The organism is Paraburkholderia sp. IMGN_8 (genome assembly GCF_038050405.1).
GTDB lineage: Bacteria > Pseudomonadota > Gammaproteobacteria > Burkholderiales > Burkholderiaceae > Paraburkholderia.
The window spans coordinates 3098144-3155814 of record NZ_CP150901.1; the positions used below are offsets into that span (position 1 = coordinate 3098144).

General features: G+C 61.9%; 50 protein-coding genes and 2 pseudogenes (2 of these 52 running past the window's edge). 18 read left to right on the forward strand and 34 right to left on the reverse strand.

The window, feature by feature from the left end:
• Positions 1-204, forward strand: partial view of an ATP-binding cassette domain-containing protein gene (locus tag WN982_RS35215; RefSeq protein ID WP_341319523.1) — the 3' end only. 423 nt of this gene lie to the left of the window's left edge; 204 of the gene's 627 nt are visible here — the last part of the coding sequence; its start codon lies beyond the left edge, outside the window; it ends in the stop codon at positions 202-204.
• Between the two features lie 23 nt (positions 205-227).
• Here the strand turns inward: WN982_RS35215 and WN982_RS35220 are convergent, their stop codons facing one another.
• Complete coding sequence (locus WN982_RS35220; RefSeq protein WP_341316612.1) at positions 228-809, reverse strand: TetR/AcrR family transcriptional regulator; 582 nt, start codon at positions 807-809, stop codon at positions 228-230.
• A gap of 203 nt (positions 810-1012) precedes the next feature.
• On the opposite strand from WN982_RS35220, the gene WN982_RS35225 reads away from it, so the two are divergent.
• Entirely contained in the window at positions 1013-1789 is a 777-nt protein-coding gene (locus tag WN982_RS35225) for an SDR family oxidoreductase (RefSeq protein WP_341316613.1), read from the forward strand.
• Between the two features lie 132 nt (positions 1790-1921).
• Here WN982_RS35225 and hpaI read toward each other — a convergent pair whose 3' ends face one another.
• From hpaI to WN982_RS35240, 3 genes are all read right to left on the reverse strand, one after another.
• Positions 1922-2698, reverse strand: coding sequence for a 4-hydroxy-2-oxoheptanedioate aldolase (gene hpaI, locus WN982_RS35230; protein ID WP_341319524.1), 777 nt, complete (start codon positions 2696-2698; stop codon positions 1922-1924).
• Positions 2685-4028, reverse strand: coding sequence for an MFS transporter (locus WN982_RS35235; protein ID WP_341316614.1), 1344 nt, complete (start codon positions 4026-4028; stop codon positions 2685-2687). Before WN982_RS35235 ends, hpaI begins: the two co-directional genes overlap by 14 nt.
• 215 nt (positions 4029-4243) lie before the next feature.
• Positions 4244-5791, reverse strand: coding sequence for an altronate dehydratase family protein (locus WN982_RS35240; protein ID WP_341316615.1), 1548 nt, complete (start codon positions 5789-5791; stop codon positions 4244-4246).
• A 304-nt stretch (positions 5792-6095) separates the two neighbouring features.
• Between WN982_RS35240 and WN982_RS35245 the strand changes: the two genes are divergently transcribed.
• The gene (locus WN982_RS35245) at positions 6096-7064 is read left to right on the forward strand and encodes a LacI family DNA-binding transcriptional regulator (RefSeq protein ID WP_341319525.1); all 969 of its coding nucleotides are present in this window, start codon (positions 6096-6098) and stop codon (positions 7062-7064) included.
• Between the two features lie 109 nt (positions 7065-7173).
• On the opposite strand, the gene WN982_RS35250 is transcribed toward WN982_RS35245, so the two are convergent.
• Both WN982_RS35250 and WN982_RS35255 read right to left on the reverse strand, forming a co-directional pair.
• Positions 7174-7566, reverse strand: coding sequence for a hypothetical protein (locus WN982_RS35250; protein ID WP_341316616.1), 393 nt, complete (start codon positions 7564-7566; stop codon positions 7174-7176).
• An 80-nt stretch (positions 7567-7646) separates the two neighbouring features.
• The gene (locus WN982_RS35255; RefSeq protein ID WP_341316617.1) at positions 7647-7871 is read right to left on the reverse strand and encodes a CDGSH iron-sulfur domain-containing protein; all 225 of its coding nucleotides are present in this window, start codon (positions 7869-7871) and stop codon (positions 7647-7649) included.
• A 182-nt stretch (positions 7872-8053) separates the two neighbouring features.
• On the opposite strand from WN982_RS35255, the gene WN982_RS35260 reads away from it, so the two are divergent.
• Positions 8054-8428 carry a DUF2784 domain-containing protein gene (locus WN982_RS35260; protein ID WP_341316618.1) on the forward strand — a complete coding sequence of 125 codons (375 nt, stop codon included), beginning with the start codon at positions 8054-8056 and terminating at the stop codon, positions 8426-8428.
• Between the two features lie 32 nt (positions 8429-8460).
• On the opposite strand, the gene WN982_RS35265 is transcribed toward WN982_RS35260, so the two are convergent.
• Both WN982_RS35265 and WN982_RS35270 read right to left on the reverse strand, forming a co-directional pair.
• Complete coding sequence (locus WN982_RS35265; protein ID WP_341316619.1) at positions 8461-9198, reverse strand: BON domain-containing protein; 738 nt, start codon at positions 9196-9198, stop codon at positions 8461-8463.
• 82 nt (positions 9199-9280) lie between these two features.
• Entirely contained in the window at positions 9281-9766 is a 486-nt protein-coding gene (locus tag WN982_RS35270; protein WP_341316620.1) for a YbaK/EbsC family protein, read from the reverse strand.
• A 208-nt stretch (positions 9767-9974) separates the two neighbouring features.
• Between WN982_RS35270 and fusA the strand changes: the two genes are divergently transcribed.
• On the forward strand, positions 9975-12026 hold the full coding sequence (gene fusA, locus WN982_RS35275) for an elongation factor G (RefSeq protein WP_341316621.1): 2052 nt from the start codon (positions 9975-9977) through the stop codon (positions 12024-12026).
• 57 nt (positions 12027-12083) lie between these two features.
• On the opposite strand, the gene WN982_RS35280 is transcribed toward fusA, so the two are convergent.
• From WN982_RS35280 to ugpC, 5 genes are all read right to left on the reverse strand, one after another.
• A complete protein-coding gene (locus WN982_RS35280) occupies positions 12084-12935 on the reverse strand; it encodes a carbohydrate ABC transporter permease (protein WP_341316622.1) in 852 nt (283 codons plus the stop codon).
• Positions 12936-12945: 10 nt separating this feature from the next.
• The gene (locus WN982_RS35285) at positions 12946-13914 is read right to left on the reverse strand and encodes a sugar ABC transporter permease (RefSeq protein WP_341316623.1); all 969 of its coding nucleotides are present in this window, start codon (positions 13912-13914) and stop codon (positions 12946-12948) included.
• A gap of 65 nt (positions 13915-13979) precedes the next feature.
• A complete protein-coding gene (locus tag WN982_RS35290) occupies positions 13980-15233 on the reverse strand; it encodes an extracellular solute-binding protein (protein ID WP_341316624.1) in 1254 nt (417 codons plus the stop codon).
• A gap of 70 nt (positions 15234-15303) precedes the next feature.
• On the reverse strand, positions 15304-17289 hold the full coding sequence (locus WN982_RS35295; protein ID WP_341316625.1) for a beta-galactosidase: 1986 nt from the start codon (positions 17287-17289) through the stop codon (positions 15304-15306).
• Between the two features lie 11 nt (positions 17290-17300).
• Complete coding sequence (gene ugpC / locus WN982_RS35300) at positions 17301-18473, reverse strand: sn-glycerol-3-phosphate ABC transporter ATP-binding protein UgpC (RefSeq protein WP_341316626.1); 1173 nt, start codon at positions 18471-18473, stop codon at positions 17301-17303.
• Positions 18474-18666: 193 nt separating this feature from the next.
• On the opposite strand from ugpC, the gene WN982_RS35305 reads away from it, so the two are divergent.
• On the forward strand, positions 18667-19707 hold the full coding sequence (locus tag WN982_RS35305) for a LacI family DNA-binding transcriptional regulator (protein WP_341316627.1): 1041 nt from the start codon (positions 18667-18669) through the stop codon (positions 19705-19707).
• Here WN982_RS35305 and WN982_RS35310 read toward each other — a convergent pair.
• The 4 genes from WN982_RS35310 to WN982_RS35325 all read right to left on the reverse strand — a co-directional run bounded on the left by WN982_RS35310 (position 19658) and on the right by WN982_RS35325 (position 24030).
• On the reverse strand, positions 19658-20377 hold the full coding sequence (locus WN982_RS35310; protein ID WP_341316628.1) for a hypothetical protein: 720 nt from the start codon (positions 20375-20377) through the stop codon (positions 19658-19660). The genes WN982_RS35305 and WN982_RS35310 overlap by 50 nt on opposite strands.
• 131 nt (positions 20378-20508) lie before the next feature.
• Positions 20509-22635: a TonB-dependent siderophore receptor gene (locus tag WN982_RS35315; RefSeq protein WP_341316629.1), complete on the reverse strand. Its 2127-nt coding sequence runs from the start codon at positions 22633-22635 to the stop codon at positions 20509-20511.
• Between the two features lie 208 nt (positions 22636-22843).
• Complete coding sequence (locus WN982_RS35320; protein ID WP_341316630.1) at positions 22844-23500, reverse strand: DUF1109 domain-containing protein; 657 nt, start codon at positions 23498-23500, stop codon at positions 22844-22846.
• On the reverse strand, positions 23497-24030 hold the full coding sequence (locus tag WN982_RS35325; protein ID WP_341316631.1) for a sigma-70 family RNA polymerase sigma factor: 534 nt from the start codon (positions 24028-24030) through the stop codon (positions 23497-23499). The genes WN982_RS35320 and WN982_RS35325 overlap by 4 nt, the downstream gene beginning before the upstream one ends.
• Positions 24031-24566: 536 nt before the next feature.
• On the opposite strand from WN982_RS35325, the gene WN982_RS35330 reads away from it, so the two are divergent.
• Complete coding sequence (locus tag WN982_RS35330; RefSeq protein ID WP_341316632.1) at positions 24567-26483, forward strand: SMP-30/gluconolactonase/LRE family protein; 1917 nt, start codon at positions 24567-24569, stop codon at positions 26481-26483.
• A 103-nt stretch (positions 26484-26586) separates the two neighbouring features.
• Here the strand turns inward: WN982_RS35330 and WN982_RS35335 are convergent, their stop codons facing one another.
• From WN982_RS35335 to WN982_RS35375, 9 genes are all read right to left on the reverse strand, one after another.
• Entirely contained in the window at positions 26587-27024 is a 438-nt protein-coding gene (locus tag WN982_RS35335) for a PRC-barrel domain-containing protein (protein ID WP_341316633.1), read from the reverse strand.
• Complete coding sequence (locus WN982_RS35340) at positions 26978-27313, reverse strand: hypothetical protein (RefSeq protein WP_341316634.1); 336 nt, start codon at positions 27311-27313, stop codon at positions 26978-26980. Before WN982_RS35340 ends, WN982_RS35335 begins: the two co-directional genes overlap by 47 nt.
• Positions 27314-27323: 10 nt before the next feature.
• The gene (locus WN982_RS35345) at positions 27324-27794 is read right to left on the reverse strand and encodes a DUF3331 domain-containing protein (RefSeq protein WP_341316635.1); all 471 of its coding nucleotides are present in this window, start codon (positions 27792-27794) and stop codon (positions 27324-27326) included.
• Positions 27795-27909: 115 nt separating this feature from the next.
• On the reverse strand, positions 27910-28161 hold the full coding sequence (locus tag WN982_RS35350; protein ID WP_341316636.1) for a DUF1427 family protein: 252 nt from the start codon (positions 28159-28161) through the stop codon (positions 27910-27912).
• Positions 28162-28188: 27 nt separating this feature from the next.
• Positions 28189-28830 (reverse strand): HD domain-containing protein, encoded by a 642-nt coding sequence (locus tag WN982_RS35355; RefSeq protein WP_341316637.1) that lies wholly within the window; start codon positions 28828-28830, stop codon positions 28189-28191.
• 112 nt (positions 28831-28942) lie between these two features.
• On the reverse strand, positions 28943-30412 hold the full coding sequence (locus WN982_RS35360) for a mechanosensitive ion channel family protein (protein ID WP_341316638.1): 1470 nt from the start codon (positions 30410-30412) through the stop codon (positions 28943-28945).
• 39 nt (positions 30413-30451) lie between these two features.
• Entirely contained in the window at positions 30452-32320 is a 1869-nt protein-coding gene (locus WN982_RS35365) for an amidohydrolase (protein WP_341316639.1), read from the reverse strand.
• Positions 32321-32576: 256 nt separating this feature from the next.
• Positions 32577-33266 carry a hydrolase gene (locus tag WN982_RS35370; RefSeq protein ID WP_341316640.1) on the reverse strand — a complete coding sequence of 230 codons (690 nt, stop codon included), beginning with the start codon at positions 33264-33266 and terminating at the stop codon, positions 32577-32579.
• Positions 33267-33555: 289 nt separating this feature from the next.
• The gene (locus WN982_RS35375) at positions 33556-34476 is read right to left on the reverse strand and encodes a LysR family transcriptional regulator (protein WP_341316641.1); all 921 of its coding nucleotides are present in this window, start codon (positions 34474-34476) and stop codon (positions 33556-33558) included.
• A 118-nt stretch (positions 34477-34594) separates the two neighbouring features.
• Here WN982_RS35375 and WN982_RS35380 point away from each other — a divergent pair.
• The 10 genes and pseudogenes from WN982_RS35380 to WN982_RS35425 form a co-directional block, all read left to right on the forward strand.
• Positions 34595-35158 (forward strand): annotated as a pseudogene (locus WN982_RS35380) (DsbA family oxidoreductase); the annotation flags it as partial.
• Between the two features lie 87 nt (positions 35159-35245).
• Positions 35246-36394, forward strand: a complete 1149-nt coding sequence (locus tag WN982_RS35385; protein ID WP_341319526.1) for an FAD binding domain-containing protein — start codon at positions 35246-35248, stop codon at positions 36392-36394.
• A gap of 50 nt (positions 36395-36444) precedes the next feature.
• Entirely contained in the window at positions 36445-37659 is a 1215-nt protein-coding gene (locus WN982_RS35390; protein ID WP_341316642.1) for an MFS transporter, read from the forward strand.
• 127 nt (positions 37660-37786) lie between these two features.
• Positions 37787-39088 (forward strand): c-type cytochrome, encoded by a 1302-nt coding sequence (locus WN982_RS35395; RefSeq protein WP_341316643.1) that lies wholly within the window; start codon positions 37787-37789, stop codon positions 39086-39088.
• A complete protein-coding gene (locus WN982_RS35400; protein WP_341316644.1) occupies positions 39085-39597 on the forward strand; it encodes a (2Fe-2S)-binding protein in 513 nt (170 codons plus the stop codon). Before WN982_RS35395 ends, WN982_RS35400 begins: the two co-directional genes overlap by 4 nt.
• Positions 39594-41858, forward strand: a complete 2265-nt coding sequence (locus WN982_RS35405) for a molybdopterin cofactor-binding domain-containing protein (RefSeq protein ID WP_341316645.1) — start codon at positions 39594-39596, stop codon at positions 41856-41858. The genes WN982_RS35400 and WN982_RS35405 overlap by 4 nt, the downstream gene beginning before the upstream one ends.
• A gap of 26 nt (positions 41859-41884) precedes the next feature.
• Complete coding sequence (locus tag WN982_RS35410; RefSeq protein WP_341316646.1) at positions 41885-43018, forward strand: FAD-dependent monooxygenase; 1134 nt, start codon at positions 41885-41887, stop codon at positions 43016-43018.
• A 403-nt stretch (positions 43019-43421) separates the two neighbouring features.
• A complete protein-coding gene (locus tag WN982_RS35415) occupies positions 43422-44243 on the forward strand; it encodes an alpha/beta hydrolase (protein WP_341316647.1) in 822 nt (273 codons plus the stop codon).
• A gap of 311 nt (positions 44244-44554) precedes the next feature.
• The gene (locus tag WN982_RS35420; protein WP_341316648.1) at positions 44555-45469 is read left to right on the forward strand and encodes an AraC family transcriptional regulator; all 915 of its coding nucleotides are present in this window, start codon (positions 44555-44557) and stop codon (positions 45467-45469) included.
• Between the two features lie 258 nt (positions 45470-45727).
• A pseudogene (locus tag WN982_RS35425) lies at positions 45728-47125 on the forward strand (winged helix-turn-helix domain-containing protein); the annotation flags it as partial.
• Between the two features lie 307 nt (positions 47126-47432).
• Here WN982_RS35425 and WN982_RS35430 read toward each other — a convergent pair.
• Positions 47433-48413 carry a LysR family transcriptional regulator gene (locus WN982_RS35430; RefSeq protein ID WP_341316649.1) on the reverse strand — a complete coding sequence of 327 codons (981 nt, stop codon included), beginning with the start codon at positions 48411-48413 and terminating at the stop codon, positions 47433-47435.
• A 300-nt stretch (positions 48414-48713) separates the two neighbouring features.
• Between WN982_RS35430 and WN982_RS35435 the strand changes: the two genes are divergently transcribed.
• The gene (locus WN982_RS35435; RefSeq protein ID WP_341316650.1) at positions 48714-50141 is read left to right on the forward strand and encodes a PLP-dependent aminotransferase family protein; all 1428 of its coding nucleotides are present in this window, start codon (positions 48714-48716) and stop codon (positions 50139-50141) included.
• 45 nt (positions 50142-50186) lie between these two features.
• Here the strand turns inward: WN982_RS35435 and moaD are convergent, their stop codons facing one another.
• The 7 genes from moaD to WN982_RS35470 all read right to left on the reverse strand — a co-directional run.
• Positions 50187-50444 (reverse strand): molybdopterin converting factor subunit 1, encoded by a 258-nt coding sequence (gene moaD / locus WN982_RS35440; protein WP_341316651.1) that lies wholly within the window; start codon positions 50442-50444, stop codon positions 50187-50189.
• A 42-nt stretch (positions 50445-50486) separates the two neighbouring features.
• Positions 50487-51056 (reverse strand): molybdenum cofactor biosynthesis protein MoaE, encoded by a 570-nt coding sequence (locus WN982_RS35445; RefSeq protein WP_341316652.1) that lies wholly within the window; start codon positions 51054-51056, stop codon positions 50487-50489.
• A 45-nt stretch (positions 51057-51101) separates the two neighbouring features.
• Positions 51102-52172: a GTP 3',8-cyclase MoaA gene (gene moaA, locus WN982_RS35450; RefSeq protein ID WP_341319527.1), complete on the reverse strand. Its 1071-nt coding sequence runs from the start codon at positions 52170-52172 to the stop codon at positions 51102-51104.
• A 292-nt stretch (positions 52173-52464) separates the two neighbouring features.
• Positions 52465-53376, reverse strand: coding sequence for a bestrophin family protein (locus tag WN982_RS35455; protein ID WP_341316653.1), 912 nt, complete (start codon positions 53374-53376; stop codon positions 52465-52467).
• A gap of 38 nt (positions 53377-53414) precedes the next feature.
• Positions 53415-54422 carry a cytochrome d ubiquinol oxidase subunit II gene (cydB, locus tag WN982_RS35460; RefSeq protein ID WP_341316654.1) on the reverse strand — a complete coding sequence of 336 codons (1008 nt, stop codon included), beginning with the start codon at positions 54420-54422 and terminating at the stop codon, positions 53415-53417.
• Between the two features lie 4 nt (positions 54423-54426).
• Complete coding sequence (locus WN982_RS35465; RefSeq protein WP_341316655.1) at positions 54427-55815, reverse strand: cytochrome ubiquinol oxidase subunit I; 1389 nt, start codon at positions 55813-55815, stop codon at positions 54427-54429.
• Between the two features lie 178 nt (positions 55816-55993).
• On the reverse strand, positions 55994-57671 hold the 3' portion of the coding sequence (locus tag WN982_RS35470) for an FdhF/YdeP family oxidoreductase (RefSeq protein WP_341316656.1). It continues 605 nt past the right edge of the window; 1678 of the gene's 2283 nt are visible here — the last part of the coding sequence; its start codon lies beyond the right edge, outside the window — the gene reads right to left on this strand; the stop codon is at positions 55994-55996.

Here is a 57671-nt window from a genome sequence, read left to right on the forward strand (position 1 = left end):
ATCGCGCTGGGCAAACCCACCGTCATCATCGCGGATGAGCCGGCTGGCGGGCTCGACGCCGCTGCACGCGCTGTACTGATCGATTGGTTCAACACGTTGGCCGAAGACCGCACGGTCTTTTTCTCGAGCTACGACATGGCGCTGACGCAAGCCTGCAACGCGAAAATGATCGGTTTCGCCGATCTTGGCATGCGCGTCCAATAAGCTACCGCGAGGCGCCCGCGAGCCTACCGCGCGCCGCCGTCCTGGGTCATGACCAGCGCGAGCGATGCGGAAAGAATCGATTTCGCCAGCTTGTCATCGTCCACTGCGCGCGCAAGCGTAATGGCCCCCACAATGGTCGCGACAATGCCCAACGCTGGCTTTTCGCTGTCAGTGGATGCGGCTTGTGCTATTTGCGACGCCAGTTTGCGCACGTACTCCGTGAGTTGTTCCCTGACGTCCGGATTCGCATGGCGCGCCTCTCCGGCGAGTGCGCACAACGCACATCCTTTGCCGGGATTCTTCATGTGACGCTCATTGAGAAACGCCTCGGCGATGGACTGCAGAGGCGTTTCCCCACGCTTTCCCGAACCGGCTGAGAGAGACGCAATGCGCTTCTCGCTCTGACTGATCGCGTGCTCGAGCGCTTCCAGAATCAACGCATCACGCGACGAAAAATGACCATAGAACGCGCCGTGCGTGAGCCCCGCGCTGCGCATGCAGTCGGCGACGCCGAGCGCCTCGATACCGTGTTCGCGAATCTGCCGTGACGCGTTCTCCAGAACCCGCTGCCTGCTCTCGGCCTTTTGTGCCTGCGAATAACCCATTTTTCGCCTCACCACCCTTGACAATCTGCATGATGGCCATAATACTGAATTTCTGCATGACGATCAACATACAGAATGAGATGTTGACGATGCTCATGCTGGTTTGGATGCGGCGGCTGCCCTGCGCTGCGTAACAGGACTTAGCGCCGTCAGCAGGCGCGGCTTTCGACGCGATCTCGCGCCGTAACACACAGGAGAAGGATATGCGTTTTACTGGAAAGACAGCTCTCGTGACTGGCGGCAACAGCGGCATTGGTTTTACTGCAGCGAAGCTTTTGATCGCCGAAGGCGCCCGTGTTGCGATCACCGGCCGCGATCGGGCAAAACTGGATGGGGCGGTATCCGAGCTCGGCGAAAACGCGCTTGGCATAGCGGCTGATCTCGACGATGAAACCGCGATCGAATCGATGTTCAAGCAGATCCGGGAAACATTCGGGTCGCTCGACATCGTTTTCGCCAACGCCGGAATCTCCGGTCCGACGCCGCTCGGCAGCACAACCGCTGCTGCGTTCGAGGCGATTCTTCGCACCAATCTCACCGCTGTCTTTCTCACGGTTCAATCGGCCCTTCCGTTGATGAGCGCCGGCGGCGCGATCGTATTGAACGGCTCCGTGATGCGCGAGTTAGGCTCGCCGGGGTCGGCCGCTTATTCCGCTACGAAGGCGGGCGTCACCGGCATGGCGAAGGTGTTTGCATCCGAACTCGTGCAGCGTGGCATTCGCGTCAACACCGTGATCCCAGGCGGCACGCGCACGCCGATCTGGACGCGCGGTGCACGGGCCGGCGCAACGCTCGACGGGACCGAAGAAGCGTTCGCGCCGCGCATTCCGCTGGCTCGCCTCGCCACACCTGAAGAGGTTGCCAAGGCCGTACTTTTCCTCGCGTCCGATGACGCTTCGGGAATCACGGCGGCGGAAATCGTCGTCGACGGCGGCACAATCGGTGCGCCGTGGGGGGCGCCTATCTTCCGCAAGGGATGAAGCCGAGGCGAACGTGTGCATGCGGCGATCCAGCCTTGGAGATGAGCCGCATGCCGGTGAAAGTCCGGATAACGTTGGCTCAACAATGCTCGGCTAACGACGGCTCCACTTCCAGGTGCCGATGCGAATCGTCTATTCGATTTGCGGACTGGCAAATTCCAGGGCCAGCTTGCGCGCCGCGTTGGCGAACATCAGGATGTCAACGCCCGTGGCGACGAAGGTGCAGCCCAGTTCGAGGTAGTGTCGTGCAAGCGCGGGATCCGAGGTCAACGTGCCGGCGGCTTTGCCTGACGCGACGATGGTGCGCATGGCGGCCTCGATCGCACGTTGGACTTCAGGATGGCCCGGCTTGCCGCGATAGTCCATCGAGGCGGCCAGATCGGCCGGGCCGATAAACACGCCATCGACACCCTCGACCGCGCAGATCGACTCGAGATTCGCCAAGGCGGTCACGGTCTCCGCCTGCACCAGCACGCAGATTTCGCTGTCGGCGACGTCCAGATAATCGGCCCGCGCACTCCAGCGCGAGGCCCGGCCAACCGCGCTGCCCACACCGCGAATGCCATGTGGCGGATAGCGCACGGCGGACACGACCGCCCTCGCCTGCTCCGCGGTGTCGACCATCGGCACCAGCAGCGTGCGTGCGCCGATGTCCAGCAGACGCTTGATCAGTGCCGGGTCGCTGTTGACAGGCCGCACCACGGCCTCGGCTCCATAAGGCGCGACCGCCTGCAACTGCGCGAGGATGCTGCGCAGGTCGTTCGGCGCGTGCTCGCTGTCGATCAGAAGCCAGTCGAAGCCGGCGGTCGCGCTCACTTCGGCCAGATACGCGTCGGCCATGGAAAGCCAGAAGCCGATCTGGCGGCGCCGCGCGGCAAGAGCGGATTTGAACGAATTAGGCGCCGGCATCTGCATTGCGTTGCTCATGGTTCTCGAACTCCACGGGTTTGTCTTCGAACTGGATGGGTTCCACTTTGCCAAGCAGGAACACGTAATTGAGGATGGCGATCGCGATCAGCACCGATGAAAAAACCAGTGCGGGGATGAACGATCCCGTCGCACCGACAATGGCGCCCGTCACCACCGGACCGACCACACCACCCATGTTCGACACCGTGTTCTGGACCCCTGCGACCATCGATACCATGTTCCGCGGCGCGACATCGGCGGGCAGCGCCCACACCTGGGATGCGGCAACCGTCGTGCCCGACTTGGCGATACAGAGCAGAACCACGGCCATGACCGCGGATTGCGCAAAGGCCGCGAGACCGATGCTCGATGCCATGACGAGGCCGATGACGAGAAAGAGCTTGCGGGTTGCGGTGAGAGAAAGCTTGCCGGAGCTGTATACGCGGTCGGACGCCCATCCCGCCAGCACTTCGACAAACATCGATATCACGAGCGGCAGTGATGCCATGAAACCCATCTCCATCAGGCTCATGCCGCGCTCCTTCACCAGGTAAGTGGGCAGCCATGTGATGAAGAAGTACGAGTTGTAGTTGATCATGAAGAAGCCGATGCACATCGCCCAGATGTTCCGGTGTGCGAATAAACGCTTCCAGGACGCGCCCGGCTTGCGGGCATCGGCGGGCTGCAGGCGCTGCTCGTCACAGATGTGAGCGAGTTCCGCCGCGTTGACCCGCTTGTGATCGGCAGGCGAGTCCTTGAACGTGAACTGCCACACGACGCACCAGATCAGACCCAGCGAACCGGTAATCGCAAAGGTGATTTTCCAGTTGAAGGTCGCCAGAAGGTAAGCGATCAACGGCAGTGCGATCGCGCCGCCGAGCTTCGAGCCGCTGTCGAAGATGCCCGCGACCGTCGCACGCTCCTGCTTCGGAAACCATCTGGATGCGATACCCGCGTTGCTCGGATAAGCGCCCGCTTCTCCGATGCCAAGCGCGACGCGCAGCGCGACAAGCGACCTGAATCCGCTGGCGAGCCCGGTGGCGGCAGTCGCCAGCGACCACCAGAACACGGCGAGACCAAGGACCTTCTTCTGGCCGAACCGGTCGGCCAGCATGCCGGCCGGCAATTGCAGCAGCGCATAGGACCAGAAAAACGCCGACATCACGATGCCCATTTCTATCGCGCTCAGATGAAACTCCGTCTGAATATGCGGCGCCGCGGCGGACAGCACGGTGCGGTCGATATAGTTGATCGCGATCGCCGCCCACATGAGGCCGGCCACCAGCCAGCGCACCTTCGATCGTGACTTCCGTTGCCAGTCGCTCTGCATGTCTTGTCTCCTGTGTCGACCGGAGTTAGCGCTTTAGCTGTCGACCAGAGTTAGCGCGTCAGCTGTCGACCGGAGTTAGCGCTTCAGCGCTTACTTCGGTCCCATGCAAAGCACTTACTCTGGTCCCATGCACAGCACTTACTCCGGTCCCATGAAAGATGGTTGTTGTTTTGTATTGGCACTTCCGGTTGCGCATCGCGCGACGCTTCGAGGCGTCAGCTCACGATGCCCATATGCCACGGTACGAATTCGTGATCTCCCAGGCCCAGCAATTCGCTTTTCGTCCGCTCACCCGACGCGGTACGCAGGATATGCTCGAAGATATCCTGTCCCATCTCCTGCACGGAGCGCTCGCCGTCCATCACGCGTCCACAGTTGATATCCATATCCTCGCCAAGGCGCTTGAACATCGGCGTATTGCTGGCGAGCTTGATGGTCGGCGCAGGCTTCGAGCCGAACATGGAGCCGCGGCCGGTCGTGAAGCAGATCAGGTTTGCACCGCTCGCGATCTGACCGGTCACCGCAACCGGATCGTAGCCGGGCGAATCCATGAAGACGAAACCCGCGCGGTCGATCGGTTCGGCGTATTCGTAGACTGCCTGGAGCGGCGTGGTACCGCCCTTCATCGCGGACCCCAGCGACTTTTCGAAAATATTCGCGAGGCCGCCCTGCTGGTTTCCCGGGCCGACCACGCCATTGAACTGGCCGTTGTGGCCACGCGTATAGCGCTCCCACCAGGCGAGCCGGTCGAGCAGCTTCTGCCCGACTTCGGGCGTCACCGCGCGGCGGGTGAGCATGTACTCGACACCGTGAATCTCCGGCGTCTCCGAGAGGATCGCGGTGCCGCCGTGGCGCACCAGCAGATCCATCGCCGCGCCAAGTGCGGGATTGGCCGTGATGCCGGAAAAGCCGTCCGATCCGCCGCATTCCAGACCGATCTTCAGATGGCTCGCCGATACGCGACGCCGCTCGATGTCGTTCGCCGCCGGCAGCATCTGCTCAATGGCCGCGACGCCCGCCTCGATCGTCGCGCGGGTGCCGCCTTCGTTCTGCATCACGAGCGCGTGCATCGTTTTTCCGGTCGCAAGCCCCTGCGACTCCAGCAGATCCGCCACCTGGTTGCGTTCACAACCGAGGCCGACCACCAGTACGCCGGCAAGATTCGGATGCCGCGCGTAACCGGCCAGCGTGCGCCGCAGGACGTCGAAATGCTCGCTCGGCGAGGACATACCGCAGCCGCTTGTCTGCGCAAATGCCACCACGCCGTCGACATTCGGGTAGCGGGCGAGACGCTCGGGCGTGAACCACGCGGCAATGTGCTTGATGACCGTCGCAGAGCAATTGACGGAGGCGAGGATGCCGATGAAGTTGCGGGTGGCGATGCGCCCATCAGGACGCACGATGCCGAGGAAGGTCGCTCGCTGTGCCTCCGGAACGTAGTCAACCGGGCGAACGTCCTGACAAAAACCCGGATCGCGCTCGAAGTCGATCAACTCGATGTTGTGCGAATGAACGTGCTCGCCCACCTCGATATCGCGCGACGCCCGGCCAATCACCGTGTCGTATTTGCGTATGGGCTGGCCACGCAGGATGCGGGTAGCGGCGACCTTGTGGCCCGGCGACACCTGCGCACGCATCCGCAGCTCCATATCGCCGAACCGCAGCAACTGGCCGATCGCCAGCGTCTCGCGCGCGATCAGCACGTTGTCCGCCTCGTTGAGCCTGATGAGCGGGCCCGTGAAGGCCGTGTTTGCCTGCAACATCTTTTTCGTCCTCCGTGGCTGGCTTTCGAGGGTGCATGCCCGAACGTCCCAGCCGTCACTTGCCGCTTGCCGCGATTGATGCAAGCGATGTCTCAATGTTGATGTCGGTGTGTCGATACTGCCGATGTTACCGGTTTATGTAACCGGTAACATCGGCAGTATCGTAGTATGCTTTTGCGATAATTGCCAGCCACCTTTTCAATTCGACGAAAAATTTCCTGTGATCAAGACCCGGACCGACTTCAGCACGCCAGCAGAGCACGCCGCCTCCCGCCGCGCCCGCAAGAACACTGGCCGCGTCACGCTGAGCGATCTGGCGGCGCTGGTGGGTGTCACGAAGGTTACGGTCTCGCGGGCGTTGAACACCCCCGAACTCGTCTCGATCGATACGCTCGAACGCGTGCGCGAGGCAGTGCGGCAGACGGGTTACACGCCGGACCTGATTGCAGGGTCCCTGGCTTCGAATCGCAGCCGCCTGATCGTCGCGCTGATTCCGGCGATGGCGGGAAGCGTCTTCCAGGAAACCTTTGCGGCGCTGACTGCCGAACTGGCCGCCGCGGGTTATCAGTTGCTGATCGGCCAGAGCGGCTACGACGAATCGCGCGAAGACGCGCTGCTCGACGCCATCGTGGGCAGGCGCCCCGCGGGCATCGTGCTGACCGGCGTGATTCACTCGGAACATGCGAGGCAAAAGCTCCAGGCTTCGGGTATTCCCGTCGTCGAAACATGGGACATCACGCGGGCGCCGCTCGACATGCTGGTTGGCTTTTCTCATCAGAAGGTCGGCAAGGCCGCGGCGCGTTATCTGCAATCACGTGGTGCGCAACGGCCGGCCGTGGTGACGCCGAGCGATCGCCGCGCGCAAACGCGCACCCAGGCGTTCGTGAAAACGTTCGGTCCGGCGACCAGGATTCCCGTCATATCGGTCGAGTCGCCGGCCAATCTGGGTGATGGCAGGCGCGCGTTGAGCGCCCTGCTCGATCAGCACCCCGATATCGATGCTGTGTTCTGCGGAGCCGATATCCTTGCCCTGGGCTTGCTGATGGAGGCCCGAAGCCGGGGCCTGTCGGTCCCGCGGCAACTGCGGGTGATCGGTTACGGCGATCAGAACTTCGCACCGGACACGGACCCGCCCCTCACCACCATCCGGATCGACGGCACCCGAATCGGCAAACTGGCGGCGTCCATGCTGGTTGAAAAAATAGAAAGCGGCGTCGAAGCGCAACGTATCGTCGACGTCGGCTTCACGCTGATCGAGCGCGACAGCGCCTGATAGCGGTCTGGGCGCCCAGTGGCGCCGTGCCCATGAAGCCGGCCGCATGCACGAGTGCATCGCATGATGCCGATGGCATCGAGAGCAGGCTTGAGCACCGTGAAGTCCGTCACGTCGACGGGCACCAATGCGGCTGGCCGAGGCAAGCGTCAGCGACATCGACAATCGGCTCGCTGTCCCTGTGCGCTTCGTAAAAACGGTCGACGCACCTTATCTGCTCGAAAGTCCACCACGTTCCCGGCGGATCGTGCCCCAGCCACATCACAGTGGCCGCCGCCTTTGTCCGAAGCCCCCATCGTTGCCAGTCAGAGCCTGTCGGCGAAAAATGGCCCTGCTTGTCCATGTACGCGTTCAGGTCCAGGCCGTATCGCTTCAGGTAGGGCGGGTTGAGGCGATCCTCGATAGCAGGCTTTTCGCCACGGGAAATTCGTGCGTTTTCCGTGGCCTCGTCCAGACGGAAATCACTCACGGCACGGCTTATCACCGACAACTCGTACAGCAACGTTGCGCCAATTGCCAGACACGTGACGCCTATGCAAAGCACGAGCACAACAAGCACGCGCCTTCCGGTTACCGGATGCATCAGGGCGTTTCTCCTTCCTGCGGCTTTTCGTCAAGATTGCTCCTGAACTCGTCCTTCTTGTGTGAACCGTCGCAGAATGGTTTGTTGTGCGAGTGGCCACACCGGCATAGCCAGACCTCATCCCTATCCACTTCGATATTTTTCCCGCCCTGAGTGGTAATCTTGAAGTCGCCCTTGATGTAGTACGGGCCGTCGTTCCGGGGGGTGATAATTGCAGTTGCCATTTGCGCCTCCGATCATCGTGAATCGCGCGATCCCGCACCTGTTCGGGACACCTGATGCGGCAACCTGAATACAGGTACAGGTCGAATTTCAGTCTATATCCGATACTGCGCCGAGGTGCGGCACGCGTCGCGGCATCGCACAAAAGCCTGTCGAAATTCGCCGCGGATGGTGTGAGGACATCATGATCTGGCTCGCCGATGCGGTGCTCGTGATGCACGCGCTGCTCGCGCTTTTTATCGTCGGCGGACTCGCGGCGATCTGGGTTGGCTCGGGCCTCGATTGGGAATGGGTACGCAATCGGCTGTTCCGGCTCGCTCATCTGTTCGCGATCGGCCTGGTGTCGATCTTGTCGCTGCTGGGCGTAGCCTGCCCCTTGACGGTGCTGGAAGACTGGTTGCGCACTGGCTCGGTTGGCGCGCAAGGCTTCATCCAGCGCTGGGTGAGCCGCCTGCTCTATTACGATGTGCCGGTCTGGGTGTTCACGCTCTCATATGTGGTGTTCGCTCTGGTGGTGCTGCTGACCTGGCGCGGGGTTCCGCCCCGGCAACGCACGTAAGACACGCACAGCACGCACGTAACGCAAAGGGATCAGGCCCGCACCTGGATGCGATTGACAACGCCATCGATCGCATCCAGACACCAGGCGTCCTGTTCCGCCTGCCGTTTTTCGGCTTCGGTTGCCACCCAACCTGCTAGCGTAATCCTGTGGTTTTCCACGCTGATGGTGATCTGTTCGGCGCGCACACACTGATCGGTTTCGAGCACCAGGTGCAAGGCATCGGAAATCTCATCGTCGCCGTCCACTTCGGCGGGCACTAACTCCAGCAGGTTCACCACGTCGCGGCAGCCGCCGACCCACCAGGCAGTCACACTCGCGAGGCGCTTGTGAGACAGGCTGACCACTTGCCCCGTCAAGGTCACCACACCGTCCTCGACCGTCACTTCGACGACGCCGCTGCCTTCGTTGCCCGCCTCGTCCATGGTGCCGCGCAGCACTTCGAGCTGACCCTTGACGCGCGCACAGATCACGCAGTTGCGGAACTCCACCGCCTGCGCCAGCCGTTCGCCGATACGTGTGCGCAACTCGCCGTCACCGACCGGCGGGTTGGCGGTGACACGCAGTTGGTCGACCAGACGCGTCCCCTCGCTGTGTACCTGGGTCAACTGCAGAAGGCGTTTCTTGGATGCGATATCCGGCACCTCGCCTGTCACGGTCAAGGCATCGCCGTCGAAAGTCATATGAATGGGATGATGCTGGAGCTTCAGGTGTGATTCGCGTTCGAAAGCTGCCATTACCTGCTTCAAGACCGTATCGCTGCGTTGCATGATCTGCCTCGCGCAAAGGTTGGGTGGCACAGCGCGCTTTATGCCGCGCTGCGCAAGCCTTGCCGCACCGGGCGGGAGCCGGTCAGCTCGGCATACCCTGCATGCGACGGGCGAAGCGTGCCCGCTCGGCCCGGTCCATCAGATCCAGGAATTGTTTCGAGCCCATGTGAATCAGCACTTCATGATCGCCGGCCTCGAAATAGACGTCCGGCTGATGGGCGAGGCTCTCGTCAAGATAGGTGTACATGCCGTAGGCAGTACACACCGGCGGAACGGCGCCCACGTCGCAATCCTTGAACAGTTCCCGCAGATCGACCTCTTTAGCCAGCAGGAGGTGACGTCCGGTCTGTGCCCAAAGCTCGGACAGCCGCACGGCGTAGGTCGATGGCAGCACAGCCGCCACATAACCGTGCTCGTCTTCAAGAAGCACGGTCTTGGCGAGACGATCGCCGGGAATATGCGCTGCCGCCGCGGTTTCGATACTGGAATGGCTGTGCGGATGACGCACGATTTCGTACTGCGAGCCCTTGCTGCGCAGGCAGTCCTCGAGAGTGGCAGACATTGACATGACGCACCTCCTCAGGAAGGAAGGAAACAGGAGATTATTGCGCGAGATTCCTTAAGGATAGTTCGCTTTCGCTCACGCGTGAAAAACATGCGGACGGCCGCGCCGCGACCGCGCGGGCGTGACGGCGAATGGGACGATGACCCCTTATGGCACACGGCTCCGTTTTCGCCAATAATGGCCCCACATCCACTACTGGACGAGGGCGGCCATGCGTTACAGCCCCGACGCCATCCGTACCATCGCCCTGGTCGGGCATGCCGGATGCGGCAAGACCTCGCTTGTCGAAGCCTTGCTGCACGTAGGCGGCGCGTTACACGCGCCCGGCAGCGTGGAGCGCGGCACCACGGTCTGCGATTTCGACCCGCTCGAGCGCAAATATCACCACTCGCTGAATTCCGCCGTCGCCCACCTGCACTACCGGGATACACGCATTTATCTGCTGGATACGCCCGGCTATCCCGACTTTTCCGGGCTGTCGATCAGTGCCCTGCCCGCGGTAGAGACTGCCGCCATCGTCATCAACGCACAGACCGGCATCGAAATGACCACCCGGCGCATGATGGCGTGGGCGGAGCAACGCAAGCTCTGCAGAATGATCATCGTGAACGGTATCGATGGCGAAAAGGTCGACCTTCCGGGGCTTCTGACGCAAATCCAGGAGGCCTTTGGCAAGGAATGCCTGCCCATCGACCTGCCGGCGCAAGGCGGCAGCCAGGTCGTGGATTGTTTTTTCAACCCTGCCGGCGATGCCGATTTTCTGTCTGTTGCTGCCGCGCACAATGCGCTGGTCGATCAAGTGGTCGAGATCGATCCCGCCTTGATGGAGCTTTACCTGGAGCAGGGCGAGGCCATCAGCCCGGAGCAGTTGCACGAGCCCTTCGAGCGGGCGCTGCGCGAAGGTCACCTGGTGCCGATCTGCTTCACGTCGGCGGCCAACGGCGCCGGCATCGCGGAATTGCTCGACGTGTTCGTCCGGCTCCTGCCCAATCCCATGGAAGGCAACCCGCCGCTCTTCTACCGCGATGCCGGCGGCCGCCAGCAAGTCGTGCGCGCCGAACCGGACGCCGACAAGCATGTATTGGCCCACGCCTTCAAGATCGTCATGGACCCTTACATCGGCAAGATGGCTGTGTTTCGCATTCATCAGGGCACGATCAGGCGCGATAGCCAGCTCTATATCGGTGACGGGCGCCAGCCGTTCAGGGTCGCCCATCTGATGATGCTGCAGGGCAAGGAACACGTCGACGTCCCACAAGCCGGTCCAGGCGATATCTGCGCCACGGCCAAGATCGACGAGATCGGTTTCGATGCCGTGCTGCACGACGCCCCCGAGGACGGCGACATTCACCTGACCCCGCTCGACTTCCCCACGCCCATCTATGGTTTAGCGATCGAGCCCGCGCGCCGGGGCAACGAGCAGCGCCTCTGGGAGATTCTGCAAAAGCTGAGTGCGGAAGACCCGTGTCTGCGTATCGAACACCCGGTCGGCACCAACGAGACGGTGGTGCGAGGTCTGGGCGAGTTGCACCTGCGCCTCATGCTGGAGCGGCTATCCGAGCAGTACAAGCTCGAGGTCGTGACGCGGCCGCCGAAGATCGCCTATCGGGAAACCATCGGCGCCAAAGCCGAGGGGCATCATCGCCACAAGAAGCAAACCGGCGGCGCCGGGCAATTCGGCGAAGTGATGCTGCGCGTGGAACCACTGCCGCGAGGCACGGGTTTCGAGTTCGTCGACGCCGTCAAGGGTGGCGCCATCCCCGGCCAGTTCATGCCCGCCGTGGAAAAAGGCATCCTGCAGGTCATCGACAGCGGGCCGCTTGCCGGCTTCCCGATGCAGGACGTGCGAGTCACCGTCTTCGACGGCAAGAGCCATTCAGTCGACTCCAAGGAAGTGGCGTTCGTTTCCGCCGGGCGCAAGGCTTTCATCGATGCGGTGCTGAAAGCCCAGCCTGTCCTGCTCGAGCCCATTGTGGACATCGAGGTGATGACGCCGGAAGCCGTGATGGGCGACATCATCGGCGACCTGTCCGCCAAGCGCGGCCAGGTCCACGGCACACGCACGGCCGCCGGCAACGCCGTGGTCGTCGCGGGGCAGGTGCCATTGTCCGAACTCAACGACTATCAGGCGCGTCTGAACGCCATCGCCGGCGGGCACGGCAACTACAGCATCCAGCTCAGCCACTACGATCCGGTGCCCCCCGCTCAGCAGGAGCGGATGGCGTCGCAGCACAAAAAACAGGGTGACGGCGCGGCACCGTGAGCGGCATGCCGGTCGCGTCGTCAGGATCAGGCAAAGGCCAACTGAAAATGGTTTTCCTCAGCCTTTTGTCGCACCGAACGTCAGTCCCGCCACAAAATGCTTCTGCATCGCGAAGAACATCGCCACAGAGGGAAGCGCGGCAAGAATCGACCCAGCCGACACAAGATTCCACGCCGTGGTCCACTGCCCTTTCAACGCGGCGACACCGACGGTAATCGGCGCCGCATCGTCGCCTTGTGTCAAACACAACGCCCAGAAGTAGTCATTCCAGACGAACGTAAACACAAGAATCCCCAGCGCTGCAAGCGCCGGCCGAATCAGTGGAAGCACGATCCGGTAAAAGACCTGCCATTCGGTTGCGCCTTCCACACGGGCCGCTTCGACAAGCTCGAAGGGCAACTCCTTAATGAAATTACGCAGGAAGAGCGTGCAGAAGCCGGTCTGAAACGAAAGATGAAACAGAATCAGCGCGCTCACCGTGTTGAACAGACCAAGCTGCAACGATAGATCCCGCACTGGAATCATCAACACCTGCACCGGCACGAAATTCCCCGCGACAAACGTCGCGAACAAAGTCGAATTGCCGCGAAACCGATAGGTAGCAAGCGCGAATCCCGCCATCGCCGCAAGCGCGATCGACGCCACGACCGCGGGCACCGTGATCAGCACGCTGTTCCAGAAGTAATGCAACATCGGCGAGGTAGTCAATGCCTCCCGATAGTTGTCGAACATCGAGAAGTGCTTCGGCCAGCCCCAGTAATTCCCCTCGCTGAGTTCTTCCGTCGAGCGCACCGACGTGACGAGCACCGCGATCATCGGCAGCAGCCAGATCAGCAGCGCGAGCGGCAAAGTCAGCTTGTACACGCGGCGCGTTGCCGGCTTCCATTTGTCGATGGCGATCGGAAACATGGTCGGCTCCTTATTGCTCGGCGCGCAGCATCCGCCGCAAGTGATAAACGATGTACACCAGCATGATGCCGAACAACACCACCGCCACTGCCGCGGAATAGCCGATGCGGTAATACTTGATCGCCTGGTCGTACATGTAATACGCGAGCACGGTCGAACTCTCGAACGGTCCGCCACCGGTCATCACCGAGATCAGATCGAAGCTGCGCAATGCGCCGATCACGGTGACGACGATCGCCATGAACGTAGTCGGCCGTAATTGCGGCAGAATCACATGCCACAGAAGCGACCAACCACGCGCGCCCTCCATCCGTGCGGCCTCGATCTGCTCGGCGTTCAGCGACGTCAGGCCGGTCAGGTAAAGAATCATGCAATAGGCTGTTTGCGGCCACAGTGCCGCGAATACGATCCCGAAGGTCGCATAGCGCGCGTCGCCCAGTACCGGCACGCCGTGGCCGAGAATCAGCGCGAGCAAGCCGAAGGTCGGGTCGTAGAACCAGGAGAAGATCAGCCCGACCACCACGCCCGAGAGCACGAACGGTGCGAAAAACAGCGATTTGACGATGCGAATGCCGGCCACGGCCTGGTTCAGATACAGCGCCACGGCGAGTCCCATCGGCGGAGCGAGCAGGAACAACAGCAGCCAGATGAGGTTGTTTTTCAGCGCTGTATAGAACGTCTGCGAATGGAACAACTCGACGTAGTTCGAGAGACCGACAAAAGCCGGCTCGGTCATCCCGTCCCAGTTGAAAAAGCTCAGGCGGATGGTCGACAGGATCGGCCACACCACATAGATGGCCACCATCACGCAGGCCGGCGCGAGAAACAGGAAGGCAGCACGCCGATGCCGGCGCGCAGTCGGTGATGGACGGCGCCGGCGCGCCAGGGAGGGCGACCCGCCGCGCAATGCACCGCCCGATGCCGGTATGCCTGAACCGGCAGAACCAGGGACCGTGTGACGGGTAACGGAATGCGACAAGATTACTCTCCCGATCGAACGTGGCGGGTGGTGGCCAAAGCAGGCGGCCCGAGGGCCGCCACCGCTTACTTCTTGTAGATTCGCTTGCGCGTCTGCTCGAGTTGCGCGAGCACGTCGTCGAGCTTCGAGGGATCGGAGACGAATTGCTGCATCCCCTTCATCCCTTCATCGGCCATTTCCTTGGTCATGTCGCGATCGTAGAACTGTGCAATACCGCCCTTCGTGTTCGCGAGAATCTGGAAGCCGATTTTCGAAATCGGATCTTCGGGTTCCGGCGACTTGCTGTTCGCCGACAGCGAACCGAGACCTGCCGCCAGCTTCGCGCCGATCTCAGGCGTCTCGACGAACGCGAGGAAGGTATGGGCATCCGCCTTGTTCTTCGCCTTCGACGGAATATGCAGCGATTCCACCGGACCGTCTTCGGCGGTCGGCACCTTCGCGTCGATGATCGGGAACTGGAAGTAGCCCATTTCCGTTTTCACATTCGGCGGGAAGCCGCCGGTAATGAATGTGCCCATCAGCATCATCGCGGCCTTGCCCTGGAACAGGAACGGCTGCACCGCGTCCAGATCGTAGGAGAGCGAATTGTCGATGAAATAGCCGGCGTCGATCAGCTGCTTCCAGGTCGTGTACACCTTCTTGACTCGCGGATCGGTGTACGGCACCTCGCCCGCCATCAACTTCTGATGGAATGCGTTGCCGTTCAGGCGCAGATCCAGATAATCGAACCAGCCCGCCAGCGTCCACGCATCGCGCCCCGCGACGGCGATCGGCGTAATGCCGGCCGCCTTCAACTTCTTGCAGGCGTCCAGAAACTGGTCCCACGTTTTCGGCTCGCCGGCAATACCCGCCTTCTGGAACAGATCCTTGCGATAGAACATGCCCCACGAGTAATACACGGTCGGTGCGGCGTACTGCTTGCCTTTGTAAGACGACGCCTCCTTGGTCGACGCGTACGTATCGTTCAAGCCGTTCTTCGCCCAATCGCCGCTCAGATCCTCGAACAGGCCGCGTTGCGCGTAATACGCCATGCGCTCGCCGTCATGCCAGTTGACGATATCGGGAGCGACCGTCGACAGCCATCCAGGCAGTTGAACCTTGTAGGCCTCCTCGTCGACGAACGACACCTTCACGTCGATATCGGGATGCGCTTTCTTGAACTCGTCGATAGTCGACTGCCAGACCGCGCGCTGGCTGGCGCCCTTGAACGCGATGTTGACTGCGAGCGTGCCGGCCTGCGCGGTACTGACGACGGATGTCCCTGCGGCGGCCGCGGCCAGCGCGAGTGCAAGCAGAATTCTGCGTGGTTTCAGTGTCATGCTGCGTGTCTCCTTTATCCCTTGATTTTGCGTCGTTGTCGTTACTGCATGGAATCCTTCGGCCAGCTCGTCAGGTCGATCGGTACACCGCCACGCCCTGCGGGCCGACATTGCGTGAACCGATCACGAAAGCGTCGTCGGCCACACCGGCAATCGAGTGAACCTGCGCGCCGTAATTGAATACGTAGGTCAGCGCGCCGCGCCGGCTGATCCGCACGCTGTCGCCGAGCGGCGTCGTCTCGACACCTGCCTCGCGTGCGATCTGCGCGAACAGACGAACCGTGAGCGCATCGTCGAACGGACTCGCGAAGTAATGGAACGCGCCGCTTCGCACATACGCTGGATGGCCATCCGCAAATCGGGCGCGCACGTCGAGTGAAGCCGCTCCATCGCTGCCGACGAAATCGCGCCAGTGGCGCGCGAAGCCGTCGTCCACGGTAGCGTCGCTGCTGTCTGCAAGCCGCACCGCTTCAGTCACGTTCGGCCGCATCGATTCGACGCGCCACACGCGCAGCGGCAGCACCGAGGCAAGCGCGCCTGGCGGCAGGTTCGCCGGAATCTGCAGATCTTCCGTCTTCGAGCCGGTGCGTGGGCCGAGCACCACCTGTGCGCCCGAGCTTGCCAGCCGCGCGGCAAAATCGGCCGGCACGACCGGCAGCGGCGGCACGACGATTACACGGTAGCCATCGAGCGGCGCATCGACCGGAATCACGTCCACATCCAGCCCGAGTGCGCGCAGCGCCGAGTAATACTCGAACGCGAAACGCGGATAGTGAAAGTCCGCGCCCTGCGGATGAATCTCGAAGAGCCACTTCGCTTCGTAGTCGTAGACGAGCGCGACCTTCGCGCGAATCGCAGCATTGGCGCCGGCGTCCGCTGCGAGCACGGAGCGAATCTCGTCGGCGACCTGTGCGGCCTCGTTGCCCCCGAGGTCGAGCCGGTTATCCGGCGTGTTCAACCCGGCGTGCATTTGCTCCTGCGCAAACGGCGCCTGGCGCCAGCGGAAATACGATACGCAGCCCGCGCCATGCGCAAAAGCTTCCCAACTCCACAGCCGTACCATGCCCGGCAGCGGCGCCGGATTCCACTGCGCCCAATTCACCGGACCCGGTTGCTGCTCCATCACCCAGAACGGCAGCTTCGACATGCCGCGGTAGACGTCGTGATTGAACGAAGCGAAGTCGGGATGCCCGGTGCGCAGCCAGCGCGCCTTGACGTCCGGCGCAAACCATTGCTCTTCGAGCGCGCCGAGCGGATAGCTGTCCCAGGTCGCGACATCGAGATCGGCGGCGACCTTGTAGTGATCGAACTCGGTAAAGAGCTGCATGAAGTTGTGCGCGACCGGCCGTCCCGGCGAATGCGCGCGGATGATCTCGACCTGCATCCGGTTGTAGCGCGCGAGCTCGTCGGACGCAAAGCGCCGGTAATCGAGCCGGTGCGACGGATGGGCTTCGGTGACGGTCGCGATCGGTGCATCGATCTCGTCGAAGCTGCGGTACTCCATGCTCCAGAACACCGTACCCCACGCGCGGTTCAAAGCATCCACCGTTTGATACCGTGCCTTCAGCCATTCGCGAAAGCGCCCTACTGCTGCTGGCGAATAGCTGACTACCGTGTGATGGCAACCGAATTCGTTATCGGTCTGCCAGTACGCGACCGCCGGATGCTTGCCATATCGCTCCGCAACCGCCGTGCAGATCCGCTGCGATGCAGCGAAATACGATGGTGAGGAGAAGTCGTAATGACGGCGTGAGCCGAACGCACGAGGACGTCCGTCCGCCCCGATCGGCAGGATGTCCGGATGACGGTCGATCAGCCACTTGGGCGGCGTCGCGGTCGGCGTGCACATGACCACCTGCAGCCCGGCCGCGCCGAGAACGTCGATCGCGCGATCAAGCCAGCCCCAGTCGTATTCGCCAGGCGACGGCTCGATCCGGCTCCACGCAAATTCGGCAATCCGCACCTGCTCGATGCCGAGCGCTTTCATCCGGCGCGCGTCGTCTTCCCACATCGATTCCGGCCAGTGTTCCGGGTAATAACAGACTCCTAGGCGCATCCGAATGTCCTCTATGCGTAGTGTTCGACGAATTCGAGCGAAGCGGCGGCAAAGCCGTCTTCGGTAAACAAATGGCAAGCGTGGTTGGGGACCCGCAAGCCCGCGCGGTCACCCGGCATCAGGCGCGTGTCGCCCGGCGCTTTGGCGATCAACGTGGCGCCGCCAGGCTGATCGAGGTGGACATAGCTGTGCTCGCCAAGATGTTCGACGAGGGAAACGGTACGGGTCAGAACGGCGTCGTCCGGCATGGCCGGGGCCGTGTTCCTGGAAACTGCGGAGTCGATGAATTCGAGGTGTTCGGGACGCACGCCGAGTGTGACGAGTTGCGACGGCTGCAGTCCGTCGCCGCTCACCGGCACACGCACATTTTCGGCCGTCTGTTCGAGCGTGACGGTCACGCCATGCGGATCGACCGACGCTACGCGTCCCGGCAGAAAATTCATCCGCGGCGAGCCGATGAAACCCGCCACGAAACGGCTCCTCGGCCGGTGGTACAACTCGAGCGGCGCGCCGACCTGCGCAATGCTGCCGTAGCGTTCGGTGTCCTTGCCCGCGTGCAGCAGCACGATCTTGTCGGCGAGCGTCATCGCCTCGACCTGGTCGTGCGTCACGTAGACGACGCTGGCTTTGGCGAACTGCTTGTGCAGACGCGCGATCTCGATGCGGGTCTGGCCGCGCAGCGTCGCGTCGAGATTCGAGAGCGGTTCGTCGAAGAGAAACACGCCCGGTTCGCGCACGATGGCCCTGCCGATCGCGACCCGCTGCCGCTGACCGCCGGACAATGCCTTCGGCCGGCGCTCCAGCAGCGCCTCCAGTTGCAGAATGCGCGCGGCTTCCCGCACCTTGCGGTCGATTTCGTCCTTTGAGGTTTTAGCGAGCTTCAGGCCGAATGCCATGTTCTCGAACACGGTCATATGCGGAAACAGCGCGTAGCTCTGGAACACCATCGCCACGCCGCGCTGCGCCGCCGGTACGTCGTTGACGAGCAGGCCGCCGATCGACAGGTCGCCGTCGGTCACGTCTTCAAGACCGGCGATCATCCGCAGCAAGGTCGACTTGCCGCAACCGGACGGACCGAGAAACACGCAGAACTCGTTCTCGCCGATCTCCAGATCGACATCGCGAATCACCAGCGCGCCGTCGCCATATGCCTTCTGCACGCCTCTCAACGAAATGCTCGCCATTGCATCGACTCCGTGATTTAATCGGCTCGATGTCGGAGATTAAGCGCTTAATCAGCAGGCTGAAAAAAAGTCGATCGCACGCGATCGTCTAGCCTTGCCTGTCTCCGATATCGTTTTGTCTGTGCGGCAAATGGTGCCGCGCCTTTGGCCGCGATGCAAATGTCGAACAGTCGTCCCACATATTGAAGACACCATGCCCACACTCAGCGAAGTCGCGCGTCATGCCGGCGTCACCCCGGCCACCGTGTCCAACGTGCTGCGCAATCGCGGCCGGGTCGGTGCGACCACCCGGCAGCGGGTACTCGACGCTGTCGACGCACTCGGCTATCGCCCGCATCTGGCCGCCCGTGCCCTCGCCGAAGGTCGCGCGCCGACGCTCGCGCTGATGGTGTCGAGCATCGCCAATCCGTTCTATCCGGAGTTCGCGCTCGCCGTCGAACGCGCGGCGCGCAGCAGCGGCCACTTCGTGATCATCTGCAATACGAACGAAGATCCGCTCTCCGGCCGGGCGTATCTGGATCAGATCGCCGGGACGCTTTCCGAGGGCGTACTCGTGACGAATGCGAACCTAGACTTTGCGGATCTTCACGCCACCGAGTCACGCGGCACGCCCGTGGTGCTGTGCATGTGGGAACGTCCGAACGAGCCGCCCGGGCTGCCCTGCGTCGCGGTCGATTTTCGTCTGGCCGGCGAGCTGGCCGGCGCGCACCTGCTCGAGTTCGGCCATCGCCGGATCGGCGTGATCTTGGGCAGCAAGGCCTCGGGCATTCACGCGGCCCGCTACGAAGGCTTTGTCGATGCACTGCGTACAGCCGGTGCGCCGAAAGCCCCGGTCAAACATGCAGCCGATACGATACAAGGCGGCTACACCGCAGCGCGCGCGTTGCTGGAAACCGATCCGAAGCTCACCGCGATCTTCGCGACCAACGACCTGCCGGCGCTCGGTGCGATGCACGCCGCCGCCGATCTCGGCCTTAACGTGCCCGGCGATCTATCCGTAATCGGCATCACCGACATTCAGCTGGCGCGCGATTCGCGGCCCGCGTTGACCACGATCGCCGTGCCGACGGTCGAAGTCGCTGAACTCGCGGTATCGCTGTTGCGCGACTTGATAGAAGCGGCGCCGCGTGGCGAGAGCATGCGCACCATTGGCCCGTCGGTGCGAATAGCGTCCAGTCCAAAACTCATTGTGCGTGCGTCGACAGCGGCCCCGAGGCGTGCTCGCCCAACTTAGAATCCGACACCGCCCAGTCGATCGCCGCGTCAAACAAGGCGGAGCCATCGGCACTCAGTTTTTCGAAGCTGCGGTTACCCAAAAACAAGGCAACCCGCCGCGCTGGCGCGATGAAGTCATAGTCCATCGTTGCGCCCTTTTCGTACGCAAACAGCACCGCTTGTTGCGGCTCGCCGGGGATCGTCGCAATGACGGTCGCGCCCGGTGCCGGCTTGCCCCAGCCCATTTCGTCATCGCGCGGATAGACCCAGCGTTTTCCCGCGGGCAACCCGCCCGCAAGCGGACTCGGTGCGTTCACAACGTTGATGTAATGCTCCTTTTCGACCTCGCCGAAGTCCTCGCCTTTCTTCGCACCGGTAAAGCGCAGCGAATCGAAGAGATCCGCCTCCCAGGTGACCAACGGCACGGTGATGTCCTTGTACGAGGTGCCCACCATGTTGCGCGCACTGACCACCGACGAAATAATCACAAGATCTTCACCGTGAGCCGCGCTTGACGGCGTGGTCTCGTCGACCATCGTCACGACCATTCCGCGCTTTTCCAGATAGGCCCGTACCTTGTCGTCGATCGCCCTGTCCCGATGCTGGAGGCGGGTCACATACAGGACCTTCTTCGGTGCGACTGCCTGGGCCTCCGGCTGCTGTGCATGCACAGCCGGCACGCACAGCATGGCGGCCAGCGTGCCCAGCGAAATGAGCTTGCCAAGCTGCACGTTGAGAAGACGGCGAACGATAGAACTGCGATGCATAAGGCTCAAAACTGCCATGACAACGATCCTGTGAAATTGTGCGATGAAGTCGATCAGAACTCGATCGTTGAAGTCAATGCGAGCGTGCGCTCCAGCCCGACGGCAAGCTGGCTCGAACCGGCCGCACTCCAGTAGTGCCTGTTGGCTGCGTTCTCGAGGTTGGCCTGGAACGTGGCTCGCTTACCGAAGAGACGCGTCGAATAGCGCGCGCCAGCCGACAACAGTGCGTAGCCACCAATGGTCGCCTGATTGGCGTCGTTCACCGGACGCGGCCCGACGTAGTAAATCCCGCCGTTGAACGACAATCCGGCAAGCTGCGGCACACGGTAGGTAGTGAACAGACTGCCTGTCACATGGGGCGTGTTTTCCGGCGTTTTACCGACCAGCGACGTATCCGACGAATCGACAATGCGCGCATCGAGCAGCATGCCGGTCGCGACCACGGACACGTTGTCGCTCAGATCGCCCTGAAGCGAAAACTCGAGCCCTCGATAGCGTGAATTGCCATTGAGCGCGTACACGTTGTCAGTGTTAGTCCCGGCCGACGGCTGACGCAGGTTGAACAACGCCACCGACGCCAGGGTGTTATTGCCGAAGCGATGCCGGATGCCGATTTCCTCCTGGCGGCTGACAGCGGCCGGCAGCACCTGATAGGCGTTCGATGCCGTGGCGGGAGCAGCACCACTCGACTCGAGCCCTTCGATATAACTCGCGTACACACTGGTCTGCGGCGTCACCTTGAAGACGAGACTGGCCGACGGTGTGGTTTTGCTCACGTCATAGGTCGCCGTACCCGCTTGCGTGCTTCGATATTCCGAACGTCGCAAGCCTGCGACGAACTGCCATTTCGGCGTCAGTTCGATTCGATCGAACACGTAGACGCCGCGATTGTTGACGTGCTGCGCGTAGAACGCCTTCGAGCCTGCGGCAGTCAATGAGGTGATGCTGACCGGGTTGTAGAGATTCTGCTGCGCCGTGTAGTAGTAGGTCGTGAAGTCCGGCTGGAACAGCCAGTTGTCGACCGCGCCGAAAGTCACGTCATGGCCGATCGAACCCGTCTTGAAGAACCCGTTCACTTCGAAGCGCACGTTCTTGTTCTCGTACATCTGGCCGTTTTGCTTGCTGCCCTGCAGCGTGCCCGCACCGGTGTCGACGTTGTACTTCTGGAAGATCCACAGCCAGCGGTCGCGGCGCGTAATCGACTGGCCGACGGTAAAGCTCGCGCTCCAGGTATCGGAGAACAGATAGTCGGCACGCAGAATCTGGCTCGTCGCGCTGGCGTTGGTCGGCTTGTCGTTCGGCGAGAGCAGGCGGGTGGCATCGGGCAGTCCGGGCAGGCTGATGACACCGTTTTTCGCGGCGAGCGGCACAATGCCCGCCTGCTCGACCACACGTTGCTCGATATGCTCCAGGTCATATTTGAACGACAGTTTGCGGCTCGCTTTCCAGTCGAGCGCAACGCTCGCGAACTTGCGATAGCCACGGTCGCCGTCGATCGGTGTTTCCACGTGCTCGTCCATCGCGTTGACGCGGATGCCAAACTGATTGTCAGGTCCAAAACGGCGCGCGATATCGACATGCGCGCCGATCGAGCCGTTGGTATCGCCCAGCAGCGAGACACTGGTCACCGGCTCGCTGCCCGCGCGCTTCATGACCATGTTGACGATTCCGGCTGGCACCGCGAAGCCGTAGTACAGGGCGGAGGCGCCCTTGAGCACTTCGACGCGCTCCTTGTCCTCCATCGGCATCCAGATGTTGTTGTCGATCGGCAGGACCCCGTTCAGGTAATAGCTCGAACGATTGTCGAGAGCGATGCCCCGGATTGCCAGTTGATCGTACGCCAGGCCGTTGAGTTGTTGCCGGGTCACACCCGCCACGTTGCGCAGCGCGTCGTAGAGTCCTGTATCGCCCTGTTCATCCATCACATCGCGCGTCACGACGTTCACGGTGGCCGGCACATCGAGCGCATCGAGGCCGCGATACGGGCCGGTCTCGACCGTGGCGGGCGCATAGCCGCTGTGATCCTTGCTTCCGGTGACGCGAACGGGTGCGAGTTGTCGCGCGCTCGACTCGGCGTCTGCTTGAACCGCCTCCGTTGTGCTGGTGTCGCCAGCCTGCCCGTACGTCGCGACAGGACACCCAACTCCGATGAACCCGACTGCTGCCAACGATCGAAACACCTTCGATGTCCAGAATCGACCTTTGATTCTGTTCAATTCACCACGCTGCATGACTTCCCCGCTAATCGGCGTTTCGCACGTGGCGAAACATCCTGTTGTTTTATCTTTCAATCGCTAATGCGACTCATTCGCATTTATAACTTAAATGATTGCCGATATCAAGGAGAAAGAAACGGCGCGAGAGACCGGACGTGTGCGTCTCGCCCTGCTATCCCTTCAGTGCCACCCAGCCAAAGAGCCGCCGCCCGCCTAAACCGCTAATCGTTAGAAATAGAACCGCCGCGCCGAAATTCCACAGCAGGATCATGACCGTGGCATCGATAGGATGAAACAGCGATAGCGCGACCGCTGTCATCGCCGCAACGGCGAGACTGGCCATCATCGCAATCGGCGTGGGAGCAAGGCGTGCGACGTGGCGCAACATGATGAGCATCATCAGCGAGAGCGGAATGCCGGTCAGCGCCAGTGTCGCGAAGCATCGCGCAGTCTCTCCGGGAGACATGCCTTCCGGGCCGATGCTGACCCAGTTCGTCAGGCACCCATAGCTGATCGTGGACAGCCACACAGCAAGCGCAGGCACGGGCAGCAACAGCCAGCGCGATGACCGGCCGGGCACACTGGCAATAAACGCGGCCAGCGCCGCAAGCGCACCGGTGATCAACGCGGCGGCAACGCTGGTGACAAATGCGGGCTGATGCAGCTTGAGCATCAGATCCGCCCGAACGCCATGTCCGACCGCAACAAGGACAAGCATCGACATCGCAAACAGCAGCCAGCAAACGGCCCGGACCGATGGTGGCCCAAGGCGGCGCACGGGCTTCACGTCCGCGACAAGGGCGTCGATCAGACTGGAAGTTGTCCTCATGACTTGATTCCTCGTCTTTCAATCAACTTGCGCAGATTTTTCATCGCACGATGCGTGGCGACCTTCAGCGAGGCGATCGACGTCCCGGTCGCTGTCGACGCTTCCTTCAAGGACAGTTCCTCCAGCTTGAGCATACGGATCGCGTCTCGTTGCCCCGGTGGCAACGCTTCAACGGCTTCATGCAGTGCGCGTGCGTCGGATGCGCTCTCTACCAGATTCGCTTCAGGCATCGCGAAAGTTTCATGGTCAGGATCGAACGGCGTCTCGTGCGCACCCAGACGGCCCTGATGCCGCAAACTGTCGACGATGCGTCGCGCTGCGATAGCCACGAGCCAGGGGCCGAACGGACGCGCCGGGTCATATGTATGCCGCACGGTGTGGATGGTGAGAAGAATGTCCTGAACCGTGTCTTCGACATCATTCCTGTTGTTGATCTTTCTCGCGGCCAAGGTCCTCAAGTATGGCGTGATCGCTTCAAGTAGTAACCGGTAGGCGTCCCGGTCGCCGGCCTGCGAGCGGATCATCAGCATGGTCCAGTCGAGACTGCCATCTGCGCGGCTTGCGGGCGTGCCACCCGAAGGATCGGACGCGTCGCCGCCCTGACGGTTTTCGACAAGCGTCAGCGGTGGGCCGGGGCGGTGGGTTCGGGAGCGCATAGACAAATTCTGCACTTTTACGAGGAAGTTTTCGCAACAATAAATTTTTCGATCCGCGTAACTTTTTGCGTTTCGCCGGCGAATCTTCCCGCTGGTCGCAAGTGGGCAACCGCCATCCCCAGGAGAATGCAAAGTGAGCAAGCAATTGAACAGCCAGTTGATGACAGTATCGACCCTGTCTGCGGCCGTTGTTCATCGCGATGCGCCGTGCATCTTGTCCGGTCGCCTGCCCGGCACAACGCTACCCATTGCGGGTTGAACAGATGCAGTAATGGTTCCACTGTGCGGGATGAGCAAACCGCGGCCCTCCACGCGAAAGGGTCGAGCAATGGTTTGTTCATAGCAATCACCAATGTTTCACACCCTGCGGTGTACAGTTTCGAGGAACTACCGTCAGGAGAGCATCACTCATGGTCAAGAAGCCAATCCTTGCTGCAATCCTTGGTGTGGTGATCGCGATGATTGCGCCGGTCTCTCAGGCGCAATACACCACCGACTGGCTGGCGAACACATTCGGAACGCTTGCCGCTCATGTGGGTAACACCGCGCGCTCGATGTGGGTCGCGCCTGAAGGCGTCATCTATACGGCTTCCATGTGGGACGAAAACGAGGGTGGCGTCGCGATATACCAGAACGGCAAGAGCATCGGTTCAATCGGAATTCACAGCGAGTTTCAGGGTGGGGCCATTACGGGCAATGCCACTTCGATCTTCGCGGCGTTGCAGTACAGCACCTCTTACGGCAGCGGTTCGGTAGGGCGATATAACCGGACCACCCAGAAACGCGATCTCCTCATCCCCGTCAGCACGTGGACCGCGGTCAAGCGGGCCGATGTCATCACCGGACTCGCAACGGCGGGCTCGCTCCTCTATGCAAGCGACATTCTTAGCAATCGCGTCCGGGTCTACACCACCGACGGCGTCTGGCAGCAGGACATCAACGTCTCGAGTCCCGGCGCACTCGCCGTGGATAGCGCGGGAAATATCTGGGTAGCTCAGAAGAGCGCGGGCGCGATCGTCGAATTCAGTCCGGCCGGCGCGCCCCTGAACACCATCCAGATGTCCGCGGCCTCGCGACCGTCCGCGCTGTATTTCGATGCGTCGTCCGGGCTGCTCATGGTCGGTGACCAGGGTCCCGACATGAACATCAAGCTCTACAACGTCTCAGGCACGCCGACACTGGCAGGCACGTTCGGCATTCAGGGCGGCTATCTCGACACCACCACCGGAACCAAAGGCCAGGTTGGCGACAAGCGCTTCACCCGCATCGTCGGTATCGGCAAAGACACCGCCGGCAACCTGTATGTGCTCAACAACCCGTGGGGCGGAGGTTGGGATCTCGGCCGCGACGGCGGCACCGACATTCACGCGTATGACAGTGCCGGCAACCTGCAGTGGAAGCTTCAGTCTCTCAACTTCGAGGCGGTCGCCGCCCCCGACCCGGCTACCGACGGCGCCTACTTCTATAGCGGCGCCCACATCTATACCGGCACCGCTGGCGGCACGTTCGTCGCGAACACCGTCAATCCGTTCGACTATCCGTCGGATCCACGCCTCAACATGAACGATACCCAGCGCGACGAGCACTTCGGTCAACTCGTCACCGTCGGCGGAAACCGGATTCTCGTGGCGTCCGGCCAGAACCCCGGTATCTTCTACTTCTTCCATTTCAACGCGGCGAATGGCTACATCGCCATACCGGACGCGTCGATTCCGGGTACGACGTTCAATACGACCAGATCGGTCACGGGCGGATTTTGCATCGACAGCAGGGGAGACGTGTGGGCGGGCCTGGACCGAACGAATCACATCTACCACTACCCGCTGACCGGCTTCGACGGCTACGGCAAGCCAACATGGGGAGCAGGCATCGCCATTTCCATTCCGCTGAGCATCCGGCCATTGACGCGCATCATCTACCTGGCGGAGAGCGATACCATGATCCTCGCGCAGGGCATTGCCGGGAGCTGGGACTGGACGGCTATGAACACGCGGATCGAGGTGTATCACGGCTGGAGCGCCGGCAACACCACCAAGCCCGCTCCGGTGATCAACCTCACGAGCGCCAATCCCAAGTCGATCACGGCAGCCGGCAACTATCTCTTCGTCGGATATGTGCACACCGCGCCCAACATCGACGCCTTCAATCTCACCACAGGCAACCTCGACACCACGCTGATCAACACGAGTACGGCTACGATGGACGTGGGTAACGACGTGGATTCGATGTACGGCCTCAGAACGTACCTTAGATCGACCGGCGAGTACGTGATCACGAAAGACAACTACAACGGCTCGAGCATCGTTGTTTATCGCTGGACGCCGTGATTGGGTATTCCGGAACAACGCCCGGCCGCAGCCGCTCCGGGCAGGCCGGCGGAACCCTTGCCTTGCGGCTGCAGGCCTGCCGGGCAAGCCGGCCGCGCCACGCTCAATGGTGGCCGAAGTCCTTGCGCGCCACCGGAACGATACGCACCTTCGCATACTGGAAGGCCGGTGTCGACTTGACCGCGTCGCGCGTCGCGCCGGCCCACACGAGCTTGCCGTCCACGTAGTCCAGTTGCGACATCGGAATCGCTACGTCGTGCTGGGACACGCCGAGAAACTGGTGAGCCGCCACGATCGCGAACGAAACGGCGTTATCCGGCGCGATGATGACATCGTGCAGCACGCCGACCTTCTCGCCGCTGTCGTTGTAGATGGGTTTGCCGAGCAGGCTCTTCTTCGCGCTCCAGCCCTCGAGAATAAGCTGCGACTGCTCGACCGAGATGCCGATGGTCTGCGCGCCCGCGACCTGTGCGTTTGCCTGCTGGCAAACCGCGCTAAATGCCGACGCTGCGATAAAAACAAATGCCCACTTTGCCTTCATGATTTTTTCTCCAGAAGATGAGTTGATTCAAAAACAACAGGTCGAAACTATTCAACTGCGCCGATGGCGCTGCTTGCCTGTGTCGTGCTGGTCGACACTTTGGCCCTGTTTCGAACGCGCCGCTTTCCAATTCGCACGATGACGGCATGCACAGGCCCATCGCGAGGGCCACTGCGACCGCCACCTTCGCGATATGCACGAAGCGGGGGCCGTCGTCCTTCCAGTACGTCTTCCACTCGTCCCGCCATCGTGGCCAGGCCGCGCCGTTCGCGTCCGCGGGCAGGTTCACAAGGCACTCGTCAGTCGATCATTCCCGCGATCACGGAAGCCAGAATCATCGCGTCGGCATTGGCCGGGATCGTGCTGCGCACCCTCGGCTTGTAGATCGCATCGTCACGGCGAATCGTCACGCCGCTCAACGAACAGCGCCCCTTGACGCGGGCGCGGCAGCTGATCCACACCTGTTCGGCGTAGCGGCACCGCGTGGCATCCTGCCAGAGCACGGCGATCGACGTGTCCGACAGCCGCTCGATCACTTCGACCTGGATGTGCGGCGACGGCGCATACACAGCCATGCGCCGCGCCGGCTGCGCACGATAAGCTTCGCCCGCGCCTTCGTTGCCATCGCCGGCGAGCAGCGCACCGATCACGTGATCCCACACCGGTGCGCGAGCGCCGGTCATCATCGGGCCCGCTGTCTCGTGCGGCGCACCACACGCGTCAGGACCGGTTAGCGCTTCTTTCTGAAACGCTTCGGGGTGTGGCTTCACTTGAATTTCGCCAGGCATCATGTCTCTGCCGATCGAGCGGACGGAACCGCTGAAGCGACTTGAACATGGGGTTATCCAATAGTGTTAGCAACGTTTCAATGACCTGGGGCGCGAATCAGCTGCCCTCTTTTGTCGCGCCGGGCGCGATCGGTTTTTGCGTGGCAGTGGCTTTGATCTGCTCCGCTACCTGGACCGTCGGCGCCTGCGCGAAGAACTGCGACTTGACCACCGGTATGGCGTGTTCGCCCAGCACCATGCCAAGCAGGCCGGCTAGCGCGATCAACGGCGGCGCCGGCGATTGCACCTTGAGCAGCCAATAGAGAAGTCCGACGCCGAAGCCGACTCCCAGTGAAATGATGTAGCCCATTCTGAATGTCCTTTCGATAACCGTCTGTCAATTCGGCCAGTCCGATCCCAGCACCAGCCCGCAAAAATTCAAGCGTCGATAGTTCGGGTCCCACCGATCCAGCACGTCGGCATTTACCGTGCCGAACGTCGTCTCCGGACGATGCTCCATGCCACGGGCATAGGCCTCGATGATCTTTTTCTTGAAGCCGGATTCGCGTGGATAGGCCTGCACGATTTCGTCGCGCTGTTGCGCGGTGAACTCGTCGTAGCGGGCGCCTCGCACATCCATGTGCACCCCGGCGCTGGTCAGCGCGACCAGTGGCGACATATGCTCGGGAATGCCCGGCGTCGTGTGCAGCGCGATCGCCGCCCAGACCTCACCGATCGCGTTCTCCGACACACCGTGCTGCCGCAGGAATTCACGCGCGGCATTCGCACCGTCCACTTCGAACCGGCAAGCAGAACGCTGGTGCTGCGCGTTCAAGCCGACGTTGTGAAACATCGCGCCGACATACAACAACTCCGCGTCGAACGTCAGCCCTTCCCGATACCCGGTCAGCGCACCGAACAGAAACGCCCTGAGCGAGTGATGGAACATCAACTCGGACTCCGTAGCGCGTATCCGATCCGTTGCTGCCCGGGCCACCGCACCGTCGGGAATATCCACTCCCGCAATGGTTTTCTTCATGTCAACTCCTCCGTGCTGGACATCCCGCTCCGGCAAACCTTCCACCCAATCGATAGAGACTTTGGCCGATTCTTAAAACGACTTAACGAACGCGGCGCTTTGGCCGCGCCGCTCAAAGTGTGAGTTCATGGAAGCGCCGCACGCCGTCGCGAATCCATTGCAGCAAGCCGCCGGAACTGTCATCGGCATGGGCCGGCGAAGCGAGCAGCATCTTTTCGGTTTCCCGGTGTTCCGAGAGCACGCGGCACATTTCTCTCGCCACCTCCGGGCGCCGCGCGAGGATCGGTGTCAACGCGGTCTTGTCCAGCCGGAACACGGTGGAGCGGGTCAGCGCACGCACGGTCACGCTGGACCTGACGCCCGCCAGGATCCCCGATTGCCCGATCGAATCGCCGGGCGCCAGCCTGCGCAACTCGATCTCGCCGCCGTCTTTCGACATCGTCACCCTGGCGACGCCTCGCGCCAGAATATGCAGCTCGTGGCCACCCTCGTCGGCTCCGGCGTAGATGGTGTCGGCGACCTTGAACTCGTGCCTGGTGAGCTTCGTTTCGAGCTCCGCCAATTCGGCCTCGTCGAGTGTCTGGAAGATCATCACGTTGCGCAGCAGGCGGTGTTTCTCGTCCGTACGCTCGATGACAGGTTCAGGCACGGAAAGCGGCCGCAGTACGACACCTCGCGAAAGCAGATGGCGGTGCGCAAGATCGAACAGGTCGTTGCGCACGCCGGTCTTCTTGCTCAATGAATCGACGTAGCAGACGATCTCGTACTCGATCGCGTCGTTGGTGGCGCGGCGCACGCTCACGAGCGGCTTGGGCTCGCTCAACACGTCTTCGGAACTGGCGGCCGCGTTGGCGAGCGCCTCCAGCACAACGGCCGGCCGGATCGACGGCTTGACCGGCAGCACGACGCTGATGCCGTGCGTCTGCGAGGGCTCGTCGGCGTTGACGATATTGGCGCGAGCCGCCACGCTGTTCGGAATCACGACGATATTGCCCTGACCGTTCAGCAGACTCGTCGCGCGCCAGTTGCTCTCGACCACTTTGCCTTCCACGTCGCCGATCGTCACCCAGTCGCCAATTCGAAAAGGCTGCGTTGCGTTCAGGACGACGCCTGAAAACACATCGTTGAGCGTGCTCTGGATCGCGAGGCCGAGTACGACCGCGAGCGCGCCGGACGTGGCGAGCAGCCCTTTCACCGGCAGTTGCAGCACGAACGCGATCGCCCCCACCGCGGCCGCCATAAACACCAGCGCACCGAGCACGTCCTGAAACAGACGCTCCCTGTGCCATGTCTCGGGCAATACCACGCGATCGAGCAGGATGATCACGAGGCGCGCACCCTGCAGCCACCACACCACCTCCAGCACCTGCGCAAGCAGATGGCGCAGCGGCTCGTCCGGCCACGGCGCCGCGCGTAGCGGATTCATCCCCGAACGGAACAGCACGTATGTCGACAGCCCGAACATGAGCGCACGAAAGGCGAGCCGCGCCTGGTCGCTCTTGCGATCCATGAAACGCCACGCGAGAAAATCGAGGACCAGGATGCCTAGCCCAAACAGCACACCGTCGGTCAGGGTCGGCATCGTGGTCCTCGCTCGCCTTGTGGCACGAACCCGGGGTGGTCAGAACGCGAAACAGCTACATCCCAACGCGCCCCAGAACCCGTTCGAATCGCTGACGGGAACGTTCTTGCGCCATGCCCAGCCGTGCGCATGCGCATGCACGCCGCACAGATTCACGCAGCCGTCCACGCATGCCACCGCGGTCGGCTTGTAACGGCTGTAGCCACCGAATTCCGCTACCGGCGACCACGACGGGCTGACCGGCAGATCGGGCGGCGCGAGCGGCGTGAACTCCTCTTCCGCATACACGACCTTGCCGCCCACCACCGTCATCACCGAGGTCAGGAACTTGATGCGGCTTTCATCGACGGAAAAGTAATCCTCGCTGAGTACTGCGAAGTCCGCGAACTGGCCGGGCACCAGTGCGCCCTTGTGCTCTTCCTCATTCGAGAACCACGCGCTGCCCACGGTGTAGCGGCGCAGCGCTTCCATCCGGTCGAGCTTGTTCACGCTCGAATACATCGCGGTACCGCCGACGGTCTTGCCCGACACCATCCAGTACAGCGACACGAACGGGTTGAAACTCGCGACGCGCGTGGCGTCCGTGCCCGCACCGACCGGCAGGCCGGCATCCAGCATGTGGCGGATGGGCGGCGTGTGCTTCACGGCTTCTTCGCCATATCGCTGAATGAAGTACTCGCCCTGAAAAGCCATCCGATGCTGGATCGCGATACCGCCGCCGAGCGCGCGCACCCGCTCGATATTCTTTTGCGTGATGGTTTCGCAATGGTCGAAGAACCAGCGCAGCCCGTCGAACGGAATCTGCGCGTTCACGCGTTCGAACACATTCAGGAAGCGCTCGATCGACTCGTTATACGTGGCGTGAAGACGGAACGGCCAGCGGTTCGCCACCAGCAGCTTGACGACCGCTTCCAGTTCGTCTTCGAGCGTGTCCGGCAAATCGGGGCGCGGCTCGAGAAAGTCTTCGAAGTCCGCAGCCGAAAACACCAGCATTTCGCCCGCGCCGTTCACGCGCAGGAAATCGTCGCCTTCGCCGGGCTTCGTCATCTTCACCCACTTCGCGAAGTCTTCGATTTCCTTCTTCGCGTTTTGCGTGAACAGGTTGTACGCGATACGCACGGTCAGCTCGCTGCGCTTCGCCAGGTCCATGATGACCGCGTAGTCGTCCGGATAGGCCTGATAGCCGCCGCCCGCGTCGATCGCGCTCGTCACGCCGAGGCGGTTCAGCTCGCGCATGAAGTGCCGCGTGGAATTGCGTTGATCCTCCGGCGCGAGCTTCGGGCCTTTCGCCAGCGTTGCGTACAGCAGGCCGGCGTTCGGCCGCGCGATCAGCATGCCGGTCGGATTGCCGCGCTTGTCGCGCTGGATCTCGCCGCCGGGCGGGTTAGGCGTGTCTTTGGTGTAGCCGACCGTGCGCAGCGCCGCCGCGTTCAGCAGCGCGCTGTCGTAGAGATGCAGAATGAACACCGGCGTGTCCGGCGCGATCGCGTTGATTTCTTCGAGCGTCGGTCCGCGCCGCTCGGCGAACTGGAATTCGTTCCAGCCGCCCACCACGCGCACCCACTGCGGCGCCGGCGTGCGGGCCACCTGCTTGCGCAACATGTCGAGCGCGTCGGCGAGCGAGGGCACGCCGTCCCAGCGCAACTCCATGTTGAAGTTCAAGCCGCCGCGAATGATGTGCAGGTGGGAATCGTTGAGACCGGGGATGACCGTGCGCCCTTTGAGGTCGACCTGCCGCGTGCGGTCGGTCACGTGGCGCATCACGGCATCGCGGGACCCCGCAGCGACGACGCGGCCGTCCGCCACCGCAAGCGCGTCGGCAAACGAGCGCTTGTCATCCTGCGTGGCGATCTTGCCGTTGAAGAACACAACTTCGGCCGGTGTCGGCGCGGAAGTATTGGAAGTCATGGCAATCCTCATAGGGAGCGCTCCGCTTTTCACGCGCGAAGCTATTCATGGGAAGCGGGCGCTCGTCGCGATTGCTTCCATGAAGCATTCAGAAACAGGTTGTAGCCGGCATGCGGAATTCAGGACACCGATGCACCGCCCTCGAGTCCCACCACATCCTCCGGCACGTTCGTGCCGGTGGATGCTCAATAGATCCGAGGTAGACGTGACCCGCACTGTATTCGAGCCGCCCCGCCGGACGACGTAATGCGACTGTTTACTTCTTTGCAGGCACCGCTGCCAGAACCTCGTGCGTCCCCGCCGTGCGCTGGGGCGCCTTGTGCACCATGGTGTAGGCATAGTCCACACCCATCCCATATGCACCCGAATGCTCTTTGGCAATCGCCATGACTGCGTCGTAAGTCTCTCTGTGCGCCCAATCGCGTTGCCATTCGAGCAGCACCTGTTGCCAGGTCATCGGAATCACGCCGGCCTGAATCATGCGCTGCATCGCATAGTCATGCGCATCCTTCGACGTGCCGCCCGACGCGTCGGCGACCATATAGATTTCGTAGTCGCCTTCGGCCATGGCGCATAGCGCAAACGTGTTGTTGCAAACCTCGGTCCACAGACCTGCCACCACGACCTTCTTTCGGCCGTTTGCAGCAAGCGAGTCACGAACCTTCTGGTCATCCCACGAATTCATGGACGAGCGTTCGAGCACTTTGTGCCCTGGAAACACGTCCAGCAACTCGGGGTACGTATATCCCGAGAAACTTTCGGATTCCACTGTCGTAATAGTGGTAGGAATGTTGAACGCCCGCGCTGCCTTCGCGAGTCCTACTACGTTGTTCTTAAGTACCTGACGGTCGATGGACTGGACCCCAAAGGCCATTTGCGGCTGGTGGTCGATGAAGATGATCTGCGAGTTTGCAGGTGTCAGGACTTCGAGTTTCGGATTTGCCATGGCTTTGTACATCCTAAAGGTTTAGTGAACATGGGAAGACATGCCGCACTCGCTTGAAGTGCGAGAGAAACCGGAATCCATTCTATCGACGGGTTTTCTGAGAGTCCTTGGCTAAAGGCCTTAATAGTTCTTAAAAAAAATGCGCCCAAAGTACGGCGCGATTCGCCGACGCAGGGCCCATCGCGATCGCCCGCTCAGAAGAATTCATATTTTTTTGCAGGACTTTATGTACCGGGGGTTCCTACACTTCGATCCGAAGACGATCGTGCGGCGTCAATGCCGCGGAGGCTCAGCCTTCGAGCGAGCTGTGAACCCGCGCCTCGAGAAACTGCACGAGCGCTCGCACTTTGCTGGAGTGGCGGCGATTGGGCAGATACGCCGCGTAGACGATTGCGTCGCCATTGTGGGGACTCGCATCGAAATTTTCGAACAGACGCATCAAGCGTCCCGCCCGGATCTCGGCGGCGACCAGCCATTCAGGCAGCAGCGCGATGCCGCGTCCGGCCATGACGGCTTCCAGCAGGATGTCGAGACTGTTCGACAGCAGATGGCCGCGCACCTCAACGCGCTGCTCCACGGTGTCCCGGCGAAAGGTCCAGACCTGGCGCGTGCGATAGCCGCCGCCGTAGGCCACGCGAAGGCATTCGTGGGCATCGAGCGCCTCGGGCGCCGCCGGCGTGCCGTTGCGTTCGAGGTAGTCGTGGCTCGCCACGACGTAGCGCGGGTTGTCCGCCAGTTTCCTGACGATCAGGTTGGCGTCCCGGTTGGGCAGGCCGATCCGTATCGCAACGTCGATTCTGTCGAGCGCGAGATCGGCGTAGTGATCGGCGACCACGACGTCGAGGAACACGCGCGGATGATCGGAAAGGAAGGCCGCCAGATGAGGCCCCAGCCTCAGCCGGCTGTAGGTGGACGGCACGGCGATCCTGAGCGAGCCGACCGGCGACGCGCCGCTGTCGAACACACTCTCGTCCGCTTCGGCGAGGTCGTCCAGCACCTTGCCGACCTGTTCGACATACGCAATGCCGGCGTCCGTGAGACTGACCTTTCTCGGCGTGCGGGTCAGTAGCGCGGTGCCCAGCGAAGTTTCCAGCGCGTCCATCAGACGCGTGACCGACGAGGTGGCCACACCCAGACGTTGCGCGGCCTTCGAGAAGCCGCCGGCGTCCGCCACTTCCAGCAACGTGTTCAGGGCGAGGAGCTTGTCCATGGATGGCCTCAGCGGTGGTTCGGTTGCGTACAGCGCAATACGGGATTGCGTTTTAGCCTCATTCTACAAACTTCTTGCAACGGATAACCTGCATGCACTACCAGGTGAGAGGTGCAACATGCAAGCCATTCCGGTCGAGGTCAATTACGACTTCATTTGTCCGTGGTGCTGGATCGGCCAACGGAATCTCGCTGCGGCGCTCGCCGAATCCGGTACCGGCGCGGCTGTTTCGATCCGCTACATGCCGTTCGAGTTAAATCCGTCGATGCCCGTCGAAGGCATGGACCGGCGCGATTATCGAACCCGTAAATTCGGCAGCTGGGCGCGTTCGCAAGGCATGGACGCGCAGGTCGCGGCCGCCGGTCTCGCGGCCGGTGCGCCATTCAACTACGACAAGGTGCTGCGCACGCCGAACACGCGCCTCGCGCATCGTCTGATGCAGTTCGCCCAAAGCCGTCACGAGCCGCGGAAGACGGCGGCGCTTTATCAGGCCATCTACGCCGCCTACTTCTCGGAAGGCCGCGACATCGGTGCGCTCGACACGCTGGCCGCCATCGGCGCCGAACAGGGTTTCGATGCGGACGAGGTTCGCGCGTATCTGCTGTCCGACTCGGGCAATCAGAAAATCGATGCCGCACAGCGCGAGGCGGGCCGGCTCGGCATTCACTCGGTTCCCACCATCGTGATCGCCGGCGACGCGATCAGCGGCGCGCAACCGCCCGCCGTCTTTATCAATGCACTGCGTTCAGCCGTGCAGCGGAGCTGCAGCATGAGATCACTTGAGAAACCACGTGCCGTCGTGGTCGGCGGCTCGCTCGGCGGACTGCTTTCGGCCACAACCTTGCGGGCGGCCGGTTGGGATGTCGACGTGTTCGAAACCTCGCCGAACCAGCTCGACAGCCGCGGCGGCGGCATCGTCCTTCAGCCCGACGTGCTGGATGCGCTGCAGTTCGCCGGCGTAGCGTTGCCCGATCCGCCGGGCGTGGCGTCGGGCGAGCGCATCTATCTGGACCGCGAAGACACTCACGTCGAACGGCTGTTCATGCCGCAGATGCAGACCTCATGGAGCCTGCTGTACCGGGCCATGAGGAACGCGCTGCCCGCGGCGTCCATGCATGCGGACGAGACCTTTGTCGATTTCCGGATGGAGGGCGAGCAGATCGTCGCGCAGTTCGAAAGCGGCCGCAGCGAGCGGGCCGATCTGCTGATCGGCGCCGACGGCATCCGCTCGACGCTCAGGCGGCGGCTCCTGCCTGAGGTCGTGCCGGCCTACGCAGGCTATGTGGCATGGCGCGGACTCGTCGACGAGCCTGATCTGCCGCTGCGCGCCGCGGACACGCTGCGTGACCGGTTTACGTTCCAGCAGGGCGAAGCGCATTCGGCTCTCGCCTATCTGATTCCCGGCGAAGGCGACTCGACCGTGGTTGGCGAGCGCCGCTGGAACTGGGTGTGGTACCGCAAGTACAGCCGCGAAGCGCTGGACGCGCTTCTGGTGGACCGGCACGGCGTTGCGCGCCCGTTCTCGCTGCCGCCGGGCACGACCAGGAGCGCGGACATCGCCCAGCTTCGAGCGGATGCGAAAGCGCTGCTCGGGCCGACGTTTCGCGCGCTGGTCGATGCCACCGAAGAACCGTTCATGCAGCCGATCGTCGATCTGCGCGCGCCGAAGATGGTGTTCGGCCGGGTCGTGCTGATCGGCGACGCCGCATCGGTGCCGCGTCCGCACACGGCGGGAAGCACCGCCAAGGCCGCGGCCAATGCGCATGCGCTCGCACTGGCGTTGTCGTCGACGTGGCAGGCCGGCGCGACCATCGATTCCGTACTCAAGCGCTGGGAAAACCAGCAGTTGCAGCGCGGCAAGCTGATGACCGATCTAGGCGTGTCGCTCGGCGACCGGCTGATGGGCATCGCCCGCTGAGTTTGCGTCCACGTCAGCGTCCACTTTTTTTTAATTTCACGGAGTTGCCCATGTCAACGCACGCATCCACCACGGCCGGCACCGCAAGCCCGGTCAAGCTGACACGCGGCCTGATCGCGCTATTCGCATTCTGCTGCGGCGCGATCGTCGCAAATCTCTATTACGCGCAACCGATCACCGAATTGATTGCACCGGATATTCACATGTCCGGCGGCACGGCCAGCCTGATCGTTTCGCTCACGCAGATCGGCTACGCCTTCGGCCTGTTCTTTCTCGTGCCGCTCGGCGACCTGCTGGAGAACCGCAAGCTGATGATCACCACCGCGCTGGTGTCGATCGTGAGTCTCGGCGCCGCGGCGTTTGCCCATCAGCCGGGCTGGTTTCTCGCGATCTCGCTGCTGGTCGGCTTCAGCTCCGTGGCCGTGCAGATTCTGATTCCGCTCGCCGCCCATCTCGCACCGGACGAGTCGCGCGGCAAGGTGGTCGGCACCATCATGAGCGGACTGCTGCTCGGCATCCTGCTGTCGCGCCCGATCTCCAGCGTGGTCGCCGGGCATTTCGGCTGGCGCGCCGTATTCGGCTCCGCGGCCGTGCTGATGACGATCGTTACCAGCGTGCTCGCACTGACCATTCCGCGCCGCCAGCCGGATCACAAGGCCACCTACTTCGAGCTGATCGGCTCGCTTGCCCACCTGGTCCGCACGATGCCGATCCTGCGTCACCGCTCGTTGTATCAGGCGCTGATGTTCGCTTCGTTCAGCCTGTTCTGGACCGCGATCCCCGTCGAGTTGACCAGGCAGTTCGGACTCTCGCAAACCGCCATCGGCATCTTCGCGCTGGTCGGCGCGATCGGCGCGACCTCGGCGCCGGTCGCGGGGCGTCTCGCCGATGCGGGCCACACAGTGCGCGCGACGCTGATTGCGCTCGTGGTGGGCGCGCTCGCCTACACACCGGCGTTGATTCATCCGGCGTGGGGCGTGCCGGGGCTTGTCGCGACCGGCATCGTTCTCGACTTCGGCGTGCAGATGAACATGGTGCTGGGGCAACGCGAAATCTATGCATTGCATGCCGCGAGCCGCAACCGGCTCAATGCGTTGTACATGACCAGCATCTTCGTAGGCGGCGCGTTCGGCTCGGCGCTCGCCAGCCCGCTCTATGAACACGGCGGCTGGCCGCTCGTCGCCGCGGTCGCTACGGCCTTCCCGATCGTCGCGCTGATTCATTATCTGACGATCGGCCGCCCGTTCGCCTCCCGCAACGCCTGAGCTCGTCAATCCATTCGGGAATCCGGATGGCAACGCTGTCCGGTTTAACAACATTTAAGCGTGGATTCAGGAATTCCCGTGACGGCGGCGATACGCTAGCCAGCATAGTCAAACCAAAGGTGCGTGAATGACTCGCAAGTCCAGATTGCTGGCGATGGGAGGCGCGGTCGTCGTGGCCGCGCTGATCGTCGCAGGATGGCTGATGTGGAAGCCCGCGATTGCGCCGGTCAGTCCGCCGCCGGCTTCGTCCTTCGACGCACAAACGAAGCTCGCGGGCGCGCGGGTCGTGGCGCTGGGCGACTGTATCGTCTGCCACACAGCGAAGGGCGCCCAGCCGTTCGCCGGCGGCCTGCCGCTTGCCACCCCGTTCGGGACTATCTACGCCACCAACATCACGCCGGACTCCGAGACGGGCATCGGCAACTGGTCGCTGGAAGCGTTCACGCGAGCGGTACGTTACGGTGTCGCCCGCGACGGACATCTGCTCTATCCCGCGTTTCCGTATCTCCACTTCACGCGCATGTCCGATCGCGACATTTCGGTTGCGTACGCGTATCTGATGACGCGTGAGCCGGTCAAAGAGACCGCGCCGGCGAACGACCTGATGTTCCCGCTGAACTTCCGGCCCTTGCTCGCGTTCTGGAACGTGTTGTTCCTGCACCCCGGCGAGCAGACGGCGGACGCGTCGAAAGACGCCGGGTTGAACCACGGCAAGCTACTGGTGGACGGCCTCGGTCACTGCGCGTCGTGCCATTCGCCGCTCAATGCGATCGGCGGCGAGAAGTTGGGACATGCATTCGACGGCGGCATCGTCGACGGCTGGGATGCCCCCGCGCTGAACGCACTCGGTTCGGCGCCGAAACCGTGGACCATGGAACAGCTCGTCATGTATCTGCGCAGCGGCCGCGCCAGCGAGCACGGCGCAGCGGCCGGCCCGATGCTGCCGGTCACGCGCGATCTCGCCACCGTGCCCGAAGCCGACGTGCAGGCAATTGCCGCCTACATCCTGTCGATCCAGAAAGCGCAACCGGCCGTCATGGGTGCGGCTACCGACGGCGCGGGTCACGTCGCGGGTCACGCCGACCCGTCGCCCGCGGCGCAGCGCGGCGCGATCCTGTTCGGCGCATCGTGCGCGCAATGCCATGGCCCCGCCGCGCCGATGCAATCGATCGGCGAGCGCCCCACGCTTGCGTTCAGCACCGCGGTCAACGCCACGACGCCGCGCAACGCCGCCCAGATGATCCTCAGCGGCAACGGCTGGCACGGCGAGGACAGCATGAACTACATGCCGTCCTTCAGCGACATCTATAGCGACCAGCAGATCGCCGATCTGGTGTCCTACATCCGCGCGACGTATTCGCAGCACGGTGCGTGGCAGGACGTCGAGGAAACGGTGGCCAAAGTCAGACAGGAGAACAACGCGCGATGATCAACCTTAACGTCAATGGCGTGCAGCACGCGCTGGATATCGATCCATCGACGCCGCTCCTTTACGCGCTGCGCAACGACCTGCATCTGCATGGCGCCAAGTTCGGCTGTGGACTCGGACAATGCGGCGCGTGCACGGTGATCGTGGGCGGCCAGGCCGCCTTTTCCTGCCTGATTCCAGTGTCGTCGATCGGCAGCCGCCCTGTGCGCACAATTGAGAGCCTCGGCACCGCCGCGCATCCCGGCCCGCTGCAGAAGTCGTTCATTGAGCATCAGGCCGCGCAGTGCGGTTATTGCATCGCCGGCATGATCATGCGCGCGCAGGCGCTGCTCGAGCGCAATCCGCGGCCGACCGAGCGTGAACTGCGCGAGCACATGGAGCCGAATCTTTGCCGTTGCGGCACCCACATGCGCATCCTCGCCGCGATCCGCGAAGTCGCGCACCTGCCCGCGACAGACGCTGCGCCCAGCCCGCCTCAAGGCGCGGCGAGCCACGGAGGCATGCAATGAGCGTCAAAGAAGACGATATCGACGAGGGACGCCGCCGCTTCATGATGTCCGGCGCGCTGGTAGTGAGCTTCAGCCTGTTCCCCGACATCAAGGCCATGGCCCAGGAGGTGATCGCTGACGAAGGCGCTGCGGTGCACGTCGCCAAAGCGACCGAGGCGCTCGCGGGCAGCCTGAAGACCAATCCGTTTCTCGATGCATGGATCAAGATCGATCCCGCGGGCAAGGTGACCGCATACACCGGCAAGGTCGAACTGGGCACGGGTGTGCGCACCGCGCTGCTGCAGATCGCGGCCGAAGAACTGGACATGGCGCCCGCGTTGATCACGTTCCTGACCGCCGACACGGGCGCCTCGCCGGACGAGGGGCTCACAGCAGGCAGCCACACGATCGCCGACAGCGGCAGCGCGTTGCTGAACGCCGCCGCCCAGGTGCGGGGCCTGCTCGTCGATGCGGCGGCCAAACACTTCGGCGTCGAGAGCAGCGTGCTGAAAGTTCGGAACGCGATCATCAAGGCGCCCGACGGCCGCACGATGACTTACGGCCATGCCATCGGCGGGGTGGATCTGCATCGTATGGCGACGCCGGCTTCGCCGTTGAAAGACCCCGCCACGTTCGTAACGATCGGCACGTCATTGCCGCGGCTGGACATCCCGGGCAAGGTGACGGGCGGCCCGAGCTATGTGCAGGACATGTCGATGCCGGACATGCTGCACGCACGCGTGGTGCTGCCGCCGGTCTACGATGCGAAGCTGCTGCAGACGAATACGCCCGAGATTCTGAAGATGCCGGGCGTCGTGAAGGTGATCAGGAACGGCAGCATGCTGGCGGTGGTCGCCAAAGGCGAATGGCAGGCCGTGCAAGCGCAACGCGCGCTGGCCGCGGGGAGTCAGTGGAGCGCCAGACGCACATTGCCCGACCCGGCTACCGTGCACAGCGATCTGAAGACGATCTCCACTGAACACATCGAGATTGCGAACACGCACAGCGCGGCCGGCACGCCCGTCAAAACGCTGAGCGCGAAGTACACCAAGCACTACATGCTGCACGGTTCGATCGGCCCATCATGCTCGGTCGCGCAGTTCAAGGACGGCAGCATGACCGTCTGGACGCACTCGCAAGGGGTCTATCCACTGCGCGACGCGTTGGCTGAAATGCTGTCGCTGGCGAAGGACAAGGTGCGCTGCGTTCACGTCGAAGGGTCGGGCTGTTACGGCCATAACGGCGCAGACGACGTCGCCGCGCACGCCGCGTTGATCGCCCGCGAAATGGCGGGTCATCCGGTTCGCGTGCAATGGATGCGCGAACAGGAGCATACGTGGGATCACTACACGCCCGCGATGGTCACCGAAGTCAGTGCATCGCTCGACGCGAGCGGCAGTATCATCGACTGGAACTACGCGCTGTGGAGCAGCTCGCACAACGAGCGGATCGTCAACGCCGGCCGGCTCATTCCGGCGCAAATGCTGGAGAAACCGTTCATGCCGGCGGCGTCGGTACCGATGGTGCAGCCGGAAGGCGGCGGCGACCGCAACGCGATTCCGCTGTATGCGTTCCCCAATATGCACGTGATGAACAACTTCTCGCCGACCATGCCGTTGCACACGTCGGCGATGCGCTCGCTCGGCGCGCACATGAACATCTTCACGATAGAGACGTTTATGGACGAGTTGAGCGCCGCCGCCGGCGCCGACCCCGTCGCGTTCCGGCTCAAGCATATGCAGGATCCGCGCGCCCGAGACGTGATCCGGCTTGCCGCCGGGAAATTCGGCTGGCCGCGCGCGCCGCGCAAGGCCAATCAAGGCGTCGGCTTTGCGTTCGGCAAATACAAGAACCTGATGGCTTATGTGGCGATCGCCGTCGAGATTTCCGTGGTGCGCGAGACCGGCCAGGTGATTCTCGAGCGCGCCGAAGTGGCGGTGGACTCGGGGCAGATCGTCACCCCCGACGGCATCCGCAACCAGATCGAAGGCGGTGTGATTCAATCGGCAAGCTGGACGCTCTATGAAGCGTTAAAGTTCGATACAGCGAGAATCCGCAGCTTCGACTGGAGCAGTTATCCGATCCTGCGGTTCTCCGCCGTGCCGCGCAGTTTGAACGTGCATCTGATCAATCGCCCCGGTGCGCCCTTTCTCGGCGCTGCGGAAGCGTCGATGGGGCCGACCGCCGGCGCGATCGGCAATGCGCTGTTCGATGCGACCGGCAAGCGCCTGCGCGACATGCCCTTGGGCGGCGACAACCTGCGCCGGCAGATCGAAATCTAGCGGTTCCACCTGGGTTCGTGAGCACCATGAAAATTGCCATCGCAGGCGGTTCGATAGCAGGGCTCGCATGCGCGTTGACGCTCACGTGCACGGGTCACGACGTGCACGTCTACGAACGCTCCGCCACGCCGCTTCGAGGGCGCGGCGGCGGTGTCGTCGTACTCCGGCAGATGCTGCGCTTTCTCGAGGACCATGGCCACCGAACCCGCGCGATGCTTGCGGTGCCCACCCACCGGCGGCGGTGGATCGACAGCGAAGGCCAGGTGATTCGCGACGACCCTGAGTTGCTGCCGTTTTCATCGTGGGATGCGGTGTACCGGTCGCTATGCAGCATGCTGCCGCCCGGCGCCATTCACTATGGGCGCCACGTCGCGAGTGTGGCCGAAGACGCACACGGCGTGGACATCCGCTTCGACGACGGCTCAGCGCCGGTTCGAGCCGACGTGCTGGTCGCCGCCGACGGCACCGGCTCGCGGCTTCGGTCCATGCTTTTTCCCGGCAGCGTTTCGTCGTATGCGGGGTACATCGCGTGGCGCGGTGTGGTGAACGAAAGCGCTTTCCATCGTGACGATGTCTCGGATCTGATCGAGAACATGACGCTCTATCAATCGGATGCCGAACTATTCATGACGTTCCTCATCCCCGCGCTGGACGGCTCGCTCGAAACAGGCGCACGCCGCTTCAACTGGCTCTGGTACAGGAACGAACCGGACATGTCGTCGGTCGGCGCGTTTCTGACCGGCCGCGACGGCCAGCGCCACCATGCATCGGTTGCGCCGGGCGAACTGTCGGAGCCGTCGCTCGCATTCCTGCATCGAACGGCGCGCGAGAGACTTCCCCACACCTTGTCGCAACTGGTGGCCGCGACGGACACCCCTTTCCTGCAAGCCATCTCCGATGCGTTGAGCCCGTCGTTCGCCAAAGGGCGCATCGCGCTGGTGGGCGACGCCGCCTGCACGCTGCGGCCGCACACGGGCTCGGGCACCTCGAAAGCCGCCGGCGATGCGGTGAGCCTCGCCGAAGCGCTCGCGACACCCACCGCGGATGTCGTACCGGTGCTCGACGACTGGGCTGCGCGGCGCCGGAGCGCCGTCGAACCGCTGATTCTGAAGGGTCCACGGCTGGCTCAATCGTTCGGACTCGGCTACCCGTCGCACTGAGCGGAGCATCGCCATGGCGCTTAAGGCCGAACATGCTGGCCGAATACCGCGCTCCGCGACGTTCAGGACATCTCGCTAGTACCGCTTCAAGCCCGGTTAAGAAGAATTAAGCATTCTGAAGTTCAATACAGACGCCAACGCCGTACGATCCAATCCTGTGATGTCACGTCACGCATCGTCTTGACTGCACATCCACCAACATCACAAGAATGGAGAAAAATTGACTAACCCTTCCGGAGTTCCATCGGCAAATCGCCGGCAGCTACTCGTTGCAAGCGCCGGTGCCGCCGGCGCGGCAGTCGCCGCGATGGCGGCACCTACTGTCGCGATGGCTGCGGCATCCGCCGGCGCTAGTGCGCACGCGGGCACCTCATCCCACCCACAGCATGGAGAGCGTCATACCATGAACACGGTCACCACCAAAGACGGCACGCGCATTTTCTTCAAGGATTGGGGCAGCGGCAAGCCGGTGGTCTTTTCGCACGGCTGGCCACTCGACGCCGACGCATGGGACGCACAGATGCTGTTCCTCGTGCAGAAAGGCTATCGGGTCATTGCTCACGACCGCCGCGGCCATGGCCGCTCGGACCAGCCGTCCCACGGCAACGACATGGACACCTACGCCGACGATCTGGCTGCCGTGATCAACGCGCTCGACCTGAAGGGCGCCACGCTGGTCGGCCATTCGACGGGCGGCGGCGAAGTTGCGCACTACATCGGCCGCCACGGCACCTCGCGTGTCGCCAAGGCGGTGCTGATCGGCGCCGTGCCGCCGGTCATGGTCAAGAGCGAGAGCAATCCGATCGGCTTGCCGATGTCCGTGTTCGACGGCATTCGCGCGAGCGTCGCGAGTAACCGTTCGCAGTTCTACAAAGACCTTGCCGTGCCGTTCTACGGCTTCAACCGGCCCAACGCGAAAGTCTCGCAAGGCATGATCGACGAGTTCTGGCGCGAGTGCATGCTCGGCTCGATCAAAGGCCAGTACGAATGTATCAAGCAGTTCTCCGAAGTCGACTACACCGCGGATCTGAAGAAGATCGATGTGCCGACACTGATCCTGCATGGCGACGACGACCAGATCGTTCCCATCGACGCCTCGGCTCGCCTGTCGGCCAAGCTGGTGAAGAACGCCACGTTGAAGGTCTATCCGGGTGCGCCTCATGGCATGTGCTCGACCGACGCCGACAAGGTCAACGCCGATCTGCTCGAATTCCTGCAGAGCTAATGCAGGTTCGAGCGCGCGTCTGGTTGAACCAGCGAAGCGCTCGATGCAAAGGTGTAGTGCGGCGCGCCGGCTGCCTGGCAGCCCCAGGCGCCGCGTATCGCTCACAGAAAGCGACGAGCACTATTACAGCCGATTCGAAAGCGCCAAGGAGTTAATTTCGCCGCATTACGAATACTACGAGAAACATTTAGCTCAAAGTACGCACCTTTTATTACAAACTACTCCATAATGCAAACTTCTTACATCTCTTAATTGCTGGCTAAATTACCCTGGCAGCGGGACTGCAGCGCGACGAACCGAGGTGATGAATCATGGTCAACGATACTCAGACTTCCTCCGCCACGGCAGCACGACCGAAAGACTCGCTGGGGTGCCTGTCGAACCAGCTATACAAAGACCTCGAACTCGACACGGGTGAGTTCAAGTTTTATCGCAAGTGCACGCGCGACGGCAAGACGAGTGCGGTCGACATGCCCGCCTCCGATCGCGGCCTCCTTATCGGCGTGTCGCTGAGAAGCGGCCATAGCCGGCGCATTTTTTCCGGGCACAGATGGGCGTCGCACGACTTCGAAAAAGATTCGATCTACGTTCGTGATTTCGCCGATGACTACCGGGCCGAGTTGTACCGCGGTTTCGATTTCGTGCTGATGGAGTTGTCGCGTGTTTTCATGGCGAACGCCTGCTACGAGCGCAGCGGATCGAGCACACCGCGCGTTTCATCTCTGGCAGGCCGCAAGGACCCGATCCTTGGGCACCTCGCGCAGATATTGTCCCTTACGCTGGAACGCCAGAGCGAGGCCAGCCCGCTCTTTGTCGAACAGTTGGGCGTCACGATCGGGACACATCTGATCGATCGGTACAGCAACGCACCGTCTGAGTCGAATAAGAAAAACCGGCGGCTCTCGGGTTTGCACGAGGCGCGAGCCAAAGACATGCTGCTCGCGCAAGCACAGGGCAATGTTTCGATCGAAGAGATCGCGAACGCTTGCAATCTGTCGCGCAGCTATTTCATCCGTGCGTTTCGCGAAACCACGCATCGCACCCCCCACCAATGGCAACTCGAGCGGCGTATTGATCGCGCGCGCGATCTGCTCAAACACTCGGACTTTTCCCTGTCGGAAATCGCCATTGCCTGCGGCTTTTCCGATCAAAGCCACTTCACGCGAACCTTCTCGCAGCTGGTCGGCAAGCCGCCCGGCGCCTGGCGTCGACAGACGGGCCGTTAAGCGGCGTGCCCTTCGCGCGTTTGATCAGACGCCAGGGCCTGTTCACATGTGAACAGGCCCTAACGTAGTGATCGATCAGCGGTGTTGGTGCAGGCGAATAGATTTTCATACAAAGCATCGCACTAACCGACAAGACGCGCTGTATCGGCCGAGGTACTTTCGAACACGTCGACGGCAGCCGTTCGTGTATGCCTGCGCCCAATCGGCACCTCACACCATTTCCCTATCACGCTCATGGTTCCTCAAATTGAAAACGACATGATCGAACTAGGCCGCTTTCAAATCGATCTGGAAATGCGCGCTTTGCGGCAAAACGGCGAAGTTGTGCAGCTTGGGTCCCGCGCCTTTGACATCCTTGCCGTGGTCGCATCGGCGGGCGGGCGTCTCGTCACGAAAGACGAGTTGATGAGCGCAGTCTGGCCGGAAACCATCGTCGAAGAGAACAACATCCACGTTCATCTTTCGACGCTGCGCAAAATACTCGGCCCAGACCGGGACCTGATCCTCACCGTACCCGGCCGTGGGTATCAGCTTATTCAACGGCGGAAAAAATCCCTGCCGGAACAACCCAGCTCGCCTGCACCCGCCGGGCGCCCTTTGCCGCTGCCCAAGACTCGCCTCGTCGGGCGCGACGCAGCGCTCACGCAAATCCGCGCGATGCTGGAGCAAACGCATGTACTGACGCTGGTCGGCGCCGGCGGCATCGGCAAAACCAGTCTCGCGATCGAAGCGGCCCGTCAAGCGGCCGCGGACTTTCCCGAGGCTGTCTGTTTTGTGGAATTGGCCGCGACGAGCACCCAGGAAGGCGTGCTGACCGCAATACTGGAAGGCTGCGGGCGGCCCATCGAGGGTGGGCGGCCCAGCGTCGCGCAGGTCGCGTCGGCGCTTGCTGGAAAGCGTCGGCTGCTGCTGCTCGACAACGCGGAACATGTGGTGGGCTATGTCGCGGAAACCGTGGAAGCGCTGACTGCGGCAAACGATTTGCTCCGCGTGCTCGTGACGAGCAGAGAGCCGCTTCGCATCATGCCCGAAGTCGTGTTTCGGGTTGATCCTCTGGATGTGCCGCCACCCCATTCCACCGATGCCGAAATTCTGCAGCAGCCGGCGGTCAATCTGTTTCTACTTCGCGCCCATTCGTTGCAGCGGAACGTGGGCGCCGATAGTACGGAGATTCGGCTTGTCGGGGAGATCTGCCGTCGGCTGGACGGCATTCCGCTGGCGCTCGAGCTGGCTGCGGCTCGCGTCGTAGCACTCGGTGTGGAAGGCGTGTACCGGCGGCTGGATGACCGGATGGCAATTCTGGCGGGCGGGTACCGGACCGCGCTGCCGCGCCATCAAACCTTGCGCGCGACATTCGACTGGAGCTTCGCGCTACTCGATTCGCTCACGCGGTCGCTCTTCAGGCGTGTCGCCATTTTCGATGGCGTGTTCGCTTTCGAGGCCATGTGCGCGGTGGCGTGCGACGCCGAGCTGACGGTGGCAAGCGCGATCAGCGGGATTACCGAGCTGGCGGCCAAATCCCTAGTCAATATCGAGTTCGACGGTCCGGTTGCGAAATACCGCCTGTCCGAATCGACCCGGGCGTATGCGTTGGAGAAACTGCAGGCCGAAGGCGAGAAACAAGAGATCGCTGCGCGTTACGCCCGCTATCTTTCCAGTGATCTAGAATGAAATCACGCAACCTAAAAACCGCTAAAGATTTATCTGGACTAGCGTCGATGTAGATGTGATTCTGCCCCGTCGAAAATCCAGCCTATAGGAGGGATGCCGTGTCACCAAAAAACGATGAGTCCCATCAAACGTTTCGCAAACGCCTGTTGTGGTTCGTTGCATTGTGGCTGCTCGGAATCACCGGGACGGCACTACTCGTGCTGCCGTTTCATTTTCTGGTCGCTGCAGCAATGCATCACTAGCATGAACACCTTTTGGGGAGCCAATGAACCCACGCGCTCCGCGCACGTGATCAGACAAGTTTTAGAAGTGCGGAAACATCATCGTCGGGAAGTGCTTTAAAGCGATTTGCCACTTCGCCGCAGTCGACTTGTACTCTCCCCAGGATTTCCGAAGTGCATTTTTTTAACATCGTCACGATCATCCGAACCCGTGGCGGCACCGGACGTTGCGCCTGGATCAGCACATTCAGATCCAAAGGTAGCGCCTCGAATTGCGGCAGTATGCGGACCAGCTGGCCGTCTACGAGCGCATCGACGCACGCCGGCTCCTCCAGCACGCCGATGCCGACACCCGCGATGATCATTTCATACATGGGCCGCCAATGACTGGCCTTGATTGCGGTATGGATCGGCGCGCTCTCCACAACGGTCGTCACGTGTCTGAGCGGCAACTGGTCCGTGCCGAACATGCCCTGGACTCGGATGAACGGGTGTTTTACCAGGTCGGACGGCTCAGTAATTGGACCGTGTTGACTCAGATAGCCCGGCGCAGCAACGAGGACGCGCCCAACCTGACCGAGCTGGCGGGCAATGAAGGCCCCTTCTCCGAGTTGCCCAAGACGGAAAGAAATGTCCACGCCCTCCGTCACGAGATCGACGATCCTGTCGTTCAGGACCAGTTCCAGATCCAGCTGCGGATAGACTCCGCGAACGAGCGTCAGCGCCTCCGGCACGACCGTCTCGCCAAAGCAGTGAGGCGCCGCGACGCGAATCGTTCCCCTGAGAACCTGCTCGTCGTTCGACACTTCAGCGACCGCCTGTTCCACGGCGTGCAGAATCATCTTGCTACGCTCGTAGAAGGTAACGCCGTCGGGCGTGCAATTGAACGCGCGGGCACTACGGAGCAGGAGCCGGCAGCCAAGGTACTTCTCGAGCCGCTCGATACGTTCGCTCGCGGCAGGCTGCCCTATATTGAGGTCTCTCGCCGCGCCGGAGATACTCCCGCGCTCGACCACCCTGACGTAAATGCGCATGGCTTCCAGCAGATTCATCGTGCCCAACCCGCCTTTGCGCCAATGTTGCTTCTTCCCTTCGGTTTTGCCTCTTTCATGCTTTGGCTCCAATCGTTACGCATCGCAAGGTCCTGGCGTCAGGACCCGGCACCGTGCATTCAATGGAGGAAAGAGTAAGACCGGAGCGTCAGTCGCCGAGTGCACAAATCGGCCCGGTTCGCGTCAGTACAGTTCTGCTACGATCTCGGCACCGGGCGACGGCTTGTCGGCGCGAGCGCGCGCAAGCCAGGAGGGCGGCCGGTACAACATGCAGCAGCGAAGCGCCAGGGGAATCGTCCGATGAATCTCTATGAGAAGCTTGCAGACGATATCGAGCGGTTGATCCGGCAAGGCGTGTACCGTCATGGCGAACGCCTCCCATCGGTACGGCAGACCAGCCAGCAGCATCGGATCAGCGTCACTACGGCTATCCGCGCGTATTTGCTGCTCGAAAGCCGTGGCCTGGTGACGAGCCGGCCCCAATCGGGCTATTTCGCTAACTTCCGGAACGACGAGGGCGAGCGCAAGACGCTCGAGCTCCGGCAGTCGAAACCGATCCCGATTTCGTCGACGGTCGACGTCAGCCGGTTGGTGCTCTCGACGCTGCGCTCGATCGGTGTCGACGATGCAGTGCCGCTCGGTTCGCCCTATCCCGATCCCAGTCTGTTTCCTTTCGAAAAGCTCAACCGATACGCCTACGACGTGGGACGGTGCAAGGCGCTGTGGGGCGTGACTGATGCGCTACCGCCTGGCAATCCGAAGCTCGTGCGCCAGATTGCGCGCCGCTACCTCGAGAACGGCATGGCAGTCGATCCGAACGAGATCATCATCACGGTCGGCGCGACCGAGGCGATCAATCTCTGCCTGCAGGCGGTCGCGAAACCCGGCGATGTGATCGCTGTCGAGTCACCGACGTTCTACGCGATGCTCCATGCGATCGAACGGATGGGCATGAAGGCGATCGAGGTGTCGACTCATCCGGAGCACGGCATCGATATTGAGGCGCTTGCTGCGATCGTGGAGTCGCAGCCTGTCACCGCCTGCATGATCATGCCGAACTTCCAGAATCCGCTGGGTTTCCAGATGCCCGACGAACGCAAGCGCGAACTGGTCCAGTTCTTGACGAAGCGGGACATTCCGGTCATTGAGAACGGTGTCTACAATGAACTGCACTATGACGGCACGCACCCGAGCACGTTGAAGTCCTTCGACACGAAGGGGCTGGTCCTTCATTGCGGTTCTTTCTCAAAGACCCTTACGGCAGCCTACCGGATTGGCTGGGCGTTGCCGGGCCGCTATCGCGATCAGGTCGAGAAACTCAAGTTTTTGAACACGTTGACCTCTCCGTCGATTCCTCAACTGGCGATTGCGGAATTCCTCGAGCGCGATAGTTACGAGCACCATCTGCGAAAGGTTCGGAAGGCATATGCGCAGCAGGCCAACCTCATGAAGGCGATGGTTTCGCGTTTCTTTCCTGAGGGGACGCGCATGTCCAACCCCGCGGGCGGATACGTGCTGTGGGTCGAACTGCCGCCTAAGGTCGACGGGATGCGGCTCTATAAGCTTGCTCTCGAGCAGGGCATCACCATCGGGCCGGGCTACATGTTCTCGATCTCGGAGGCGACCTATCGGAATTTCATCCGCCTCAATTACAGCAGCCCGTGGTCGAGCGAAATCGAGCAGGCGGTGATTACCGTCGGCAAGCTCGTCGCGATGTGCGCCCGCTAGCAACACGCTGACCGCTGCCTGAGCTCGCCTGGACGCGAATGAGCCTCAGCCCCCCGTAACGGGCGGAAAGAACGCGATTTCGCTGTCCTCCCGCACGACAAACGTCTCGGCGACCATCTCCTGGTTGACGGCTGTGCGGAGCGGTCGGCCCACGCGCAGCGCTTCGGCCATCCGCTCGTCTCTCGACGCGAGCCTGACCCGCAGGCAGTCAACGGTGAGTTCGGAAGCGTCGATGTGCACGATCTCCTGCGAGATGCCGAGTTGTTCGCGAACGCTAGCAAAATACCTGATGGTGAGTTTCATTCGTGTGTTCCTCTTGCGGCAAGCGCTGTGGCGCATGGCGCATCAACCCCAACGCAGCATCGACCGTTCGTCGCTCGTCCTGGCCTCGACCCATCTGAACGCGCCGTCGCGCCGGATTTCCTTCTTCCAGAACGGCGCATGGGTCTTCAGGAAGTCCATCAGGAATTCGCATCCGTCGAATGCGTGCGTACGATGCGGCGCGGCGACCACGACGAGTACCACCGTTTCGCCGAGCGCGACACGACCGACCCGATGCACGATCTTCACCGCATCCAGGCGCCATCGAGCGGCCGCCTCCTCGACGATGCTCCAGAGCGACTGCTCGGTCATCCCTGGATAATGCTCGAGCTCGAGCGCGACCACGTCGTCGAAATCACCGCAATGACGCACTACCCCGAGGAAGTTCACGATCGCACCCACGTCCGGATTGCGCATGATCGGCGCAATTTCCGACTGGATATCGATCGCCTGGTGCTGGACACGCACTTCCAGGCCCGATGCGATGGCGACCTGCGCATGCGCCGGACCGCTTGCACTATCGTCGACATACGGGGCTTCAGGGTGTGCCCGATCATTGAGCGGCGTGGCGGCTCGTTGGAGCGGTGTTGTCATGGCGGCTCTCCAGTCTGTGTCTGCTTCGCAAGGGCTGGCCAGGCGTCAGCCGCCGACCAGCGACATGCGGACTGTGGGATAGACTTTTCCCGATTCCAGCCGGTGCTGCGTCGAGCGAAGCTCGGAGTAGCGGTCGTCGCGGCGGATCCACCGGCTGCGGACGGCCATTGCCAGTTGCTCGACTGAAGCGGTGTCAGTGAGCCAGGGCCTGAGGTCCGTGCCATGTGTGGCGAAAAGGCATGAATAAAGTTGACCGTCGGCCGATACGCGGGCGCGCGAGCATGTCCCGCAGAACGGCTGCGATACGCTCGCGATGAATCCGACTTCGCCTGCACCGTCCGCATGGCGATAGTTGACTGCGGTGCCCGTCTGTTCACGAACGACGATGGGGATCAGGGGGAACACCGATTCGACGATGTCGCGCGTCTCACGAGCCGTGATCACTTTCGTGTTCGACCAACCGCCCGCGCCGCCAACGTCCATGTATTCGATGAAGCGCACGGCCACGCCAGTGCCTTTGAACAAGCGGACGAGCGGCAGGATCTGGCTGTCGTTGGCGCCTCGCTCGATCACCGCGTTGACCTTGACCGGCTCGAGTCCGACCGCGCGCGCTGTCTCGATCCCGTCCAATATCCGCGACACGGGCATGTCGACGTCACTCATCCGGCGGAATACGGCGTCGTCCACCGCGTCGAGGCTCACTGTCACGCGGCCGAGGCCGGCGTCGCGCAGCGAGCGCGCCTTCGCGGCGAGCAGGGAGCCGTTTGTCGTGAGCGCGAGCGCCATCGGTTTGCCGCTTGTGGTCGTCAGTTTCGCGAGCTGTTCGATCAGGGATTCGAGCCCACGCCGCAGGAGCGGCTCGCCGCCGGTGATGCGTATTTTCTCCACCCCGAGCAGAGCGAACGCTCTCGCGAGCTTAAGGATCTGTTCGAACGACAGGCGCTCCGAAGACGCCAGGAACGGATAGTCTGCGCCGAAGCTGTCTCGCGGCATGCAGTAAGTACAGCGGAAGTTGCATTGATCGATGACGGACAGACGTAAATCCCGCAGCGGACGATCGAGCGTGTCGAGGGTAGGCGTCGCACCGCCGATGGATACGCGACGGCGGGATGCAATATCTGCGGGTATGGGCTGGTCGATGATGTTCACGATCTATCCGAAAGTGGGCAGCGTGCGGTGTGGGACGGAGCAACGGCAGTCATCGTCCTGATCGGAAGAACGGCCGCTCCGTGAATGACCTTCTGGCAGGATAGTGGGTCGGCCCTGCGGATGGGACGCACAGTCCGTACCGAATTCAAGGAGTACAGTTTTGTGCGCCCTGTCTGGTGTGTGGCGGCCAGCCAGCCGACGCGCGTACTGCTGGGCAGGATGATCGGATGCGTGGACAGGCACACCCGATCGACACACCTTAAGTCAGTTGATAATCGCGCACCGGTACGACCTCGTCAGGCAGTTCACATTCACACAGTTCGAGAATCGATCGTTCGATGGTGCGGGTCATTGCATCGAGCGCCAGCGCATTCGGCGCGACACTAAACGGCTCGGCGACTTCACTGGCAATCGCTTCGAGCGCGATTAGCGTATAAGAAATGAAAACACAAAGCAGAGGTGTGAAGAACTCCGTCGAATCGACGAGACCGAACGGCAGCAACACGCAATAGGCGTAGACGGTGCGGTGAAGCAACACACTGTAAGCAAAAGGAATCGGCGTGGATGCGATCCGTTCACATCCTCCAATCGTCCTTCCCAATTCGTTGATCTGCGCGTCGAACATCCAGAGTTTCGTGTCCGTTGCCAATCCCCGACCTTGCAGACCGGCGAAGTCGCGGCGAATCTCATTGAGAAGCGCAACCGGTTTGTAGCAGGTGTGCTGCAACGCCTCGGTTCGCGTGCGGCCGAGCAAGCGAAGGAGATCCGGAGTCGGGTCGGTCTCGCGCAACTGGTGCTTCAGCGCATAGACGCACGCAATCAGGGTATGGGCCATGTGAAGCTTGTCAGCGCCCTGCGGGACGTAACACAGCCTCTGCGAGGTCAGCGCGCGCGCCGAGATCAAGAGGCTGCCCCAAAGATGGCGCGCCTCATTGAACCGCTCGTAGCTTGCGTTATTGCGAAACGCAAGGAAGATCGCGAGAGCAAGGCCGAATAACGTGAAGGGCGCCGTGTTAAGCGGAATCTTCTCGCCGAAAATGCGTCCTTGCGTCAGCACAGCGAGGCTGCTGACAGCCCCCATGAAAATCAGCTGGGGAATGATCGACTGCAACACGGAACCGTTCCAGATAAACAGCAATCGGAACCAGTTTTGTCCTGGCCTCACAATCATGATGTGCTCTTTTTAGTGTACTGACTGCGCCGTCACCATCAGTGGTAGCCGGCATCCCCTTCCCGCACCTTGCCCCGGAATACGCGGTACTGCATTGCGTTGTAGAAGAGGATAACCGGCAGCACGATCACTGTGCCGACCAGCGCAAAGAGCTGGCTCGAGTGGCTCGACGATGCTTCCCAGATCGTCAGCGACGGCGGAACGATGTTCGGCCAGATGCTGATGAGCAAGCCGCTGAAGCCGAGAAAGCACAGCGCGAGCGTGAGAATGAACGGCGTCGCTTCGTGCTGCAACCGCAGCGAGCGGAAGATACCCCACACACAGGCGATGACAAGGATCGGCACCGGCAGGAACCAGCCGAGATTGCCGCTTCCGAACCAGCGAAATGCAACCGCGGGCAATCCCATCACTGTCCAGAGACTCACGATGACAATCGCCCCGAGCAGAACGCTCACGAGCGGCCTCATCGCGAGGCGCATGTTGCGCTGCAGTTCGCCATCCGTCTTCAGGATGAGCCACCCGCAGCCGAGCGTCGCATACGTGATGAGCACGCCGATTCCGCAGAACAGGCTGAACGGCGAGAGCCAGTCGAACGGGCCGCCGGCGAAACGGCCATCGACGATCTTGATGCCTTGCAGCAGTGACCCCAGCACGATTCCCTGGCAGAGCGCCGCGAGCGCGGAACCGCCCATGAAGGCGAGATCCCAGGCATGCTGGGTCCGGGTGGCCGTGGCACGCAGCTCGAAGGCCGCGCCGCGGAAGATCAGGCCCACGACCATCAGGATCAGCGGGAGATAGTTCGCCGGCAGGAGCGTCGAATAGACCACCGGGAACGCCCCGTAAAGCCCAGCGCCGCCGAGCACGAGGAATGTTTCGTTGCCGTCCCAGACCGGTGCGATGGTATTGAGCATCACTTGCCGATCGCCTTTCGCCTCGAAAAACGGAAACAGCAGGCCGATGCCGAGATCGAATCCGTCCAGCATCACGTAGATGAAAACGCCAAGTCCGATGATCGCGGCCCACACGACAGGAAGATCGATTTGCATGGTGTCACTCTCCTTCCAGTGCGTCGAGTGCGCGATTGCGCAATATCGGATGCCTGCGGGACTCGCGGCGCTCGACGTGCTCCTCCGGTCCGCGCTTCATCATCTTCATCATGTAGTAGACGCCCATGCCGAACACCAGGAAATACACCAGGACAAAGATCAACAACGAAACACCTGCTTGCTGGGCACTGATCGGCGAGAGTGAGTCTGCGGTGCGCAGGACGCCGTAGACTGTCCACGGTTGGCGGCCGACCTCGGTCGTTATCCACCCGGCCAATAGCGCCACAATTCCAGAAGGCCCCATGCACAGCACGAAACCCTGATACCAGCGGGTCTCGTAGAGACGGCCGCGCAGCCTGAGCAGCAGCCCGAGCAGCGCAGTCAGTAGCATCAACATGCCGAGACCCGCCATGATCCGGAACGTCCAGAACACGATCGGCGAATACGGGCGGTCCTGGGGAGGAAACTCCTTCAGGCCACGGATTTCTCCGTTCCAGCTATGAGTCAGGATGAGGCTGCCCAAATGCGGCACTTGCAGCGTGTAGCGCGTCACTTCCGCATTCATGTCGGGCAGGCCGACCAGATTGAGCGCCGTGCCACCTTTCTCGGTTTCCCACAGCCCTTCGATCGCTGCGATCTTGGCCGGCTGATATTCGCGTGTGTTGAGGCCGTGCGCATCGCCAACGAAAATCTGTATCGGCGTCAGCAAGAGCAGGATCCACAGCGCCATCGAAAAACTACGCTTGACAGGTTTGTCGCGCCGGCCTTGCAACAAATGCCACGCGCCACAAGCGGCGACGATGAAGCCCGCAACAATGAATGCGGCGATCGTCATATGCGCGAGGCGATACGGAAACGACGGGTTGAAAATCACTTTCATCCAGTCGACCGGTACGATACGGCCATTCTCGACGGCGTATCCTTGCGGCGTCTGCATGAAGCTATTCGACGCGAGAATCCAGAAAGTGGAAATGAGCGTGCCCACCGCAACCATTAGCGTCGCGAAGAAATGCTGGCGGGGACCGACTCGATTCCAGCCGAACAGCATCACGCCGAGAAACCCGGCCTCGAGAAAGAACGCTGTCAGCACTTCATAGGTCAGAAGCGGCCCCGTGATGTTTCCGGCAATGCTGGAAAATCCACTCCAGTTGGTGCCGAACTCGTAGGCCATCACCACGCCCGAGACCACCCCCATTCCGAAGCCCACCGCGAAGATCTTCGACCAGAACAGAAACATGTCCTTGTAGGCAACGTCGCCGGTCAGCAACCAGCGCCATTCCAGCACGGCCAGGAAACTGGCCATGCCGATGCTGATCGCGGGAAAAACGATATGAAACGAAACCGTGAACGCAAACTGCAACCTGGCAAGGTGGAATGCATCGAAGATTTCCATGATTGATCAATGGCTCCAGGTGATAGCGGCATTTGCATAAAGACGGACGCCATGTCGCGGCGCAACGACTACGCTGCTCATCGAGCGCGATAACGCAAGGTTTACTGATAAACGGATCGGTGTGTCGATCAACCGGACGCACAGGTCCAGTTGATCGATCAGTCAAGCTCGCCCGACGTCAAGCTTCTGCTGAGCGCACAACATGAACAGGAACAGACTTGTACGAAGGCGTGCCGCTCTCCTTGTCAATGTAGTCGAGTGGCACCAGCACGTTCGCTTCGGGATAGTATGCCGCCACCGAACCTGGCGCGATGTTGTAAGCGATTACAGTAATCTTCTTCAGGCGCAGCTGCCTGCCCGCTGAAATGGTTTCAATGTCGACCAGATCACCATGTTCGAGTCCACGTGCGGCAAGATCGTCTTCGTTCATAAACAGTACGTCACGCCGGCCGAACACGCCCCGGTAACGATCGTCCATCGCATAGATGGTGGTGTTGTACTGGTCATGGCTGCGAATCGTGATGAGACGTAGAACATTTTCAGCACCGAGGACGTCTGCGTCTTCCTTCACTCCGCCGTACACCGAGAACATCGCCTTTCCAGACGGTGTGGGCCACACGCGTTCGGTCGGGGGAAGCGGCATACGGAATCCTCCCGGCACTCTGATTCGTTCATTGAATGCCTCGAATCCCGTCACGGTTTGCTCGATCAGGTCCCGAATCCTGTCGTAGTCGGCAATCAATTCCTTCCATGCCACCTTGCTGTCCGGCAACGTTGCCGTGGCGATACCGGCGATGATCGCCGGCTCGGAAAGCAGGTGCCCGGATGCGGGCGTCAGCTTCCCGGAAGAAGCGTGGACCATCGACATGGAATCCTCGACGGTAATGGATTGCCGGCCGGTCGCCTGTATATCAAGCTCCGTGCGACCCAGAACAGGCAGCACGTACGTCTCTTTTGCCACTAGCAGATGCGAACGATTGAGCTTGGTTCCGAGGTGGACGCTCAGATCGAGCTTGCCCATTGCGGGAAAGGACTGCTCGGAATCGGGTAACGCCACGGCGAAGTTTCCGCCCAGGCAAATCAGCGCCTTGGCCGTGCCGGCGATCATCGCCTGCATCGCCTGGACCGCATCGTGCCCGTGTGCTTCGGGCGGCTTGAATCCGAACACGCTCTCGATCTGCTTGAGGAAGGGTTCGGAAGGTTTTTCCGTGATGCCGACCGTCCGGTTTCCCTGCACGTTCGAATGCCCGCGCAAAGGACAGATGCCTGCGCCGGGTTTGCCGATGTTGCCGCGTAATAACAACAGATCTGCAATCAGACGGACATTGGCGGTGCCTTTGTTATGCTGGGTAACGCCCATTCCGTAAGTGACGATCGTTGCATTCGATTTTGCATAGGCAATGGCGACCTCCTCGAGGTCTTCACGGCTGAGTCCGCTTGCCTTTTCGATATCGTCCCATGAGGTCGCTTCCAGATCGGCGGCAAATGCCTCGAAACCTTGGGTATGCGTGGCGATAAACTCGTGGTCCAGGACGGTGTTTCCCTGTTCTGCGTCCGTCTGCAGAAGCGCTTTCATGATGCCCTTGAGGGCGGCCGCGTCTCCGCCGGCGTCGAGCTGAAAATAGGTCGACGCAATTCGGGTCGATGCGAAGGCCGCCATTTCGAAGACGCTCTGCGGATCGGCGAAGCGCTCAAGCGCGCGCTCGCGCAGCGGATTGAACACGATGATCGGCACGTTGCGCCGCGAGCATTCGTGGAGTGTCCCCATCATCCGGGGGTTATTCGTCCCGGGATTGTGGCCGATCGAGAGGATGAGTTCGGTCTTGTCGAAATCATCCAACGACACCGTGCCTTTG

Coding starts and splice junctions, on each gene's coding strand:
- WN982_RS35220 (WP_341316612.1), bottom strand. CDS start 809: ATGGGTTATTCGCAGGCACAAAAGGCCGAGAGCAGGCAGCGGGTTCTG.
- WN982_RS35225 (WP_341316613.1), top strand. CDS start 1,013: ATGCGTTTTACTGGAAAGACAGCTCTCGTGACTGGCGGCAACAGCGGC.
- hpaI (WP_341319524.1), bottom strand. CDS start 2,698: ATGCCGGCGCCTAATTCGTTCAAATCCGCTCTTGCCGCGCGGCGCCGC.
- WN982_RS35235 (WP_341316614.1), bottom strand. CDS start 4,028: ATGCAGAGCGACTGGCAACGGAAGTCACGATCGAAGGTGCGCTGGCTG.
- WN982_RS35240 (WP_341316615.1), bottom strand. CDS start 5,791: ATGTTGCAGGCAAACACGGCCTTCACGGGCCCGCTCATCAGGCTCAAC.
- WN982_RS35255 (WP_341316617.1), bottom strand. CDS start 7,871: ATGGCAACTGCAATTATCACCCCCCGGAACGACGGCCCGTACTACATC.
- WN982_RS35260 (WP_341316618.1), top strand. CDS start 8,054: ATGATCTGGCTCGCCGATGCGGTGCTCGTGATGCACGCGCTGCTCGCG.
- WN982_RS35265 (WP_341316619.1), bottom strand. CDS start 9,198: ATGCAACGCAGCGATACGGTCTTGAAGCAGGTAATGGCAGCTTTCGAA.
- WN982_RS35270 (WP_341316620.1), bottom strand. CDS start 9,766: ATGTCAATGTCTGCCACTCTCGAGGACTGCCTGCGCAGCAAGGGCTCG.
- fusA (WP_341316621.1), top strand. CDS start 9,975: ATGCGTTACAGCCCCGACGCCATCCGTACCATCGCCCTGGTCGGGCAT.
- WN982_RS35280 (WP_341316622.1), bottom strand. CDS start 12,935: ATGTTTCCGATCGCCATCGACAAATGGAAGCCGGCAACGCGCCGCGTG.
- WN982_RS35290 (WP_341316624.1), bottom strand. CDS start 15,233: ATGACACTGAAACCACGCAGAATTCTGCTTGCACTCGCGCTGGCCGCG.
- WN982_RS35295 (WP_341316625.1), bottom strand. CDS start 17,289: ATGCGCCTAGGAGTCTGTTATTACCCGGAACACTGGCCGGAATCGATG.
- ugpC (WP_341316626.1), bottom strand. CDS start 18,473: ATGGCGAGCATTTCGTTGAGAGGCGTGCAGAAGGCATATGGCGACGGC.
- WN982_RS35305 (WP_341316627.1), top strand. CDS start 18,667: ATGCCCACACTCAGCGAAGTCGCGCGTCATGCCGGCGTCACCCCGGCC.
- WN982_RS35310 (WP_341316628.1), bottom strand. CDS start 20,377: ATGCTGTGCGTGCCGGCTGTGCATGCACAGCAGCCGGAGGCCCAGGCA.
- WN982_RS35320 (WP_341316630.1), bottom strand. CDS start 23,500: ATGAGGACAACTTCCAGTCTGATCGACGCCCTTGTCGCGGACGTGAAG.
- WN982_RS35325 (WP_341316631.1), bottom strand. CDS start 24,030: ATGCTGATGATCCGCTCGCAGGCCGGCGACCGGGACGCCTACCGGTTA.
- WN982_RS35330 (WP_341316632.1), top strand. CDS start 24,567: ATGGTCAAGAAGCCAATCCTTGCTGCAATCCTTGGTGTGGTGATCGCG.
- WN982_RS35335 (WP_341316633.1), bottom strand. CDS start 27,024: ATGAAGGCAAAGTGGGCATTTGTTTTTATCGCAGCGTCGGCATTTAGC.
- WN982_RS35350 (WP_341316636.1), bottom strand. CDS start 28,161: ATGGGCTACATCATTTCACTGGGAGTCGGCTTCGGCGTCGGACTTCTC.
- WN982_RS35355 (WP_341316637.1), bottom strand. CDS start 28,830: ATGAAGAAAACCATTGCGGGAGTGGATATTCCCGACGGTGCGGTGGCC.
- WN982_RS35360 (WP_341316638.1), bottom strand. CDS start 30,412: ATGCCGACCCTGACCGACGGTGTGCTGTTTGGGCTAGGCATCCTGGTC.
- WN982_RS35365 (WP_341316639.1), bottom strand. CDS start 32,320: ATGACTTCCAATACTTCCGCGCCGACACCGGCCGAAGTTGTGTTCTTC.
- WN982_RS35370 (WP_341316640.1), bottom strand. CDS start 33,266: ATGGCAAATCCGAAACTCGAAGTCCTGACACCTGCAAACTCGCAGATC.
- WN982_RS35375 (WP_341316641.1), bottom strand. CDS start 34,476: ATGGACAAGCTCCTCGCCCTGAACACGTTGCTGGAAGTGGCGGACGCC.
- WN982_RS35385 (WP_341319526.1), top strand. CDS start 35,246: ATGAGATCACTTGAGAAACCACGTGCCGTCGTGGTCGGCGGCTCGCTC.
- WN982_RS35390 (WP_341316642.1), top strand. CDS start 36,445: ATGTCAACGCACGCATCCACCACGGCCGGCACCGCAAGCCCGGTCAAG.
- WN982_RS35395 (WP_341316643.1), top strand. CDS start 37,787: ATGACTCGCAAGTCCAGATTGCTGGCGATGGGAGGCGCGGTCGTCGTG.
- WN982_RS35400 (WP_341316644.1), top strand. CDS start 39,085: ATGATCAACCTTAACGTCAATGGCGTGCAGCACGCGCTGGATATCGAT.
- WN982_RS35405 (WP_341316645.1), top strand. CDS start 39,594: ATGAGCGTCAAAGAAGACGATATCGACGAGGGACGCCGCCGCTTCATG.
- WN982_RS35410 (WP_341316646.1), top strand. CDS start 41,885: ATGAAAATTGCCATCGCAGGCGGTTCGATAGCAGGGCTCGCATGCGCG.
- WN982_RS35415 (WP_341316647.1), top strand. CDS start 43,422: ATGAACACGGTCACCACCAAAGACGGCACGCGCATTTTCTTCAAGGAT.
- WN982_RS35420 (WP_341316648.1), top strand. CDS start 44,555: ATGGTCAACGATACTCAGACTTCCTCCGCCACGGCAGCACGACCGAAA.
- WN982_RS35430 (WP_341316649.1), bottom strand. CDS start 48,413: ATGAATCTGCTGGAAGCCATGCGCATTTACGTCAGGGTGGTCGAGCGC.
- WN982_RS35435 (WP_341316650.1), top strand. CDS start 48,714: ATGAATCTCTATGAGAAGCTTGCAGACGATATCGAGCGGTTGATCCGG.
- moaD (WP_341316651.1), bottom strand. CDS start 50,444: ATGAAACTCACCATCAGGTATTTTGCTAGCGTTCGCGAACAACTCGGC.
- WN982_RS35445 (WP_341316652.1), bottom strand. CDS start 51,056: ATGACAACACCGCTCCAACGAGCCGCCACGCCGCTCAATGATCGGGCA.
- WN982_RS35455 (WP_341316653.1), bottom strand. CDS start 53,376: ATGATTGTGAGGCCAGGACAAAACTGGTTCCGATTGCTGTTTATCTGG.
- cydB (WP_341316654.1), bottom strand. CDS start 54,422: ATGCAAATCGATCTTCCTGTCGTGTGGGCCGCGATCATCGGACTTGGC.
- WN982_RS35465 (WP_341316655.1), bottom strand. CDS start 55,815: ATGGAAATCTTCGATGCATTCCACCTTGCCAGGTTGCAGTTTGCGTTC.